Annotated in this window: 47 protein-coding genes and 1 tRNA gene (2 of these 48 running past the window's edge); 16 read left to right on the forward strand and 32 right to left on the reverse strand. The window is 69.4% G+C overall.

Annotated elements, in window-relative coordinates; translation table 11 throughout:
- On the reverse strand, positions 1–166 hold the start of the coding sequence (locus tag ACFO5K_RS26350) for a maleylpyruvate isomerase family mycothiol-dependent enzyme (protein WP_378568454.1). The gene continues 677 nt to the left of window position 1, outside the view; 166 of the gene's 843 nt are visible here — the first part of the coding sequence; the start codon lies at positions 164–166; the stop codon falls past the left edge of the window.
- The gene (locus ACFO5K_RS26355; RefSeq protein ID WP_378568456.1) at positions 163–654 is read right to left on the reverse strand and encodes an HIT family protein; all 492 of its coding nucleotides are present in this window, start codon (positions 652–654) and stop codon (positions 163–165) included. Before ACFO5K_RS26355 ends, ACFO5K_RS26350 begins: the two co-directional genes overlap by 4 nt.
- 394 nt (positions 655–1,048) lie before the next feature.
- On the opposite strand from ACFO5K_RS26355, the gene ACFO5K_RS26360 reads away from it, so the two are divergent.
- Genes ACFO5K_RS26360 through ACFO5K_RS26370 form a run of 3 tightly spaced genes read left to right on the forward strand, consistent with a single transcriptional unit; the run spans position 1,049 to position 3,938 of the window.
- Positions 1,049–2,200 carry a Re/Si-specific NAD(P)(+) transhydrogenase subunit alpha gene (locus ACFO5K_RS26360; RefSeq protein WP_378568458.1) on the forward strand — a complete coding sequence of 384 codons (1,152 nt, stop codon included), beginning with the start codon at positions 1,049–1,051 and terminating at the stop codon, positions 2,198–2,200.
- Positions 2,200–2,502: an NAD(P) transhydrogenase subunit alpha gene (locus ACFO5K_RS26365; RefSeq protein ID WP_378568460.1), complete on the forward strand. Its 303-nt coding sequence runs from the start codon at positions 2,200–2,202 to the stop codon at positions 2,500–2,502. The genes ACFO5K_RS26360 and ACFO5K_RS26365 overlap by 1 nt, the downstream gene beginning before the upstream one ends.
- Before the next feature lie 17 nt (positions 2,503–2,519).
- On the forward strand, positions 2,520–3,938 hold the full coding sequence (locus tag ACFO5K_RS26370; RefSeq protein WP_378568588.1) for an NAD(P)(+) transhydrogenase (Re/Si-specific) subunit beta: 1,419 nt from the start codon (positions 2,520–2,522) through the stop codon (positions 3,936–3,938).
- A 101-nt stretch (positions 3,939–4,039) separates the two neighbouring features.
- Here the strand turns inward: ACFO5K_RS26370 and ACFO5K_RS26375 are convergent, their stop codons facing one another.
- The 5 genes from ACFO5K_RS26375 to ACFO5K_RS26395 form a co-directional block, all read right to left on the reverse strand.
- A complete protein-coding gene (locus ACFO5K_RS26375) occupies positions 4,040–5,038 on the reverse strand; it encodes an ABC transporter substrate-binding protein (RefSeq protein WP_378568462.1) in 999 nt (332 codons plus the stop codon).
- Between the two features lie 32 nt (positions 5,039–5,070).
- The gene (locus tag ACFO5K_RS26380) at positions 5,071–14,307 is read right to left on the reverse strand and encodes an amino acid adenylation domain-containing protein (protein ID WP_378568464.1); all 9,237 of its coding nucleotides are present in this window, start codon (positions 14,305–14,307) and stop codon (positions 5,071–5,073) included.
- A 184-nt stretch (positions 14,308–14,491) separates the two neighbouring features.
- Positions 14,492–15,160, reverse strand: a complete 669-nt coding sequence (locus tag ACFO5K_RS26385; RefSeq protein ID WP_378568466.1) for an isochorismatase family protein — start codon at positions 15,158–15,160, stop codon at positions 14,492–14,494.
- A 31-nt stretch (positions 15,161–15,191) separates the two neighbouring features.
- Positions 15,192–16,376, reverse strand: coding sequence for an isochorismate synthase (locus ACFO5K_RS26390; protein ID WP_378568468.1), 1,185 nt, complete (start codon positions 16,374–16,376; stop codon positions 15,192–15,194).
- Positions 16,373–17,368, reverse strand: a complete 996-nt coding sequence (locus tag ACFO5K_RS26395; protein ID WP_378568470.1) for an SDR family oxidoreductase — start codon at positions 17,366–17,368, stop codon at positions 16,373–16,375. Before ACFO5K_RS26395 ends, ACFO5K_RS26390 begins: the two co-directional genes overlap by 4 nt.
- An 87-nt stretch (positions 17,369–17,455) precedes the next feature.
- On the opposite strand from ACFO5K_RS26395, the gene ACFO5K_RS26400 reads away from it, so the two are divergent.
- Entirely contained in the window at positions 17,456–19,135 is a 1,680-nt protein-coding gene (locus ACFO5K_RS26400) for a (2,3-dihydroxybenzoyl)adenylate synthase (RefSeq protein WP_378568472.1), read from the forward strand.
- 328 nt (positions 19,136–19,463) lie between these two features.
- On the opposite strand, the gene ACFO5K_RS26405 is transcribed toward ACFO5K_RS26400, so the two are convergent.
- The 7 genes from ACFO5K_RS26405 to ACFO5K_RS26435 are packed head-to-tail and all read right to left on the reverse strand — an operon-like array spanning position 19,464 to position 25,659.
- Positions 19,464–19,679, reverse strand: a complete 216-nt coding sequence (locus tag ACFO5K_RS26405; protein ID WP_378568474.1) for a phosphopantetheine-binding protein — start codon at positions 19,677–19,679, stop codon at positions 19,464–19,466.
- A gap of 3 nt (positions 19,680–19,682) precedes the next feature.
- Positions 19,683–20,522 (reverse strand): siderophore-interacting protein, encoded by an 840-nt coding sequence (locus ACFO5K_RS26410; protein WP_378568476.1) that lies wholly within the window; start codon positions 20,520–20,522, stop codon positions 19,683–19,685.
- Positions 20,522–21,739 carry an enterobactin transporter EntS gene (entS, locus tag ACFO5K_RS26415; protein WP_378568478.1) on the reverse strand — a complete coding sequence of 406 codons (1,218 nt, stop codon included), beginning with the start codon at positions 21,737–21,739 and terminating at the stop codon, positions 20,522–20,524. The genes ACFO5K_RS26410 and entS overlap by 1 nt, the downstream gene beginning before the upstream one ends.
- Positions 21,736–22,731 carry an ABC transporter substrate-binding protein gene (locus ACFO5K_RS26420; RefSeq protein WP_378568480.1) on the reverse strand — a complete coding sequence of 332 codons (996 nt, stop codon included), beginning with the start codon at positions 22,729–22,731 and terminating at the stop codon, positions 21,736–21,738. Before ACFO5K_RS26420 ends, entS begins: the two co-directional genes overlap by 4 nt.
- A 42-nt stretch (positions 22,732–22,773) precedes the next feature.
- The gene (locus tag ACFO5K_RS26425) at positions 22,774–23,586 is read right to left on the reverse strand and encodes an ABC transporter ATP-binding protein (protein WP_378568482.1); all 813 of its coding nucleotides are present in this window, start codon (positions 23,584–23,586) and stop codon (positions 22,774–22,776) included.
- Between the two features lie 10 nt (positions 23,587–23,596).
- The gene (locus ACFO5K_RS26430; RefSeq protein WP_378568484.1) at positions 23,597–24,664 is read right to left on the reverse strand and encodes a FecCD family ABC transporter permease; all 1,068 of its coding nucleotides are present in this window, start codon (positions 24,662–24,664) and stop codon (positions 23,597–23,599) included.
- Entirely contained in the window at positions 24,661–25,659 is a 999-nt protein-coding gene (locus tag ACFO5K_RS26435; RefSeq protein WP_378568486.1) for a FecCD family ABC transporter permease, read from the reverse strand. Before ACFO5K_RS26435 ends, ACFO5K_RS26430 begins: the two co-directional genes overlap by 4 nt.
- Positions 25,660–25,837: 178 nt before the next feature.
- Here ACFO5K_RS26435 and ACFO5K_RS26440 point away from each other — a divergent pair, with 178 nt between their 5' ends.
- A complete protein-coding gene (locus ACFO5K_RS26440; RefSeq protein WP_378568488.1) occupies positions 25,838–26,476 on the forward strand; it encodes an MspA family porin in 639 nt (212 codons plus the stop codon).
- 35 nt (positions 26,477–26,511) lie between these two features.
- Positions 26,512–27,177, forward strand: a complete 666-nt coding sequence (locus ACFO5K_RS26445) for an MspA family porin (RefSeq protein ID WP_378568490.1) — start codon at positions 26,512–26,514, stop codon at positions 27,175–27,177.
- 189 nt (positions 27,178–27,366) lie between these two features.
- On the opposite strand, the gene ACFO5K_RS26450 is transcribed toward ACFO5K_RS26445, so the two are convergent.
- Complete coding sequence (locus tag ACFO5K_RS26450) at positions 27,367–28,977, reverse strand: MFS transporter (protein ID WP_378568590.1); 1,611 nt, start codon at positions 28,975–28,977, stop codon at positions 27,367–27,369.
- Positions 28,978–29,084: 107 nt separating this feature from the next.
- Here ACFO5K_RS26450 and ACFO5K_RS26455 point away from each other — a divergent pair, with 107 nt between their 5' ends.
- Positions 29,085–30,236 (forward strand): DUF5925 domain-containing protein, encoded by a 1,152-nt coding sequence (locus ACFO5K_RS26455; RefSeq protein WP_378568592.1) that lies wholly within the window; start codon positions 29,085–29,087, stop codon positions 30,234–30,236.
- A gap of 163 nt (positions 30,237–30,399) precedes the next feature.
- On the opposite strand, the gene ACFO5K_RS26460 is transcribed toward ACFO5K_RS26455, so the two are convergent.
- Positions 30,400–31,815, reverse strand: a complete 1,416-nt coding sequence (locus ACFO5K_RS26460) for an MFS transporter (RefSeq protein WP_449289698.1) — start codon at positions 31,813–31,815, stop codon at positions 30,400–30,402.
- Positions 31,816–31,827: 12 nt separating this feature from the next.
- Positions 31,828–32,673: an NAD(P)H-binding protein gene (locus ACFO5K_RS26465; protein WP_378568492.1), complete on the reverse strand. Its 846-nt coding sequence runs from the start codon at positions 32,671–32,673 to the stop codon at positions 31,828–31,830.
- Between the two features lie 81 nt (positions 32,674–32,754).
- Here ACFO5K_RS26465 and ACFO5K_RS26470 point away from each other — a divergent pair, with 81 nt between their 5' ends.
- A complete protein-coding gene (locus ACFO5K_RS26470) occupies positions 32,755–33,705 on the forward strand; it encodes an AraC family transcriptional regulator (protein ID WP_378568494.1) in 951 nt (316 codons plus the stop codon).
- Between the two features lie 27 nt (positions 33,706–33,732).
- Positions 33,733–34,149 (forward strand): acyl-CoA thioesterase, encoded by a 417-nt coding sequence (locus tag ACFO5K_RS26475; RefSeq protein WP_378568496.1) that lies wholly within the window; start codon positions 33,733–33,735, stop codon positions 34,147–34,149.
- Between the two features lie 94 nt (positions 34,150–34,243).
- Here the strand turns inward: ACFO5K_RS26475 and ACFO5K_RS26480 are convergent, their stop codons facing one another.
- The 4 genes from ACFO5K_RS26480 to pdhA form a co-directional block, all read right to left on the reverse strand.
- A complete protein-coding gene (locus ACFO5K_RS26480) occupies positions 34,244–35,047 on the reverse strand; it encodes an SDR family oxidoreductase (protein WP_378568498.1) in 804 nt (267 codons plus the stop codon).
- Positions 35,048–35,150: 103 nt separating this feature from the next.
- Entirely contained in the window at positions 35,151–36,479 is a 1,329-nt protein-coding gene (locus ACFO5K_RS26485) for a dihydrolipoamide acetyltransferase family protein (protein ID WP_378568500.1), read from the reverse strand.
- A gap of 17 nt (positions 36,480–36,496) precedes the next feature.
- Entirely contained in the window at positions 36,497–37,471 is a 975-nt protein-coding gene (locus ACFO5K_RS26490) for an alpha-ketoacid dehydrogenase subunit beta (RefSeq protein ID WP_378568502.1), read from the reverse strand.
- Entirely contained in the window at positions 37,468–38,550 is a 1,083-nt protein-coding gene (gene pdhA, locus ACFO5K_RS26495; protein ID WP_378568504.1) for a pyruvate dehydrogenase (acetyl-transferring) E1 component subunit alpha, read from the reverse strand. Before pdhA ends, ACFO5K_RS26490 begins: the two co-directional genes overlap by 4 nt.
- Positions 38,551–38,720: 170 nt before the next feature.
- Here pdhA and ACFO5K_RS26500 point away from each other — a divergent pair, with 170 nt between their 5' ends.
- Positions 38,721–39,215 (forward strand): Lrp/AsnC family transcriptional regulator, encoded by a 495-nt coding sequence (locus ACFO5K_RS26500; protein WP_378568506.1) that lies wholly within the window; start codon positions 38,721–38,723, stop codon positions 39,213–39,215.
- Positions 39,216–39,357: 142 nt separating this feature from the next.
- Here ACFO5K_RS26500 and ACFO5K_RS26505 read toward each other — a convergent pair whose 3' ends face one another.
- Entirely contained in the window at positions 39,358–40,563 is a 1,206-nt protein-coding gene (locus ACFO5K_RS26505; protein WP_378568508.1) for a benzoate/H(+) symporter BenE family transporter, read from the reverse strand.
- Positions 40,564–40,897: 334 nt separating this feature from the next.
- Between ACFO5K_RS26505 and ACFO5K_RS26510 the strand changes: the two genes are divergently transcribed.
- Entirely contained in the window at positions 40,898–41,716 is an 819-nt protein-coding gene (locus ACFO5K_RS26510; RefSeq protein WP_378568510.1) for a sulfurtransferase, read from the forward strand.
- A gap of 38 nt (positions 41,717–41,754) precedes the next feature.
- On the opposite strand, the gene ACFO5K_RS26515 is transcribed toward ACFO5K_RS26510, so the two are convergent.
- Together ACFO5K_RS26515 and ACFO5K_RS26520 are read right to left on the reverse strand one after the other, a co-directional pair.
- Positions 41,755–42,441 (reverse strand): HNH endonuclease family protein, encoded by a 687-nt coding sequence (locus ACFO5K_RS26515; RefSeq protein WP_378568512.1) that lies wholly within the window; start codon positions 42,439–42,441, stop codon positions 41,755–41,757.
- 65 nt (positions 42,442–42,506) lie between these two features.
- Positions 42,507–42,869 carry a hypothetical protein gene (locus ACFO5K_RS26520; protein ID WP_378568514.1) on the reverse strand — a complete coding sequence of 121 codons (363 nt, stop codon included), beginning with the start codon at positions 42,867–42,869 and terminating at the stop codon, positions 42,507–42,509.
- Positions 42,870–43,068: 199 nt separating this feature from the next.
- Here ACFO5K_RS26520 and ACFO5K_RS26525 point away from each other — a divergent pair, with 199 nt between their 5' ends.
- The gene (locus ACFO5K_RS26525) at positions 43,069–45,864 is read left to right on the forward strand and encodes a DEAD/DEAH box helicase (protein WP_378568516.1); all 2,796 of its coding nucleotides are present in this window, start codon (positions 43,069–43,071) and stop codon (positions 45,862–45,864) included.
- Positions 45,864–46,613, forward strand: coding sequence for an SWIM zinc finger family protein (locus ACFO5K_RS26530; protein WP_378568518.1), 750 nt, complete (start codon positions 45,864–45,866; stop codon positions 46,611–46,613). Before ACFO5K_RS26525 ends, ACFO5K_RS26530 begins: the two co-directional genes overlap by 1 nt.
- A gap of 75 nt (positions 46,614–46,688) precedes the next feature.
- Here ACFO5K_RS26530 and ACFO5K_RS26535 read toward each other — a convergent pair whose 3' ends face one another.
- Positions 46,689–47,756: an amidohydrolase family protein gene (locus ACFO5K_RS26535; RefSeq protein WP_378568519.1), complete on the reverse strand. Its 1,068-nt coding sequence runs from the start codon at positions 47,754–47,756 to the stop codon at positions 46,689–46,691.
- 79 nt (positions 47,757–47,835) lie between these two features.
- Positions 47,836–51,051, reverse strand: coding sequence for a fused isobutyryl-CoA mutase/GTPase IcmF (gene icmF, locus ACFO5K_RS26540; RefSeq protein ID WP_378568521.1), 3,216 nt, complete (start codon positions 51,049–51,051; stop codon positions 47,836–47,838).
- Between the two features lie 140 nt (positions 51,052–51,191).
- On the opposite strand from icmF, the gene ACFO5K_RS26545 reads away from it, so the two are divergent.
- Positions 51,192–52,157 carry a DUF2157 domain-containing protein gene (locus tag ACFO5K_RS26545; protein ID WP_378568523.1) on the forward strand — a complete coding sequence of 322 codons (966 nt, stop codon included), beginning with the start codon at positions 51,192–51,194 and terminating at the stop codon, positions 52,155–52,157.
- Positions 52,158–52,194: 37 nt separating this feature from the next.
- Here the strand turns inward: ACFO5K_RS26545 and ACFO5K_RS26550 are convergent, their stop codons facing one another.
- Positions 52,195–52,749, reverse strand: coding sequence for a hypothetical protein (locus ACFO5K_RS26550; protein ID WP_378568525.1), 555 nt, complete (start codon positions 52,747–52,749; stop codon positions 52,195–52,197).
- A 96-nt stretch (positions 52,750–52,845) separates the two neighbouring features.
- Here ACFO5K_RS26550 and ACFO5K_RS26555 point away from each other — a divergent pair, with 96 nt between their 5' ends.
- Positions 52,846–53,916 (forward strand): enoyl-CoA hydratase/isomerase family protein, encoded by a 1,071-nt coding sequence (locus tag ACFO5K_RS26555; RefSeq protein WP_378568527.1) that lies wholly within the window; start codon positions 52,846–52,848, stop codon positions 53,914–53,916.
- A gap of 118 nt (positions 53,917–54,034) precedes the next feature.
- Positions 54,035–54,829 carry an enoyl-CoA hydratase gene (locus ACFO5K_RS26560; protein ID WP_378568529.1) on the forward strand — a complete coding sequence of 265 codons (795 nt, stop codon included), beginning with the start codon at positions 54,035–54,037 and terminating at the stop codon, positions 54,827–54,829.
- 6 nt (positions 54,830–54,835) lie between these two features.
- On the opposite strand, the gene ACFO5K_RS26565 is transcribed toward ACFO5K_RS26560, so the two are convergent.
- From ACFO5K_RS26565 to ACFO5K_RS26585, 5 genes are all read right to left on the reverse strand, one after another.
- The gene (locus ACFO5K_RS26565) at positions 54,836–55,879 is read right to left on the reverse strand and encodes a hypothetical protein (protein WP_378568531.1); all 1,044 of its coding nucleotides are present in this window, start codon (positions 55,877–55,879) and stop codon (positions 54,836–54,838) included.
- A 25-nt stretch (positions 55,880–55,904) separates the two neighbouring features.
- On the reverse strand, positions 55,905–56,492 hold the full coding sequence (locus tag ACFO5K_RS26570) for a MarR family winged helix-turn-helix transcriptional regulator (RefSeq protein WP_378568533.1): 588 nt from the start codon (positions 56,490–56,492) through the stop codon (positions 55,905–55,907).
- 37 nt (positions 56,493–56,529) lie between these two features.
- A complete protein-coding gene (locus tag ACFO5K_RS26575; RefSeq protein ID WP_378568535.1) occupies positions 56,530–57,099 on the reverse strand; it encodes an Rv0361 family membrane protein in 570 nt (189 codons plus the stop codon).
- A gap of 118 nt (positions 57,100–57,217) precedes the next feature.
- Positions 57,218–57,290 (reverse strand) — tRNA-Arg (locus tag ACFO5K_RS26580).
- 126 nt (positions 57,291–57,416) lie between these two features.
- A protein-coding gene (locus tag ACFO5K_RS26585) for a DUF305 domain-containing protein (protein WP_378568537.1) crosses the window boundary here: on the reverse strand, positions 57,417–57,671 show its 3' portion. It continues 465 nt past the right edge of the window; 255 of the gene's 720 nt are visible here — the last part of the coding sequence; its start codon lies off the right edge, out of view; the stop codon is at positions 57,417–57,419.

Below are 57,671 nucleotides of genomic sequence, written 5' to 3' on the forward strand. Positions count from 1 at the left end.
CGGTTCCGATCACATGTGCCACCACGTCGAACAGGGTCCAGCCCGGTAGCGGAGACGGCTGGCGCCAAGCCTTTTCGTCGAGTTCGCTCACCAGCAGGGCGATGGCCTCCCACTGCTGGGCGAGCAGATCGGTGAGCTGCTCGCGCTGCGGTGTCCGGTCGGTCATCCCTGTGCTCCTTCTGCGTCGCTCGCTGTGTTCGGCGGGCCTGATTGATCCTGTGCCGGATGTTGATCCAGTGCGGTGATGCCCGCGCGGATCGCGGCTGCGGTCGAGTTCGGTTCGTGTGGACGGCGCAGCAGCAATCCCTTGGCGAAGCTGAGTTTGTCACCGTGCTTGCGTGGCACCACATGCAGGTGGACGTGGCCCACCGTTTGAAAGGCCGCGGTGCCGTCGTTGAGGATGAGATTGGCGCCGTCGCTGGCCAGTCCGCTGCGGCGCAGGGCGCGCGCGAGGTGATGGCCGGTGCGGAAGACCCGGGCCCCGAGTTCGGGATCGAGGTCGTCGAGTTCGGTCGCGTGGGTTCTGGGCACGATCAGGGTGTGGCCGCGGGTGATGGGGCGGATGTCGAGGAACGCGCACACCGCGTCGTCCTCGTAGACCTTGGTCGCCGGTGCGGTACCTGCCACGATCCGACAGAAGACGCAGTCGTTCACCACCCAGACCCTACGGTGTGGGCCGCATCTCGCAACAGTGCGAAGTGAACCCGGCATGACCCGCGTCACGTCCCCGGTCGCGGCGCGCGGTGGGTGGGTGGATCGTGGCGCCTGTGGCGCGGGTTCGGTGGCGTCCGGTCCTACCTGCGGTGACGAATCTCTGTCCGGGCGCCGTCCGGTGCCCGGTGGGTGCGGATGCGGCGTTCTCGGCGGAACATGTCTGCTCTGTCCGATTTATGGTCAGCAGTCCAGTTCGCCGTTGTGACGGGCATCTCGGCTAGGCTCACCGCGAGCCGAGTACAGTTGCGAGGATTTGAGCCGAACTTACTCACTGGTAACTTTGGCTGACTGTTGTACCCAGGCTCGAAGCCAGCACGAAAAGGAAGTCTGACTAGTGGAGACAACGCAAAACGTGGGCGAGGGTTCGCCGCGCGGCGCGCGTGTCGGAGTCGTTCGCGAGTCCGGCGCGGGTGAGCGGCGAGTCGCCCTGGTACCCAAGATCATCCCGGCCCTGTCCAAGCAGGGTGTCGAGGTGGTCGTGGAACCAGGTGCCGGCCTCGGCGCACTCATTCCCGATGCTGCTTACCTCGAGGCGGGTGCGACCATCGGCGACCCGTGGTCGGCCGACGTCGTGGTCAAGGTGGCACCGCCCAGCGATGCCGAGGTGGCCAAGCTTTCGTCGGGGCAGACCCTGATCGGGTTCCTGGCCCCGCGCAATGCCGAGAACCAGATCGCGGCGCTCAAAGCCGCCGGTGTGCAGGCGTTCGCGGTGGAAGCCATTCCGCGCATCTCACGCGCCCAGGTGATGGACGCCCTGTCTTCGCAGGCCAACGTGGCCGGCTACAAGGCCGTGCTGCTCGCCGCCTCGGAATCCACCCGCTTCTTCCCGATGCTCACCACCGCCGCGGGCACCGTGAAACCGGCCACCGTGCTGGTGCTCGGTGTCGGTGTCGCCGGTCTGCAGGCACTGGCCACGGCCAAGCGCCTCGGCGGTCGCACCACCGGTTACGACGTGCGCCCCGAGGTCGCCGATCAGGTGCGTTCGGTCGGCGCGCAGTGGCTCGACCTGGGCATCGACGCCGCCGGTGAGGGCGGCTACGCCCGGGAACTCACCGAGGACGAGAAGGCCCAGCAGCAGCAGGCGCTCGAAAACGCCATCAAGGGCTTCGACGTGGTGATCACCACCGCGCTGGTCCCGGGCCGTCCCGCCCCGCGCCTGGTCACCGCCGCCGCGGTGGAGGGCATGAAGCCCGGCAGCGTGATCGTGGACCTCGCCGGTGAGACCGGTGGCAACTGCGAGCTGACCGAGCCCGGCCAGACCGTGGTCAAGCACGAGGTGACCATCGCCTCGCCGCTGAACCTGCCCGCCACCATGCCCGAGCACGCCAGCGAGCTGTACTCGAAGAACATCGCCGCCCTGCTGGAACTGATGCTGGTCGACGGTGGGCTCGCCCCTGATTTCAGCGATCAGGTGCTGGCCGATTCCTGCGTGACCCGTGAGCGAGGCTTGCCGAGCGAACCGACCAGCCCGAGCGTGGAGGCCTGATGTACACCGAGCTTTTCGCCAATCTCGCGATCCTCGTGCTATCCGGGTTCGTCGGATTCGCCGTGATCTCCAAAGTCCCCAACACCCTGCACACTCCGCTGATGTCGGGTACCAACGCCATCCACGGCATCGTCGTGCTCGGCGCGCTGGTCGTGCTCGGCAACGTGCAGGACCCGTCGCTGCTGGTGCAGATCATTCTGTTCGTCGCCGTGGTGTTCGGCACGCTGAACGTGATCGGTGGCTTCGTGGTCACCGACCGCATGCTCGGCATGTTCAAGGGCAAGAAGAAGGCGGCCGAGTGATGCACGCAGTCGACAACATGACCTACCTGGTCAACGGCCTCTACATCGTGGCCTTCTCCATGTTCATCTACGGCCTGATGGGCCTGACCGGCCCCAAGACGGCCGTGCGCGGCAACCAGATCGCCGCCGTCGGTATGGGCATCGCGGTGATCGCGACGCTGATCTCGGTGCGCCATGCCGAGATGATCAACTGGATCATCATCGCCGCCGGTCTCATCGTCGGTGTGGCACTGGGTGTTCCGCCCGCCGTGCGCACCAAGATGACCGAGATGCCGCAGCTGGTCGCGGCGTTCAACGGTGTCGGTGGTGGCACGGTCGCGCTCATCGCGTGGGCCGAGTTCCTCGACAGCTCCGGGTTCTCCCAGCTGGACGAAGAACCGACGATCCACATCATCATCGGTTCGCTGTTCGCCGCCGTGATCGGTTCCATCTCGTTCTGGGGCTCGATCATCGCCTTCGCCAAGCTGCAGGAGATCCTGTCCGGCAAGCCGATCGGCATCGGCAGGTTGCAGCAGCCGCTGAACCTGCTGCTGCTCGTGGGCGCGGTCGTGTGTGCCGTGGTGATCGGACTGGGCGCCGGCGACGGTGGCGTCTCGCAGCTGTGGATGATCGCGCTGCTGGTGCTGGCCGGTGTGCTCGGCCTGATGGTGGTGCTGCCCATCGGTGGCGCGGACATGCCGGTGGTGATCTCGCTGCTCAACGCCCTGACCGGGCTGTCGGCCGCGGCCGCGGGTCTGGCGCTGAACAACACCGCGATGATCGTGGCGGGCATGATCGTCGGCGCGTCCGGCACCATCCTGACCAACCTGATGGCCAAGGCCATGAACCGTTCCATCCCCGCGATCGTGGCCGGTGGCTTCGGCGGCGGTGGCGCCGCTGCGAGCGCGGGCGACGGTGAGGTCAAGACCGCGAAGTCGACTTCGGCCGCCGATGCGGCGATCCAGATGGCCTACGCCAACCAGGTGATCGTGGTCCCCGGCTACGGTATGGCCGTGGCCCAGGCCCAGCACGCGGTCAAGGAGATGGCGCTGCTGCTCGAAGACAAGGGTGTCGAGGTCAAGTACGCGATCCACCCGGTCGCCGGTCGCATGCCCGGGCACATGAACGTGCTGCTGGCCGAGGCCGAGGTGTCCTACGACGCGATGAAGGAAATGGACGACATCAACGGTGAGTTCAACCGCACCGATGTGGTCCTGGTGATCGGCGCCAACGACGTCACCAACCCGGCGGCCCGCGACGACAAGTCCAGCCCGATCTACGGCATGCCGGTGCTCAATGTCGACCAGGCCAAGAGCGTGATCGTGCTGAAGCGTTCGATGAACTCCGGTTTCGCCGGTATCGACAACCCGCTGTTCTACGCCGACCACACTTCGATGCTGTTCGGTGATGCGAAGAAGTCCGTCGGTGCGGTCACCGAGGAACTGAAAGCGCTGTAAGACACGCGTCTACGTATGCGAAAGGCCCCGCTGTTCTTCTCGAACAGCGGGGCCTTTTCGTTATTTCACCGACCCGAGCGCGGTTGCCCGGATGCGGATCGTCACTTGAAGTGGTCTGCCAGCAAGTCCAGGATCGACATGGCGCCCCGGTAGTCGGGCCGCTTGCTTTCCGCGGGCAGCTCGTAGAGCTGGTTCTGCTGGAAGGCCGGCAGCATGGCCATCGCCGGATCCTGTTTCAGCTGGGCGATGCTGCGGCCACCGTCGAGCGTGATCACGAACAGCACCGGCGCATCGACGACCGTGCTCAGCAGTTCGGGGCTGAAGGTGACCCAGTCCCCGGCCGCTGCCCGCTCCGGGTTGCCCGCCTTGGCTTCGATCTTGTCGTCCATGGTGATGCCGACATCGGAGAGCAGGGTGGCCAGCGGGGTGTTGGGGGCGAGCAGGATGGGCCGGGCGTCGGCCTGTGACTGCCACACCGCCGCCGCGCCCTCGGGCAGCTTCAGTCCCGACTTCACCTGCTCGACCTTGTCGTTGTAGGCGGTGATCATGCCGTCCACCTGCTCGGGGCGGTTCACGATATCGGCCACCGACTTCAACTGGTCCTGCCAGTTGGCGAGATCCGACGGCACCAGCGCGGTGGGCGCGACGGCGGCGAGCTTGTCGTAGTTCTTGATCGTCTGCTGTCCCGGCCAGCCCGGTCCGCCGCCGATGATCAGGTCGGGTCGCTGCGCGGCGATGAACTCCAAGTTCAGGTCGTCACCGGAGGGCACCGCCGCGGTGCCCTGCTCCTCGGCGTCGGCGGCCCAGGCGGCGGGGAACTCACCGGGCTCGAGTGTGACGCCCAGAATGCGCGGGTCCGCGGCCTGCACCTCGGCGTCGAGGTCGAACAGGTATCCGGCGAGTGCGCCGTTGAGGACCACGATGCGCTGCGGGTCGGCGGGCACGGTGACCAGGCCCTTGGCGGTTTCCACCTGGCGGGTGCCGGTGTCGGCCGCCGGATCGGAGGTGGAGCTGCCGCAGCCCGCTGCCGTCGCGGCCATCGCGACGGTGAGGAGTGCAACGGCGGCACGCATGCGTGCCGTCATTCGATGAACTGACATGAAAGGTGTTCCTCTTTCTTCTCTGGGGAGGTTCAGGTGCGGATCGCCGGATCCACATCGAGTAGCGCCGCGACTTCGACCCAACCGGTCGGCATCGCGATGTCGTTGTGCGAGTACGGAAGCCGGCGCACCACCAGCTGGGCGCCCGCCGCCTTCCACCCGGTGAGCTGGGCGTGCACGCGTTCGGGTTCCTCGCCGTTGTCGGCGCAGTACAGCGACATCGGGCCGCTGTAGCGCGGGGACTCCGACCGCGTGACCATGCGCAGCAGCTCGGTCGCGGCATTGCGCACGACCACCGCCAACTCCGGTGCGTACTCGGCGATCTCGGGCAGCAGCGCGTCCATTCCGGACGGATCGGCGAGGGTGGCGGCGGCCCGATCGGTCAGGTTCGACAGCGGGTGCGAGTCGAGCAGCCCCACATAGCCGACCTGCTCGCCGTCGGCAGCCAAGATGGCGGCCATCGCGTGGGCGAGATTGCCACCCAGCGAGTAGCCGAGCAGGTGATACGGGCCCTGTGGCTGGATGCGGCGGATGGCCGCCAGGTAGTACCGCGCCAGATCGTCGAGTGTGCGGGTGCGCGTCTCCGGTTCGGTGAGTTGAGGCATCTGCAGGCCGATGATCGGCCGTTCCGCGCGCAGCAACCGGGCCAGCGGAGCGTATTTCCATGCGGTGCCGCCGATTTGGTGAATGCAGAACAGCGGTGGGACCGAGCCCTCGGCGCGCAACTCCAGCACCGGATCCAGGCGGCTGCCCAAGCTGGCGAGACCGTCGGCGGGCCGGCGCGTGCCGGGATCGACGGCGCCGATCCGCGCCGCGAGCCCACGCGGGGTGGGCGCGCTGAAGACGTCGTCGAGGACCACCGGCAGGTCCGCGCGGGTCAGCCGGCCGATGAGCCGCACCGCGAGCAGTGAGTGACCGCCCTTGTCGAAGAAGTCGTCATCGGGGCCGATGTCGGCGACCGAGAGGACTGCTGCCATGGCCTGGCGAATGGTGTCGAGTGGACCACCGTCCCGTGCGGCGACGAGTTCGGTACCGCCCGTGCCACCCGGGCTGTCCGTCCCGCCCATTGCGAGCACGGGTTGCCCGGAATGGGTGCCGCGGCGGGCATCGGCGGCTGAGCCCGCCGTGGGCTCTGGTGCCGGTAGTTCCTGCCGGGCGATCTTCTCGGTCGCGGTGCGTGGCATGCGATCCAGCGCCACGAAGGCGGCCGGAATCATGTAGGTGGGCAACATGGTTCGCAGCTGCTCGCGTACCGTGCCGGTGTCGAGCACAGCTGCGGACTTGGCCGTGAGGTAGGCGACCAGTCGCTGATCACCCGGTGTGTCCTCGCGCAGCAGCACCACCGCGTGGGCCACGCCCGGGCACGTGCGCAGCGCTGATTCGATGTCACCGAGTTCGATGCGCTGGCCGCGCAACTTCACCTGACTGTCGGTGCGGCCGATGTAGTCGAGTTCTCCGCGCGGATTCAGCTTCACCAGATCACCGGTGCGGTACATCCGCTCACCGTTGCCGTACGGGTCGGCCACGAAGGCGGCGGCGCTCAGATCGGGGCGCGCGAGATAGCCGCGTGCCAGCCGGACACCGGTCATATAGAGCTCGCCGATGGTGCCCTCGGGTACCGGCCGCAGCTGGTCGTCGAGGATGCGGACAGCGTCGGCGGGGGCGCCCACCGGGACAGAGTTGGTGTCGGCGTCGACGGTCTCGTGGAAGGTGAAGCCGATGGCGGCCTCGGTGGGGCCGTAGAAGTTGTACACAGCGGTGCCGGTGAGCGCGCGCATCCGGTGCGCCGTCGCCGGCGGCAGCACTTCACCGCCGGTGAGTACACAGCGCAGATCCGCGCAGTCCGACAGGTCGGCTTCCTCGGCGAGCACGGTCAGCATGGAGGTTGTCATCCACATCGCGGTCACCCGCTCCGTGCTCATGAGGCGGGCCTGATAGTAAGGGTCACGGTGCCCGCCGGGGCGGGTCAGCACGATCCGGGCACCGACATGCAGGGGCAGCGACATCTCCATGAGCGAGGCGTCGAAGATCGGCGGGGTGCGGAACAGCATCGTGTCGCCCGGACCGAACCGGCATTCGCGTTGCAGCCATTCGAACGTGGAGATGATCGCGGCGTGCGACAGGCTCACGCCCTTGGGTGCGCCGGTGGAGCCGGAGGTGAAGAGCAGACAGGCGGTGTTGGCGGGGCGTAGCGGGGTGAGCCGGTCGGCATCGGTGAGTGCCCCGTCGGAAAGCCCACCGGTGTCGACTTCGCCCAGTGAGCGCAGCACCATGGTGGGGGCGGCTGTGTCGATGATCTTCGCGACACGCTGCGCCGGCTGCTCCGGGTCCACCGGGAGGTATACGCCACCGGCTCGGCAGATGGCGTGCGCCGTGACGACCGAATCGATGGTGCGTGGCATGGCGACGGCCACCACGGTTTCGGGGCCGACACCGCGTGAGACGAGCCACCGGGCCAGACGGTTCGCGCGGGAATCGAATTCCTGGAAGTCGATGGTGACGTGCTCGGCTGTAATCGCCGGTGTCGTGGGGTCGATGGGGACGCCCCACTCGGCCAGGGTCGTCCCGCGCGGGTCCTGTTGTGCCGTCGCTGATGCCGCCTCGGCGATCCGCGCTGTGCTGGCAGCCACCGCGGCAGCGTCAACGGGTGAAACCGCAGTAGCTGGTGTGGCGTCAGTGGTTGAGGCGGAGTCAGTGGTCGGCGCGGCGTCGGTGGTCGGTGCGAGCGGTGCGAGGAAAGCTCCGGGGCCGACCGCTTCCGTCGTGGTGATCGCGGTCAGTGTGTCGGCGATCCGATCGGTGATGCGGGTGAGGGTGGTGTCGTGGACGGCGGCGCGGTCGTACCGGATCACCAGTTCCAGGTGGTCGCCCGGTGGGGCGATAAGGGTCATCGGGTAGTGCGTGTTGCCGTGGTTGTGGAAGTCGCCGCGGCGCAGCTCGTGCGAGTCGGGTTGCCCGGCACCGGAGTTCGGGAAGTTCTCGAACGCGAGCAGGGTGTCGAACAGGGTGCCGAGTCCGGCGATGCGTTCGATCTCGGCCAGGCCGGCGTGGTCGAACTCCTGCATGGCGAACTGGTGGTCCTGTAGTTCGGCGAACTGTTCGAGCAGTGCGCGGTCCGGGTCGAAGGCGCAGCGCACCGGCACGGTGTTGGCGAACAGGCCGACCATGCCCGCCACACCGGGCAGCTCGGCGGGTCGACCGGAGACGGTGGCGCCGAACACGACGTCGGTGTGTCCGGTGAGCGCGGCGAGCACCAGCGCCCAGGTGCCCTGCACGAGGGTGTTCATCGTCAGCCCGCGCCGTCGGCCCAGTTCGGCCAGCGCGGTGGCCAGTGATTCGGGCAGCGGGACCTGGCACTGTCGGAACTCACGTTCGCAGCGCGTCTCGGTGCGTATCAGCGTCGGTTCGGTGAGCCCGGCCAGTCGCCGCGACCAGGCGGCGCGGACAGCCTCGCGATCGCGGGTGCCGATCCAGGCCAGATAGTCGCCGTACGGCGCGGGCGGGGGGAGTTCGTCGCCGTGGTAGGCGGCGAGCACCTCGCGCAGGACGATCGGGGTGGACCAGCCATCGATCACCAGGTGATGGGTGTTGAGTACCAGCCGGTGCGCATCGCCGGGCATCCGAATCAGCGTGGCGCGCAACATGGGTGAGCGGTCGACCGCGAACCGGTGCCGGGTCGCTTCGGCTTCCACCCGGTCGGCGGCGGCCTGCGCGGCGCGTGGCGGCAATCCGGACAGGTCGACCGCCCGCCACGGCATGGCGACCGACCGGGGGACCGCCTGCACGGGCTGATCCAGGCCCGCGTAGTGGAAGGCAGCGGCCATGGTGGGGTGCCTGCCGACGACGGTGTCGAAGGCCGCCGACAGCCTGGGGCCGTCCAGCGGCCCGTGCAGGTCGACGCGGGCGCTCAGGGTGTAGACGTCGTCGTAGCCGTCGCGGATCGCGTGGAACAGCAATCCTTCCTGCAACGGTGAGAGGGGCAGCAGTTCGGCCAGCGGGCCGTGCGCGGTCTCCAGCGCGTCGATGGTTTCCTGAGTGACCGGTAGGTCGGGGCAGTCCGACGGTGTGAGCCCGCCGGGGAACAGCATCGCGTGTGCGGCGAACGCCTCGAGCGCGAGTTCGAAGTGCCGCTGGATCTGCGCTACCCGGTCGGTGCCCAGGATCCGGCTCGCCGCGGTCCACTCCACGGCCAGCCGGGCAGCTCCCGGCTGCGCGGCAGCGGATTCATGGACGAAGACGTTGAGCGCGAGCACTTCCGTGAGCGCCTTCTCCGGCGGCTCCGTGACGGCGAACGCATCGTGTTCCGGCAGGCTCCAGCCGAGAGCGCCACCGCCGCCGAAGCGGCCGAGATAGTTGAGCAGCACCTCGGGTGCGCGCCGGCCGGCGAATCGCGGTGCCGACTCCGGATCGAGCCTGCGCAGCACGCCGTATCCCAGGCCATTGCCCGGCACGGCGCGCTTGGCCTCCTTGACCGCGCGCAACAGCCGTCCGGCCGCCGCACCACCGGCCAGGGCGTCGGCGAGCCCGTCCGGGTCGTCGATGCCGGTGGCGGGTGTCCACACCGGGAATTCGCTGGTGAACCAGCCGATGGTGCCGGCGAAATCGGTGTCGGTAGCCAGGGATTCACGGCCGTGGCCCTCGACCGTGACCGGTCGACCCGACTCGAGCGCCTTGCCACGTTCGTGCCGCCAGGCATTGAGAGCCAGCACGAGCGCCGCGAGCAACACATCATCGGTCTTTGCCCGATAGGCGGCGGGCAGCTTGGTGAGCAGCGCTTCGGAAACTGCGTCACCGGCGAAAGTTCTGGTGTGGGAGGCGCTGTCGACGAGGTCGACCGTGCTGTCGAGCGCCCGTCCGCCGAGCATCGCGATCGTGTCGTCTCCGAGTGCACGCTCCCAGTGCGCCAACTCGGCGCGGTGAGCGCCCGCAGCACCGGACTCGGCGAGTAGGGAGGCGTACCGCCGCCACGAGCTGCCCTTGGCGGGCAGCCGGGCCGGACGTCCGTCCCGCGCCGCCGCACACGCTTCATACAGTTCCGGTACCAAGATGCGCCACGAAACGCCGTCGACCACCAGGTGGTTCGCCACCAGGATCAGCCGGTCCGGCGCGCCCGTCGCGGTACGCAGCAGGGCTGCGTGAATCTCGATACCCGCACCGGGATCCAAGTTCGCCGCCAGCTCGGCCGCTACCGACTCGATCAGCTCGGCCTCGTCGTCTGCCCCACCTCGCGGAAGTGCAGGCGAGTCGGTTCTCATCGGTCCACTCCGCAAGTTCCCGACACCGCCCGCGCGTGGATCCGATCCGTCTTCCGGCGAGACCACGAGTTGTGGCCTCGATGTCGGCCCTGCGGCGTCGGCTCGCACCGTCACGCCCGTCATCGCGGCCGGATCGTGCTCGGTGTTCCTCGCGTCTGTCACGCCGCTGCTGATACCGGCCGGTGGTGTGCGAGGGTCGATACCCGTGCTCGAGGTGGTAGAGGCAGCCGTGTTCTTCGACGAGTCGAGGGTTGCCGTGCGGCTCGCACGTGGGCGGTCGAGCGTTACCTCGCGGACCAGCTGCGACGCGCGCATCGCACCCACCTCCGCGACCACAAGGCGGGCAGCGGTGCCTGATTCGCCGAGGATCAGTCGCAGGGCGTCGTGGCGGTCGAGCAGGGTTTGCAGACCGGTGGTGAGGTGGTCGAGGGTGAGGTCCTCGTGCAGAGTCAGGGCGGTCCACTGGGCGTAGCCGGCGACGGCTGTGCGGCTCGGGTTCGCTTCGAGCAGTGCGGCGACCATGGGTGGAATCGGGACCGGGCCGGTCGCCTCGTCCGGGGCCGGCGTGTCGGACCGGTGTTCCACCGGCTGCGCCGTGGCGGCGATAGTGGCCAGGTCGCGCTGAGCCAGCAGGGTTTTCGGCTGTACGGCCAAGCCGAGTGTGCGCAGGCGGCTGCTCACGCCGATGGCGGTGATGCTGTCTCCGCCGAGTCCGAAGAAGTCGTCGGTGGCGTTGACCTGGGGCACGCCGAGGACTTGCGCCACCACCTCGCAGAGGGTGCGCTCCTGTTCGGTGCGGGGCGGTCGGCCGGTCGAGGTCAGCTGGGGCGCGGGCAGGGCCGCGCGATCGAGTTTGCCGTTGACGGTGGTAGGCAGCGCATCGAGGATCACCAGCGCCGAGGGCACCAGGTGGTCGGGGACAAGGGTGGTCAGCCGGTGGCGCAGCTGGTCGGGGTCGAGGGTGCGGCCGGTCTCGGGCACCAGGTAGCCGACCAGGCGGGTGCTGTCACCGGAACTGCGGACGGTGGCGGCCGCGGCGGCCACGCCGGGCAGCGCGCCGAGCGAGGCTTCGACCTCGCCCAGTTCCACGCGATAGCCGCGCACCTTGATCTGCTGGTCGGCGCGGCCGAGATAGTCGTAGCCGTGGCCAGGGAGCCATCGCGCCCGGTCACCGGTGCGATACATGCGCTCGCCCGCCACGAACGGATCGGCGACGAATCGCTCCGCCGTCACCGCGACACGGCCCAGATACCCACGTGCCAGTTGGTCTCCGGCCAAATACAATTCGCCGATCTCGCCATCGGGTACGAGTCGCAGCGCACCGTCGAGCAGGTAGGCGCGGGTTCCGGCGAGGGGACCGCCCACATGCGGTTGTGCTCCGGTCACCGGTGCGCTGAGTGCGTCGACCGTGGCCTCGGTGGGGCCGTACATGTTGCGGGCGGCCACCTTCGAGGCGACGATCACCGACCACAGGGCCGGTGGGGTCGCCTCCCCACCGAGCAACAGCAGCTCGGGGCGGTGTGCGCTGCCCAGCAGCCCGTTGTCGATCAGGGCGGTCGCCATCGACGGGGTGGTGTCGACGACGTCGATGCGATCGGCGCTGAACACGGCGACCTGGGCGGTGGCGTCCTTTTGGACATCCTTGCCGTACAGATGAATTCGGTGCCCGCACCACAACCACAGCAGCTGGTCCAGCGCCGCGTCGAAGGCGAAGGAGTAGGTGTGCGCGATGTGCAATTGCCGCCCACCCACCCGTTCGGTGGTTTCGGCGTAGACGGTCGAGCGGTGATGGTGCAGCAACTGGTCCATCGCGCCGCAGGTGATCTGCACACCCTTTGGTTTTCCGGTCGAGCCCGAGGTGTACACCACATAGGCCAGATGCGCGGCCGAGCGCGGCGCGGCGAGTTCGGCGCCGGTCAGCGGGCCGCTGGCGAAGTCGGCGATGACGTCGTGGATTCCGCTGCGCGGCAGTCGGAGCAATGCACTCGGCCCGGGTCTGCCTACCGCATCACCGGTTCGCACCGGCCCGGGTGGCTGACTCGCGTCCATCGCATTCGCAGGTCCGCCGGTGATGGGGGCCGGCGTCTCGAGTCGATGAGTGGTAGCCGTGTTGGCCTCGTCCGTCACCGGGGACCGGTCCTCGGCCGGGGCGGCGGGCGCTTCGTTCACGACCCTGCTGGTGACCGGGGTACAGGCCTCGTGGCGGTCGGCGGGTTGTTCGTTGGCGACACTGTCGGCGGCCGGGGCCGGCGACTCGGGTCGATCGGTGAACACCGTGTCCGCGATGGCGTCGTCGGTGATGATCAGTGCCGGTGCGGCGTCGTCGACGATGTCGGCCAGACGCTGGGCAGGGTGTTCGATGTCGAGCATCAGGAACGCCGCACCCGCATGCCGCACCGCCAGCAGGGCCACCACCAGGTCCGCGGTGCGTGGGAGGGCGATGGCCACGATGTCGTCGGGACCGATGCCCCGGCCGCGCAGGCAGCGCGCCAACCGGTGCACCCGCGCGCCCAGCTCGGCGGCGGTGAGCCGGTGGGTGGCGTCGACGAGCACGAGGTCGTCCGGCTGGTCGGCGATCATGCGGTCGAAGATCTCGACCGTGTCCTCGGGGCGCCCGGGCAGTGCGGCGCCCGCCCGCTCGGCGGCGAGGTCCGCCCCGAGCTGGGCCGGGTACAGGTCGATCGCGCCCAGCGGCCGGTCCGCCGCGTCGATCAGTCCGGTGATCAGCGTGACCAGCGCGTCCATCCGCCGCCGCACCGTGGCGGCGTCCATCGACCGCGCGTCGACTTCGAATCCGAGCTGGATCCGGTCCTGCGACAGCGGGGTGACGGTGAGCCCGAGATCTTCCGGCGGGCCACCGGCGACGTTGCGCAACGTGCCGGTGGCGCCGTCGAAGTCGAGGGCGAAGTCGAAGGCTTTGAGGTTGATGCCGATGCCGTGCAGCAGTGCTCCGGTCTGGGCGCCACCGAATTCGCGGGCCAGGTCCTCACCGCGGAACCGCTGGTGGGCGCGCATCTCGCGCAGGGCATCGGCCACCCGCTTCCCGAGGACGCCGAGACGATCCGAGCCCGATACCGGAACCCGCAACGGCAGGACGTTGACCGCCATGGACGGCGTGGTGAGGGCGGTTTTACCGACGCGCGCCATCACCGGCAGCGCGATGACCACGTCGGTTTCGCCCAATAATCGGTGCACGAACCCCACGTACCCAGCGACGAGTACGTCGGCCCAGGTGATGCCCGCCGCAGTGGCCGCCGCCTTGACGCGGGCCACCAGCGCGGTGTCGAGGACGGCGCGGACTTCGTGGGTCCGCTCCACCACACCCTCGGGCGCACGACCCCTACTGTCGAGCGGCGGCAGCGGGGTGAGCCGGTCGCGCCAGTACTCGCGGTCGTGCTGATGTGCTGTGCTCCCACGGTATTCGAGGTCCTCGGCCACGAGGGTGCCCATCGAGCCCCATCGCAGTCGCGGCACGTCACCGCCGCGGCGCAGCGCGGTGTAGTGCGCGGCGACCCGGCGCGACACCATGGCCGCGCTGTAGCCGTCGATGATCAGGTGGTGGTAGAGCTGGATGCACCACACCTCGTTGTCGGTGAGACGCAGCAGGGTGTAGGTGTAGAGCTGCCGGTCGACCATGGCCCGGCAGTAGGTGGCCGCGCGTGCGCGTTCGGCCGCGACCAGCCGGTGCGCGGCCGCGGTCGGGTCGGTCTCGCCGCGTAGATCGATGAGCGGGCGCAGTTCGGGTGCCCGGTCGGTGATCCGCTGGCGTGGACCGTTCGCCGTGTCGGCGAATCGCAGTCGCATGGTGTCGGTTTCGGCGATCGTTCGGCGAATCGCGGTGTCCAGCAAGGCCACATCGAGTGGGTCGGGTCCGGAGATCTCGAGTACCTCACCGACCAGGTAGCTGAGCGAGTCGGGATCGAGGTGCTGGGCGTTCCAGATGCCCAGTTGTGCGCCGGTGAGCGGTAATTCGGGATACTCGGCGCTCACGTCGTCCCGTTCCACCGGTCTCACAGCAACTCCTTCATCAATGTTTCTCGACCCCTCGTGTCATCCGGCCCGATGCGAGATCAGGCAGACGGGCTCGGGGCGGTGTGGGTTCAAAGCAGGCCGGCGCGGTGTCCCGTCGCCGGAACAGCGCGCACCGGGCGTGCGTGTGGCGAGCGAAAGGGCCCGTGGCACAGCAGTTTCGGTCGGGTCAGGCGGATCGGCGTGCGGTGTGCTCCACCTTCGCGCTGCCGAGCTGACGGATCAGCTCGGCGGTGCTGCTGACGGCGCCGCAGCGGCGAGCCACATAGTTCAGCGCCATGATGTGGTCGTCGCGGCTGAAATCGGCGGTGGCATCGTGCACCAGGAACGGGCGCACATCGCCCATGAAGGCTTCCGCGGCACTGAGCATGCAGCCCATGTGGGCGTAGACGCCGGTGATGAGCAGCTGGTCGCGGCCGTAATAGGCGAGCAGTTCGCGCAGGTCGGTGCGCTGGAATGCGGAGTAGCGCCACTTGGTGACCTGGATGTCCTGCGGTTCGGGGGCGATGGCGTTGATCACCGCGGTGTCGGCGCCCGCGGTCATGCCGGTGCCCCAGAAGTCGGCGAGGATGCCCCGTCGCGACGGGTGCTGGTCGCCCGGCTGCATGGTGTAGATGACCGGGATGTCGTGCTGGTGGCAGTGGTCGCGCAGGATGGCGATATTGGCGATCATGGTGCGGGCGGGATCGCGGTAGAGGTCGTAGGCATCGAGGAAGTACTGCTGCATATCGTGGATGAGCAGTGCGCTGCGGCCGGGCTCGGCGGTCCAGCCGACCTGGTCGGCGGTGAACTCGTCGGCGCCCGGCATCGGATAGGGCGCGATCGGTGGAATGGGCATGACGGCCTCTCGTTCTGGTGCGAAGTCGGCGTCAGCCGACGGTGACGGGCAGGTCCGCGATACCGAGCGGACCGAGGATGCGCTGGAATTTGCCGGTGGTCTCGGCCAGTTCGGCGGCCGGATCCGACGCGGCGACGATCCCGCCGCCCGCGTGCGCGAGCAGCGTGGAGCCGTCCGCGGCCAGTTCGGCGCAGCGGATGCTCACCATCCACTCGCCGTTGCCGTCGGCATCGCACCAGCCGACCGCACCCGCGTAGAAGCCGCGCTCGCCTTCGAGGTCGGCGATCACGCGGGCGGCCGCGCCGGTGGGTGTGCCGCAGACCGCGGGTGTGGGGTGCAGCGCTACGGCCAGCTCGAGCGCCGACGGACCCGCGACCGGGACGGCGGCGGTGATCGGGGTGCCCAGGTGCCACATCGCCGGGGTTGCCATGAGTTCCGGTGCCGGAGTGCTCACTTCGGCACAACGATCGCGCAGTACGGCGGCGACCTGATCAGTGACGAAGCGGTGTTCGGCCAGGTCTTTGGCAGAGGCGAGCAGGGTGTCGGCGGCGGTCCGGTCGGCGTCGCCGTCGTCGAGCACGCGGCGAGCCGAGCCGGCCAACGGATGACTGAGGATCCGGTTTCCGCTGCGGCGCACCAGGATCTCGGGGCTGGAGCCGACGAGATGGCGGCCGGGATATCGGCCACCCGCAGCGGACAGATCGACGAGGAAACCGTTCGACATCGGATCCGAGGCGACCATCAGGTCGAAGATGTCCTGGGCGCGAACCGGATTCGCGCAGCGGGCTCGGATCGCACGGGCCAGTACCACCTTCTGTAGCGGATGGCCGGGGTCGGCGAGCAGTTCGACAGCAGTGGCGACGCGCTGGCGGTGTTCGTCCGGTGTGGGTAGCGCCGCGTCGAATTCGAACTGTGGGAACGTTCGCGAATCGGGCCGGGGCGTGACGGCCTGCGGCTCGAGGTGTGAACCGGGTTGCCAGGGCGTGTCGGTGATCGTCACCGATTCCGGCGCCCACAACGCGGTGGGCGCGCCGGGGGTGAACGGGAGCGCGCCGACGATGTGGCTGATCCGGCCGCTGCGCAGCGCGGTGATCGCCTCGTGTGCCGAGCGGAAGACCGTCCCGCCCGCGGTGGCGGACACGGTCCGCTGCGGACGGGACAGCACAAAAGCGGGGTCTGAACTGGCGGTACTGATCGGGATCATCCTCTCGGTCACATATCTAGCGTTGCGCCACCGTCGACCCGCAGGTCGTGCATGGTGATGTGGCGGGCGCCGTCGGACGCCAGGAAGTGGACGGCCGAGGCGATGTCGTCGGGAGCGGCGATGCGGCGCAACGGGATTCCGAGCCGGTAGGCCGCGGGATCACCGTCGAGCAGCGCGGATTCGGCGGCCTCGTCGAGTGGTGTGCCGCCGAACATGTCGAGCAGCATGGTGGTGTCGGTGGAGCCGGGGGAGACCAGGTTGACCCGCACACCCAGGGGCGCGACCTGCAACGCGAGTGATCTGGTGAACGCGGTGGCGGCGGCCTTGGCGGCGCCGTAGGCGGCCATGCCGACCCGAGGCGCCGCCGCCGCGTTGGAGGACACCACGACGATGGACCCGCGCCCGGCGGCGGCCATGTCGGTGGCGGCGCGCTGGGTCACCAGCACGGTCGCGGTGGCGTTGACGGTCAGGCAGCGGGTCCAGTCGTCCACGTCGAGATCGAGCGCGGTTCCGCCGACCAGGACCCCGGCGGCGTGCACCAGTACCTCGACGCGGCCGTGTTCGTCGGTGAGGCGGTCGAATGCCGCGCGCACCGCATCGGCGTCGGTGAGGTCGACGGTGACGCCGTGTACGGAGGCTCCGGTGGCGCCGGCGCTCTCGGATCGAGCGGCGCGGGGATCGGCTGCGCTGCGCGAGGAGTCGGGTGCCGCACCTGTGTCGCCGCCGTGGGTGGCGATGGCGTCGTCCGTGGCAGCGTTGACCCCGCCCACGGCGTGGGTGGTGCCAGTGCCGCCCAGATCGGCGGTGGCCCCGCCAGTGGCGGTGGTGGCGAGGGCAGCGGCGGTGGTGGCGAGGGCAGCGGCGGTGTCGTGGACCGCGGGGTCGAGGTCCCAGAGCGAGACGACCCGCTCCTCGGCCGCGAAGCGCGCGGCGATCGCGGCCCCGATACCCCCGGCCGCACCGGTGACGACGACGATCCGCCGACGGGAATCACCATTAGACATGAGGTTAGCCTAACCTGAATTTGCCGTCAGTTGGTTAGCTTCGCTCACAACTTCCGACGGCGACACCGGAATGCCCGTTGGAAAGAGGTGCTCGAATTGACCGATCCCGTACTCCCCGGATTCACCCCGTGGCCCGCTGACCTGGCGCAACGCTACCGAGATCAGAACCTTTGGGCCGGTGCCACATTCGGCGAAGTCCTCGCCACGCGCGCAGCCGCCGCGCCCGATCGGCTCGCGATTGTCGACACCGCGAACAGCTGGACCTACGCCGAACTCCACCACCGCGCTCGCTCGCTCGCCACCGGCCTCGCCCGCCTCGGCATCACCCGCGGTGAGCGGGTACTGGTGCAGTTGCCCAACCGCGCCGAATTCGTCGAAGTGGTCTTCGCGCTGTTCGAGCTGGGCGCGCTGCCGGTGTTCTGCCTGCCCGCGCACCGCGCCGCCGAACTGGTGCCGATCGCGGGGGCCGCCGCGGCGACCGCCATCATCACCTGCGGCACGCACCAGCGCTTCGACTACGCGGAGCTCGCGGCGACGGTGCGGGCCGAGGTGCCCACCCTGCGACACGTGCTGCTCGTCCTCGACGAGGGGCAGGAGCCGCACGAGGGTGCGCGTGACATCGACGAATTCCGGGACGAACCAGCAGATCTGCCACCGACCGACGCCGGTGACGTCGCGTTCCTGCAGTTGTCCGGCGGCAGCACCGGCATCCCGAAGCTCATCGCCCGCACCCACGACGACTACCTCTACAGCGTGCGCCGCAGCGCCGAGATCTGCGAACTCGACAGCGATACGGTCTATCTCGCGACGCTGCCGGTGGCGCACAACTTCCCGATGAGTTCGCCGGGCATTCTCGGCGCGCTCTGGGCCGGTGGCACGGTGGCGCTGACGCCCGATCCCACGCCGGCGACCGCTTTCCCGCTCATCGAACGGTTCGGCGTCACCATCACCGGCCTTGTTCCCCCCTTGGCGCGGCTGTGGACCGAGCGCGCCGAAGCCGGCCCGACACCCGATCTGTCGAGCCTGCGGGTGCTCCAGGTGGGCGGCGCCCGCTGCCAGGACGAACTGGCCCGCCGGATCGGGCCGGCGCTCGGCGTCACCCTGCAGCAGGTGTTCGGCATGGCCGAGGGCCTGGTCTGCTACACCCGGCTCGACGATCCGATCGAGGTGGTGGTGAGTACCCAGGGGCGGCCGATGTCGGAGTTCGACGAGATCGCGGTCGTCGACGACCACGGCGTCGAGGTGGCGCCGGGCGCGCAGGGCAACCTGATCACCCAGGGCCCGTACACGATTCGCGGCTACTACGACAATCCCGAGGCCGATGCCCGCAGCTTCACCGCCACGGGCTGGTACCGCACCGGCGACATCGTCTCGGTGCGGCCCGACGGCAATCTGGTCGTCGCGGGCCGCGCCGGTGACTGGGTGAACCGCGGTGGCGAGAAGGTGTCGGCCGAGGAGCTCGAGGCGCTGCTGCTCGAACACCCCGGTGTGCGTGACGCCGTCATCGTCGGCACCCCGGACCCGGTGCTGGGACAACGTATCTGCGCTTTCGTCCAGCCCGCTGATCCGGCGCAGCGGCCGACGCTGGCAGCGGTGCGCAAGTTCGTGCGCGAGCGCGGGGTCGCGGCGTGGAAGATGCCCGACAAGGTTGTCGTGGTCGACGAGTTCCCGGCCACCGGTGTCGGCAAGACCAGCCGCAAAGAGTTGCGGCGAGCGCTCGCCGACAGCGCGCAGGGTCAGAGCTCGGCGCAGCACGCGGTCCGATAAGCCGTCGACGCCGCACTGGACAGCCACGCGGGCGGCCGGGGGCGGCACAGATGTCCGACCGCCCCCGGCCTCCGTCTGCCCGGTCGCAGTCTGCCCGGCCTCCGTCTGCTCCGCCGTTATCCGCCCGGTCGCAGTCTGCTCCGCCGTTATCCGCCCGGTCACAGTCTGCCCGGCAGGCGCTCGCTCAGGTCGCTGATCGCGCTCAGGTCGCTGACTGCGCTCAGGTCGCTGACCGTGCTCAGGCCGCCGACGGCGCTCAGGTCGCTGACCGTGCTCAGGCCGCCGACGGCGCTCAGGTCGCTGACCGCGCTCAGGTCGCCGACGGAGCTCAGGCCAGCAGTTCGATCCAGGTGCCGAGTACGGGTTCGCCCGCGAGTGTGGGGAAGTCGATATCCGCATGTCCAGCCGTCCGCCATTTCTCCACCAGCGACATGATGCGCACCGAGTCGAGCCCGGCATCGAGTAGATCGGTCTGCGCGGTGAGTTCGGCCGGGTCGACACCCAGCACGGTGGCCACGTCACCGATCACCTGTTCGTCGGTCATGTCTCAGTCCTCTCGATCGAAGTCGGTGACGCCGCGCTTCCAGTACCCGGCGATGAGCGAGTCCTTGGGGCCGATCCCCAGGTCGTCGCGGATGAACCTGCGGATTCCGCGCAGGCAGCCCGCCTCGCCGGCCGCCCACGCGTAAACGCGATGACCGGCGGCGACTTTCACCTCACGCACGGCCTGTTCGAGCAGGTCGCTGGTGCCCGGCGCGAGTTCGCCGCGGTGCAGCCAGCGCACCCGCACCCCGGCGGGCGGGTCGAGCGGGATCTCCTCGCTCGGTCCGGCCACCTCGATGAACGCCCAGCCGGTGGTGTCGCGTGGCATCCGCTCGAGCCAGCGGGCGATGGCGGGCAGCGCGGTGATGTCACCGGCGAGCAGGTAGTCGTCGTAGGTCTCCGGGATGACGACGCCACCGGGCGGACCGGCGATGTGCACCTTGGTGCCCGGAGTCACCGAGGTGGCCCACTCGGAGGCGAGACCGCCGGGGTGGATGACGAACTCGATGTCGAGTTCGCCGTCTTCGACGCTGTGGCGGCGCACCGTGTACTCGCGCGAAACCGGTCGCGGGTTACCCCACTCGAGCATCGCGCCCTCGCGTTTGGGCAGCCGGAGTACGCCGTCTTCGCTCGGGAAGATCAGCCGTACATGCTCATCGGGCACGTAGCTGTGGAACTGCCCGATCTCGGGCCCGCCGAAGGTGATCCGCAGCAGTGCCGACCCCACGGGGACGACCCGCAGTACTTCCACTTCTTGGAGCCCGATCGGGTAGGGCACCTTGGCGCCGTGGTCCCCGGCGAGCACCTCGGCGATGGCCTCGGCGTAGGCGGTGCGATCGGTCATCATTGTTCCTTTCTGCGCAGTGGCCCGGCGGCGAGTGCCATCAGGGCGGTGAGTACGAGGACCGCGACGCCGTAGAGCACGAGCGCGCGGCCGGGAGCGAACAGCTGCCCGGCGAAACCGGCCACCATGGAGCCGACGGCGGTGCCGGTGACCGACTGCACCATCAGCAGACCCGACATGCGGCCGCGCAGGTGATCGGGCGCGGCCTGCTGGAGCATGGCGTAGCGCAGCACCATGTTCACCGCTCTGGCCAGGCCGAACCCGGCCAGTCCGAGGAACACCAGCGCCGCGTGCGACCACAACCCGGCCGCGATCACGCCGATCGGCATCAGCGCCAGCGAAACCAGCAGGGCCCGGCCGGTGTTGACCCGGCTCATCCAGCCGCTGGTCAGCGTGCCGAGCACCGCACCGGCACCGGGCGCGGCGTAGAGCAGGCCGAGGGTGCCCGGTCCCGCGTCGAGTTCGACGTCGGCGAAGGCGGGCAGCAGCACCAGCGGTCCACTGACCAGCATTCCGATCAGCCCGGTCGCCAGGATGAGCCGGATGGATTGGTGGCGCACGGCGAAGGCGATGCCTGCAGCCAGTTCACGCACCGGGTTCTGCAGCTCGCGTTGCGGTGGCGGCGACGGCCCGATCGCGGTGATCAGCCCGACGGTCGCGGTGGTGGCCAGGGCGCAGAGGAAATAGGCAGTGGCCACACCGGTTTTCGCGACGAGCAGACCGGCGACCGCCGGGGTGATCATCGTGCCGAGGTCGGTGGTGAGCGAGACCAGCGCACCGGCCGCGGCCACCTTCTCCCGGCCGACCAGCGCCGGCACCATGGCCATCAGTGCCGAACCGCTCACGCCGCCCGCCAGGCCGTCGATGACGGCGGCGAGATAGATCGCCGACAGCATCGGATCCGGCAGCACGGCGTTCACTCCGAGCAGCAGGAATCCGATTCCCGCGGCGCTGCGCGACCACTGGATCACCGTGCGTCGGTCGTATCGGTCGGCGACCACGCCGCCGGCGAGACTGCCGGCGAACAGCGCCGCCGCGGTGGTGGTGGCGACCCCGGCGACCTGCAGACTCGAACCGGTGAGCTGGTAGACCTGCAACGGCAGGGCCACCATGAGCAGCCCGATGCCGAGCACCGACACCAGCCGCGCCGCGAACGCGCACCGGAAAGGGCGCGAGGCCCGCAGCGGGCTGAGGTCGATGAGCAGTCCCGTGGTCACCGGAAGCGTTCCACGAGCAGGTCGAGGGTGGTCATGACGGTGCGGTAGTCGGGTCGCGAGCTGGTGGCGGGCAGTTCGAAGACCGTGTTCGCCCGGAACGCGGGCAACGAGGCGTACAGCGGGTCGCCGCGCAGCTGCTCGACCGGACGTCCGCCGCTGAGCGGGATGGCGAACAGCACCGGCGCGTCGACCACGGTGTTGAGCAGTTCCGGGCTGAAGCTGATGAAGTCGGCGCTCTGCTCCTTGGCCGGGTTGCCCGCCTTGGCTTCCACCTGCGTGTCCAGGGTGAAGCCGACCTCCGCGAGCAGTGCGGGCAGGGCGGCGGTGGGCACGAAGACCGTGGGCTTCTGGCTCTTGATCGACTGGAACACCACGGTCGCGCCGGCGGGCGGCTTGATCTTGCTCTTGGCCTCGGTGAGCTTGGCCTGGTAGTTCGAGATCAAGGTGTCGACATTGGCCGGCTTGTTCACGGTTTCGGCGATGAACCGCAGCTGGTCCTGCCAGTAGGTGGTCTCGGTCGGCAGCAGCACCGTGGGGGCGATGGCGCTGAGCTGGTCGTAGGCGTTCACCGACTGCTGGCCGGGGAAGCCCTGACCACCGCCGATGATCAGATCGGGGCGCTGGGCGGCGATGAACTCGAGATTGATGCTCTCACCGGACGGCACGGCCTGGGTGCCCTGTTGTTTCGCGTCCTCGGCCCAGCCGGTGGGGAATTCGCCCGGCTTGTTCGGAACCCCGAGCAGGCGCGGGTCGGCCGCGACGACGGTGGCCTCGAGGTCGTAGAGGTAGCCGGCCAGATTGCCGTTGAGCACGACGATGCGCTGCGGGTCGGCGGGTACCTGGACCGGGCCCTTCGCGGAGGCCACCGTACGTGGACCGGCGTCGGTGGTCCCGGAGGACGAGTTACCGCACGCGGTGAGCACCGCGACGAGCGCGAGGATCAGCAGGGCGGGCGCGGCGCGGCGACGGCCGGCGGATCGGTTGGTGAACATGGACGGGATTCCTCATTTCTTGCGATGGTGGCGCCGTGCCACTCAGTGCACCTGCGCGGCGTTCTCGGCCAGCGGGATCACCAGTGGCGTACCGGTTTCCGGGTCGGCGACGATCCGGCAACGCAGTGCGAACACTTCGCGAACCAGCTCGGCGGTGACGATCTCGGCGGGCTCCCCGCAGGCGACGACCCGCCCGTCGCGCATGGCGATCAGGTGGTCGGCGTAGCGGAAGGCGTGGTTGAGGTCGTGCAGTACCGCGACCACGGTTCGACCGGAGTCGCGATTGAGTGAGCGGCACAGATCCAGCAGCTGGATCTGGTAGGCGATATCGAGGTAGGTGGTCGGCTCGTCGAGCAGGATGATCGGCGTCTGCTGGGCGAGCACCATCGAGATCCACACCCGTTGCCGCTGCCCGCCCGAGAGCTGCTCGACCGGCCGCGCCGACAGCTCGGTGACGCCGGTGGCCGCCATCGCCGCCGCCACGGCCTCCTCATCGGCGCGCGACCACTGCCGCAGCATCGTCTGATGCGGATAGCGGCCGCGGGCGACGAGATCGGCCACCCGGATACCGTCGGGCGCGGTCGAGCTCTGCGGCAGCAGGCCCACCCGGCGGGCCAGTTCTTTGGCCGGATAGTCGGTGACCGGCTTGTCGTCGAGCAGTACGGTCCCGGCTTCGGGGGTGAGCAGCCGGGCCAGCGCGCGCAGCAGCGTGGACTTGCCGCAGGCGTTCGGGCCGATGATCACGGTGAACTTCTCGTCCGGAATGTCCACGGAGAGCTGGTCACTGATCGTGTTGCCCTTGTACCCGAGCCGGACTCGGTCGGCGCGCAACCGCGCGGGGTGAGAGTCGTTCATTGTCGCTTTCCTAGTTCCGCCGTGCCTCGACGACGAGCAGATACGCCAGGTACAGCCCGCCGATCGAGCCGGTGACGATGCCGACCGGGATCGTGGTGGGGGCGAAGGCGTGCTGGGCGATCCAGTCGCAGGTGATCAGCAGGGTCGCGCCCATCACCGCGGCGGGGGCCAGGGCGATCGACGGGGTGCGGGTGAGCCGGCGCGCCAGATGCGGGGCGGCCAGCGCGACGAAGGCGATCGGCCCGGCGACGGCCGTGGCGAGCGAGGTGAATCCGACGCTGAGCGCGATCAGCCAACCGGTGGCTCTGCTCGCGTCGAGCCCGAGAGCGCGTGCGGTGTCGTCACCGAGTTCGAGGATCTGCAGGCGGGGCGCGGCCGGGATCACCGCCAGCGCCAGCACCGCCAGGATGAGCATCGTCGGCGCGACCTGCGGCCACGACAGCCCGTTGAGCGAGCCCGCGCCCCAGGCCGCCGCCGACATCGCCGCGTCCAGATCCGCCCGCATGATCAGCCAGGTGTTGACCGAGGCGAGCATGGCGCTCACACCGATACCGACGATGATCAGCCGGAAGCCGGATACGTTGTGGCGCAGCGCCAGCAGGTGGATCACCAGGGCGGCGCCGAGGCCGCCGATCATCGCGCCCGCCGCGGTCTGGAAGTTCCCGCCGCCGAGGATCAGGATCACCAGCAGGGCCCCGGTGTAGGCGCCGGTGCTGAATCCGATGATGTCGGGACTGCCCAGTGGGTTCCGGGTCACCGACTGCAGGATCGCACCGCTCACGCCCAGCGCCGCGCCCAGAGCCAGCGCGAGCAGGATGCGTGGCAGCCGCCAATCCCACACCACCAGCCGGTCGAAGCGCTCGTCGCCGATGAACACCGCGCGCAGCACGCGCGCAGCGGGAATGGGGAATTCGCCGCTGCCCAGGGCGATGACGGCGGTGACGACGGCGATCGCCAGCAGGATCGCGCAGACCACCACGGTGCGCACGCCGATCCTGGCGGTGAGGCCGAGGCGCCGCGGACGGAACAGGACTGTGGTGCGTCCGAAGTCGATTTTCGTGGGGCGCTGATCGTTCATGCCGCGGCTCCCACGCGTGCACGGCGGGCCAGCCAGATCAGCATCGGCGCGCCGAGGAACGCCGTGACCAGCCCGGCGGGGACCTCGTCGGGGCGGATGATGACGCGGCCGAGGACATCGGCGGTGAGGACCAGCAGCGGCGCGAGCACCAGCGAGTACGCCAAGATCCAGCGCTGATCGGGACCGACCAGCCAGCGGGCGATGTGGGGCACCGCGAGGCCGACGAACGCGATCGGGCCCACGGCCGCGGTCGCGGTGCCGCACAGCAGCACCAGCGCCAGTGCGGTGAGCAGCCGGGTGCGGGTGACGTGCACGCCGAGCGCGCGGGCCAGGTCATCGCCCAGCGCGACGGTATTGAGTGAGCGCGCGCAGGCCGCGGCGATCAGCAAGCCGACCAGGATGAACGGCGTGGCGCCCGCGATGATGTCGAATCCGCGGCCGGTGAGCGAACCGGCGTCCCAGCGCCGCATCTCGTCGAACGCCTTGGGGTCGAGCAGCATCAGGCCACGGGTGAGTCCACCCAGCACGGCGGTGGCGGCCACGCCGGCCAGGGTCAGGCGGATCGGGTCGGTGCCGCTGTGGCCGGCGGTGCCGAGCCGGTACACGACCACCGAAACCACTGCGGCGCCGAGGAACCCGAACCAGACGTAGGAGGTGAGATCACTCACGCCGAGCAGTCCCACCGCGATCGTGATCGCGAAGGCCGCGCCCGCGTTCACCCCGAGCAATCCGGGGTCGGCGAGCGGGTTGCGGGTGAGCCCCTGCATCAGGCAGCCCGCGACACCGAGAGCCAGTCCGGCGAGTAGCCCGAGCACGGTTCTGGGCAGCCGGTATTCGGTGATGGTGATGTGGTCGGGCGTGGTCACCGATCCGGTGACGGCGTGCCAGACCTCGCCGACCGGAATCGCTTTCGTGCCGACCAGCAGGCTCAGCGAACAGGCCGCGAGCAGCAACGTCACCGTCACCAACCAGCCGGACCAGCGCGGACTTCTCATCAGGGATCTCTCTCACATCGAACTACGTCACCCGGCAGCGTAGCTCAGATTTAGGTGAGCCTTGCCTGATTCAAAGTTAGCCGAGGCAAGGTCTTGATAGGTGAGCCTAACCTGTCTAAGGTCCCATCTGTTCAAGATCGGTGCGAATCGGTCACAACAGTTGATGAGGACATCCACGATGCGAAAAATGCTTGCGGCCACCGCGATGGCCACGGCCGCGCTGGCCGTTGCCGGCGGATCAGCGAACGCGGACACCTTCGTTCCGCTCCCCGACGGTGAGAGGGCCGGACCCGGCGTGCTGATCAAGCGCGTGGGCGAAAGCGCCCTGATCTCGCCGTCGATGGCGGCCAACGGCGCCGGGCGCGTGGCGTGGGTGAGCGGAACGGTGCTGGCCGAAGTCGCCGAGACCCCGAAGGGCGACCCCCGGCCGTGGGTCGGCGGCGCCGGCAACCCGGGCACCAACAACTCCTCGACCCACGGCTCCTCACGGATCAATACCGGCTACATCGTCGGCTGCCAGGTGAGCATCGCCGAAAACGCCATCTCGGCGGGCGTCTCCGGTGGCATCTCCACCAGCGGCGTGAACGCGGGTGGCTCCATCGGCGTCAAGCTCGGCCCGGGTGAGGTGAAGTTCGTCGGCGTCGAAGGCTTCGACATCGTCGAGAAGGGCAACTACCACGTCAGTTACAAAGACGTCGAGTTGCAGATCCAGGGTTGTGCCGGTTACGCGCAGGCCAGGTCCTACACCGTCGTGGAGATCATCGGCGACCACTACTCCAAGACCACCCTCTACGGTGCTCCGTTCAGCATCGGCTGACCCGGTGGCCCCTTTCGACGAATAGGAATCTCCGCATGACCATCTTCACGAAGGCGACCGCCCGCCTGGCCGTCGTGGCCGCGGCCGCGAGTGTCGCGCTCGGTCTGTTCTCCACCGGCGCCGCGCACGCCGACACCTTCATCCCGCTGCCCGGCGGCGAGATCACCGAAACACTGCCCGACGGCACCTCGGTGACCATCCGGCTGCGTGACGAGTCGGTCAACATCAGCCCCTCCATGGGTGCGACTCCGTTGCACCGCAACGTGTGGGCCTCGGGCCGGGCCGAAGTGCAGGTCCACGGTGCCCACAAGGGCGTCAAGCTCTACCCCGGCTATGTCGTCGGCTGCCAGGTCGACATCTCCGGCGGCAACGCCAACGGTGGCGCCAACGGCGCGGTGAACAGCCAGGGCAAGGGCAGCGGCGGGGTGACCTCGGGCGGCAACCTGACCCTGGGCCCCGGCCAGGCGTCGACCTTCTGGCTGCTCGATGTCGAGGGCCCGGACGCCTACGGCGAGCGGGGCAGCGTCCCCGCCATCAAGTTCCGTGGCCAGGAGGGCTCGGTCACCTGGGCCGACTCCACGCTCGGGCTCGCGGGCTGCGCGGGTTACGCGCAGGCGCGTGCCTTCGTCGCCGTCGAGGTGAGCACCGAGTTCGGCCGTTCCGAGCTGCGCCTGTGGGGCCAGCCGTTCAGCCTGGGCTGACAGCGAAGCGGACTCTCGCCGACCGGAAGGTCGGCGAGAGTCCGCTTTTCGCTCGGTCAGGCAGGAGACCGCTCGGACCGGGACCGTCCGCTTCGTTCAGGTCGGGCGGTCCGCTTCGCTCCGGTCAGGACCGTCCGCTTCATTCAGGTCAAGGGTGGTCTGATTCGATCGGGGTCAGGATCGGCCCGCTCAGTTCGGGTCGGTCGAACCCGCCTTACTCAGGTCGGTGGAGTCCGCTTCGCTCAGCTCGGAGCCGGTCGCCACGTCGTTCGGTGCCGGGATGTGTCGGAGCAGCACCATCACGAGCGCGGCGGCGATCGCGGTCAAACCGATACCCACCAGCGAATTGATCTGCAGCGCATGGGTATACGCCTGCCTCGCGACCGTGGTGAGTTCGGCGCCGAGCGTCTCGGGCAGCGCCGTCGCGACGTGCAGTGCCCCGGCGAGCGTGTCCTCGGCGACGGTCGCGACCTCCGACGGGAGCCCGGCGGGCAGTTGATCCGCCATCTGCCCGCGATACACCGCGGTACCGATGCTGCCGATCACCGCGACACCCAGTGCGGCCGAAAGCTCTTGCCCTGTCTCGGAAATGGCCGACGCGGCACCGGCGCGATCCGGGTCGACCGCGCCGACGATCAGGTCGAGTCCCAGCACGAACATCGGGCTCAGACCGAGCGAGAACACGACCATGCCGGTGACGATCAACGCGAGGTCGTCGGTCCCCGACAGCTGGGTGAACACGGCGTAGCCGGCCATCGCGATCACCAGACCGCCCGTCATCAGATAGGCAGGCCGGATCCTGGGCGCGAGCGCGCTCACCACCCCGGCCGCCACGACCATCGCCGCTGCCTGCGGCACCGTCCACAGCCCGGCCTCGAAGGCCGAAAGACCCAGCACCAGCTGCAGATACTGGGCGAGCAGCAGGAACAGCCCGCCCATCGCGAGCATGGCCACCATCAAGGCGACCAGCGAACCGCTGAACCGGACATTGCCGAACAGGCCCAGATCGATCAGCGGATCGGTCAGGCGCCGCTGGCGCAGCACGAACACCGTGCCCAGCGCCAGACCCAGGGCCAGGACGCCGATGGCTTCGATCGATACCCCGTCTTTGGCCAGCTCCTTGATGCCGTAGATGACGCCCATCACCGACAGCAGTGACAACAGGGCGCTGAACAGGTCCAGCTTGCCAGGGTTCGGATCCTTGTACTCGGGCAGCAACACCGGACCGGTCGCGAGCAACAGCACCATCGCCGGTACCGCGACCAGGAACACCGAACCCCACCAGAAGTTCTCCAGCATCGCGCCACCGACCAGCGGGCCGATCACCATGCCGACCATGAAGCTGGTCATCCACACGCTGATCGCGGTGGTGCGCTGCCGGTCGTCGTGGAACATGTTGCGGATGAGCGCCAGCGTGGACGGCATCAGGGTGGCACCGGCGATGCCGAGCAGCGCGCGGGTGCCGACCAGCATGCTCGCGCTGGTCGAATAGGCCGCCACCACCGACGCGACGCCGAAGGCGACCGCGCCGATCATCAGCAGGCGGCGCCGGCCGATGCGGTCGCCGAGGGTGCCCATGGTGATGAGGAAGCCGGCCACCAGGAAGCCGTAGATGTCGAGGATCCACAGCAGCTGGGAGCTGCTCGGCTGGAGGGCTTCGCTGATGTGGGGTATCGCCAGATACAGCACACTCAGGTCCATCGAGATGAGCAGCGTCGGCAGGGCGAGCACCGCCAGTCCGATCCACTCCTTGAGGCCTGCGGTCGGGGTGGATTCGTCGTTCGACGGGGTGCTCTTGATCGAGGTCACCCTTTGACGTTACCGACGGATCGGCGCCGCATGCCAGCAGTTTATGCCGCAGCACACAACAGCAAGTCACTGGACATTCCGGGCGCGCGCCCACGATGATGGGCGCGGTGTCCACACGTAATGAACAGCTCCGGCTCGTCGACCCGGCGCGGCAGGCCGAGCAGGGCGAGCCGTTCCCGTGGTCGGCCGCCATCGATTCCACCTATTCCACCCGCGACGCCATCGACGCGCTGGCACTGGCGCCGTTCCTGCGCGGCGAGCATCCCTTCGCGCGCCAGGCACATCTGGATCGCGTACGCCCCGAAGCGCCGCTGCGCCCCGCGCAGTCCCTGATCGTGCGCTCGGTCGTCGACGACGACAGCAGCGCGCTGCTCGCCGCGGGCGAAGGCTGGTCGTTGCGGGCGGCACGCTGGGCGGGGGGGTCGGCCACCGTCGAGGTGAGCGCGGTGAGCGACGAGCTGGCGGTCGAGGTGCTGGCCCAGGCCATCGAGGGCGCGGCGCAGTCGCGTGCGGCCGAGGACACGGTGGAGATGGGCTTCTGGCACATGGATGTCCGCCGGCCCGTGCGCAGGCGCCGCCGGATCGCGGCGCCCACGTGGCCGCAGATCCGCGGCAACTACGCGGGCTCGGTGGCCGCGGGCATGGAACAGCTGATGGCGCTCGGTGCCGCCGACATCAACGGCCGACTGGTGCTGTTGCACGGCGAACCCGGCACCGGCAAGACCACCGCGCTGCGCGCGCTCGCCCGTTCGTGGGCGCCGTGGTGCCAGGTGGACTGCGTGGTCGACCCGGAGGAACTGTTCAGCAATCCCGGCTACCTGATGGAGGTCGCCGCGGGCGCCGACGGCGACGACGAGGACGGCCGCTGGCGCCTGCTGGTGCTCGAGGACTGCGACGAACTCATTCGCGGTGAAGCCAAAGAAGCCGCGGGACAGAAGCTCTCGCGCCTGCTCAACCTCACCGACGGCATGCTCGGCCAGGGCCGCAAGGTGCTGATCGCCATCACCACCAACGAGGATCTCTCCCGCCTGCACCCCGCCGTCGTGCGCCCCGGCCGCTGCCTGGCCCAGCTCGAGGTCGGCCGCTTGTCGCCCGCGGAAGCCCGCGACTGGCTCGCCGGCCACACCGATGCTCACCCTGGCATCTCCTTCAGCGACGGCGCCACTCTCGCCGAACTGGTGGCGCTGCGCGACGGCGGCATCCAGATCCAATCCACCACCCCGACCACCGAAGTGGGCATGTACCTCTAGCGTTCCCGCGCCTCCACGGCCACCTTCGTCTCCAGCGGGGACGCGTCGGGCCGCAGTGCGCGATACGCCCGGATGGCCTGGATTCTCTTGCCTCGGGCCAGGAGTTCGTCGACCTCACTCAGGTCGAGCTCCGATGCCGGGAGCGGCCGCCTGAACGAAGTCGCTAGCCGTCGCCGTGGCGCACTGCTGGGTGTGGTGGTGCGACGATGCTCGCGGCGCACGCGCAGGCCAGGGTGAGGACCAGCGGGATGGTCAGTGCCGCGGTGAGGGGGATCAGCGCGGTGAGCCAGCCGATCAGCGCCGGACCGGCCAGCAGGCCCAGGTACCCGATGGTGAACACCCGTGACATGTCCGTGGCCGCGGTGCTGCCACCGAGGTTGCCGGCGGTGGTGAAGATCTGGGGTACGCCACCGGCGAGGCCCAGACCGCACAGCGCCCAGCCGATGAGGGTGAGCGGCAACCACGGCGACGCGATGACCACCGCGAATCCCGCCGCGCAGAGCAGGCTCCCGTAGCGCACGATGGCAACGGGCCCGATGGCGGCACTCACCCGGTCGGCGAGGAACCGGCCCAGCGTCATGGTCGCGGAGAAGGCGCCGAAAGCCAGTGCCGCCGCGCCGTCGGCGACGCCGAGATGTTCGCGCGCCTGCAAGGCGCTCCAGTCACCCGCGACTCCTTCGGCGAGCAGCAGCACGAAGGCGATCACACCGAGGGACAGAACTTTTCGGGTTCGATCCGGCTTCATCAGTGCCGACGGGTGGTTCGTCACTTCGCGACTCCCGCTGCGCTGTCGAACAGCACCGGCAGTTTCGCCCGTGACGACGCCCTCGACCGAGCCCTCCGTCTCCCCTTCGTAGCGTTCTACATGCGAGCCGGTTTCCGGCCGGCCGGGTTCGGCCACGGCACCCGGCCGGCGATGCGCGACCAGGTGCGGCACCAGCACCGCGGTGACCACCAGCCCCGCCACGCCCGCGCAGGTCAGCGTCACCTGCGGCGACAGACCGGCCCGCTGCGTAGCCGCGCCGACCAGCGAACCAGCGAACCCACCACCGGAGAACATCGCGTGGAACGCCGACATGATCGGCCGTCCGTAGGCCCGCTCCACCTGCACCGCCTGGGTGTTCATCGAGACATCGAGCGCCCCGTTGCCGAAGCCGAAGCAGGCCAGCGCCACCGCCAGCGACACCGGCCCGGTCGCCAGACCCGGACCCAGCACCGTCACCGAGATCGCGGCCGCCGCCACCGCCACCAGCGTCCGGCTACCGATCCGATCCGCCGCCGGCCCCGCGAGCCGCATACCGACGATCGCGGTCCCCGCCAGCAACAACACGAACATCCCGAGCAACGACGCCGACACTCCCGTCCGATCGGTGATCGCCGGAATGTGCACCACCCACATGGCCAGCAAGAACCCGTTCAACGTGAACGCCCCGAACACCGCGCCCCTCGCCGACCGGAGCCGCCGATCCACCGCCGCTGAACTCACCGCCGCAACGGTACCGGGCGGGCACTTCGAGATCACCAGGCTCTGGTGCTGATTTCCGTTCGGCCGATGTTTGCGTGAGTGCCTGGTGGTCAACAGCCCAATGGGCTAGTTGCGGGGTGTCCACACTCCGGTGGCGGCGGTTTCCTTGGTGTAGGTGGTGAAGTCGCGGGGTGGGCGGTTGAGGGCGCGGTGGACGCCGTCGGCGGTGGGGGTGTTGCGGCCGTCGAGGATGGTGCCGAACAGGTAGTCGAGCAGGCTGATCACCTCGCCGGGGACCTGGTATTCGGTCAAGGTGGCGACGAATTCGGGGCGGGTGACGGGGTGGAAAGTGATCCGGCGGCCGGTGGCGTCGGCTATCTCGGCGACCGCTTCGGCGAAAGTCAGGGCTCGGGGGCCGGTGAGCTCGTAGACCTGGCCCGCGTGCCGCGCGTCGGTGAGGGCCGCGAACGCCACCTCGGCGATGTCGTCGACGTGTACGAACGGTTCGGGCACATCGCCGTTGGGTAGCGCCACCGCGCCGGCGAGAACATCGTCGAGGAAGGCGCCCTCGTTGAAGTTGTGGGCGAAGAACGCGCAGCGAACGACGGTCCAGCGCAAACCCGAATCCCGCACGACCTGTTCGCATTCCAGCGCTTCGGGTTCGCCGCGACCCGACAGCAGCACCACCGATCCCACCCCGGCGGACCGGGCGGCGGCGGTGAACGCGCGGATCACGTCCGGGGCGCCGGGGACGGCGAGATCGGGCTGGAAGGCCAGGTACACCGAGTCGACGCCGGCCAGCGCGGGCGCCCAGGTGTCGCGGTCGGTCCAGTCGAAGGGGATCGCGGCGGTCCGCGAACCGTGACGGACGCGACGGCCGGCGGCCTCGAGCAATGCGGCGACGCGGCGACCGGTCTTGCCGGTGGCGCCGGTGACGAGGTGAACAGGCTGGTGAGCAGCGGTATTTGTCATGAGATGAGTACACCCCTCACGGCGGGCGGGCGACATCGTCGTGGCGCTCACGAACATGCGCGGTCGTCTACTGTGAAAGATGTGGATGCGTTAGCCGGTCTGCTCGAAGGCCCACGCGCCCGCGGCGCGTTCCTGATGTGCTCGTTGCTGAACCCGCCGTGGTCACTGCGCGTGCAGGACGAAGCACCGCTGACCGTGCTCGCGATGATTCGCGGAAAAGCCTGGGTCAGTACCGAGTCGGGTCCGCCGCGTCAGCTCGTGGCCGGTGATGTCGCCGTTTTCCGTGGGCCGCAGGCGTATACGGTCGCCGATGATCCCGCGACCGAACCGCAGGTCGTCATCCTGCCCGGACAGGTCACGACCACACCGAACGGCGAAATCCTCTGTGAGACTCTGAGTCTCGGCGTCCGGCAATGGGGGACAGATCCCCACGGTGAGACGATGATGGTCACCGGCACCTACGAATCCGCCGGCGCGGTGAGCCGACGTCTGCTGCGGGCCCTACCGCAGATGGCGGTACTGCCGCGCGGCGAGCTCGACACCCGGCTGCTCGACCTGCTCGTCGACGAGGCCACCAAAGACCTGCCCGCCCAGACCGCCGTCCTCGACCGCCTGCTCGACCTGCTGCTCATCGCGGCCTTGCGCGCCTGGTTCGCCCGGGACGACGCCCCCGCCTGGTACCACGCCTACAGCGACCCACTGGTCGGCAAGGCGCTGCGGTTGCTGCAACACAATCCGGCGCACCCGTGGACGGTGGTGGCGTTGGCCGAAGCGGTCGGCATGTCCAGGGCGGCGCTGGCCCGCCGGTTCACCGAGCTGGTCGGCGAACCACCGATGACCTTCCTCACCGAATGGCGGTTGTCGCTGGCCGCGGACCTGCTGTCGGAATCCGACGCCACCGTGGAGACCATCGCCCGTCAGGTCGGGTACGGCAGTGCGTTCGCGCTGAGCACCGCGTTCAAACGGCACTTCGGGGTGAGCCCCCGCGATCACCGCCACGGCGGCGGGCCTGCCCTGTCGTCGTCCGCCTGAACGGACGTGGGCTGGCATCATGACCGCATGACCTACCCCGTCCTGTGGCCGATGCCGACTCGCTGGGCCGACAACGACCAGTACGGTCACGTGAACAACGTGACCTACTACTCCTACTTCGACACCGCGGTCAACGCCTGGCTGATGCGGGCCACCGGCACCGACATCACCGCGCTGCCCGCGCTCGGCGTCGTCGCCCAGACCTCGTGCCGGTTCCACGGGTCGATCAGCTTCCCCGACCAGCTACAGGTGGGGCTGCGCATCTCCCGGCTCGGCAACTCGAGCATCACCTACGACCTGGCGATCTTCCGCGACACCGAGAACGGTCCGGAGCTGGCCGCCACCGGCGATTTCGTCCACGTCTACGTCGACACCGAGACCCGCAAGCCCGTCGCGATTCCCGACATCGTGCGCGAGGCCGCCGCCGAGCTCGTGACGGACTGATCGGCAGCCACCGTCGAAGTGCCCGGTGGCTGGGCATCCGGCAACGTCGAGCGGCTGGGCCGTGGAGTGGTTGGGCTGTGGAGGCGGGGCCGGGCTACGCGCGCAGCATGGTCTGGAAGCGGCGCATGCCCGCGATCCACCGGTCGTAGTCGGAGCCCTTGTTGCGGTACATCTGCAACACCTCCGGGTGCGGCAGGATCAGGAAATGTTCGGCGGCCATCGCCTCGACCACCGTGTCGGCGACTTCCTCGACACTGAGCACCGCGCCCGCCGTCTTCACCGCTTTGATCGCGAAGGCCGCCGCGTCCGGGTCCTCGGGGATGAGATCGCCGCTGAGCAACCGGGTGTCCACACCCATCGGGCACAGGCAGCTCACCCGAACACCCTGGTCGCCGTAGGTGACCGACAGCCATTCGGCGAAGCCGACCGCCGCGTGCTTGGTCACCGAGTACGGTGCCGATCCGAGCTGGGTCAGCAACCCCGCCGCCGAGGCGGTCGTCACGAAATACCCACTGCCCCGCTCGACCCAACCCGGCACGAGCAGTTTCGCGGCCCGCACATGCGCCATCACATTCACATCGATCGCGGCCGCCCACTGCGCTTCGGTGCTGTCGAGCCCGGGCCCACCACCGATCCCCGCATTCGCGAAATACAGGTCCACCGGCCCGAATTCGCGTTCGGCCGTGGCGATCAAAACGGCGATGACCTGCTCGTCGGCCACATCACCACCGACCGCGACCGCCTTGTCACCCAGCGCACCCGCCACCTTCGCCGCACTGTCGGCGTCGATATCGGCGACGACAACCCGCGCACCCCCGGCAACCAACCGCTCCGCCAACGCGGCCCCGATCCCGCCCCCGCCCCCGGTGACAACCGCAACCTTGCCTGCAATCTCCATGCCCCGAACCCTAACGGCGCCAACCCGGCCACACACCGGTTCGGCTCGGCAGCTGGACCCGTCCTCCAGCCCGCATCGATCGAACAGCGCCCCGAATACGGCTTCAGATGCGGCTGAGCAGGGTGAGGGGGTCCTCGAGGAAGCCTGCGGTGGTGGCGAGGAAGCGGGCGCCCAGTTCGCCGTCGACCATGCGGTGGTCGAAGCTCAGGCCCAGGGTGGTGACCCAGCGCACGGCCAGTTCGTCGCGGAAGACCCAGGGGCGTTTGCGGATGGAACCCACGCACAGGATCGCGGCTTCGCCCGGGTTCACCAGTGGTACCCCGGTATCGACGCCGAAGACGCCCACATTGGTGATGGTGAAGGTGCCGCCGCGCAGGTCGGGCGGGGTGGCGTTGCCCGAGCGCGCGGTCTCGGCCGCCCAGCTGATCTCGCGGCACAGCTCACGCAGGCTCAGGGCCTGGGCGTCTTTGAGGTTGGGCACCAGCAGCCCGCGGTCGGAGGCGACGGCGATACCCAGGTTCACATAGTGCTTGGTGACGATCTCCTGGTTCTGCTCGTCCCAGGCGGTGTTGATCCCGGGGTACTCCGCGATCGCCGCCAGCGTGGCTTTGGCCACCAGCGCCAGCGGGGTGAGCGTGAGGTCTTCGAAGGACTTGGTGGTGCGCAGGTGGTCGAGCAGTTCCATCGATGCGGTGCAGTCGACGGTGAGGAAGGTGCTGGCCTGCGGGATGGTGCGGGAACTGGCCTGCATCGCGGCGGCGGTGCGTTTGCGGATGCCGGAGATGGGTGTGCGTTGTTCGCGCGCCGTCGGTTCGATCAGGCCCGCATCGGTGTCGGTGGACTGGCCGTCGGCCGGTGCCGGCGCGGCACTGCCGGACCGGGCCGGGGTGCGTGGCGCGGTCACCGGCACCGCCGAGCGCACGTCTTCGACGGTGACGGCCCCTTCGGGGCCCGAACCCGCGACATACCACAGGTCGATGCCGAGTTCTTTGGCCAGTTTGCGCGCCGCGGGAGTCGCCGCGGCGCGATGGGAACTCGGAGTGTTCGCCGCCATCGCCGCCGACGGCGTGGCTTTACGTCTGCGCGAGGCGCTTTCGGCCTCGGGGCCGTAGCCGACCAGCACGTTGTTGCGGGGTTCGGCGGTCGGTGGCTGCGACACCTCGAGATCATTGCGCACCCGGATCAGCGGTGCCCCGACCGGGATGGTGTCGCCGGGGGTGGCCAGCAACTCGACGACGGTGCCGGAGAACGGCGACGGCAGCGCCACCACCGCCTTGGCGGTCTCCACCTCGGCGATGGTCTGGTTCAGCTCCACCGTGTCGCCGACCGCGACGGCCCAGGACACCAGGTCGCCGTCGGCGAGGCCCTCACCCAGATCGGGCAGGCGGAATTCGAGGACATGGCCGTCGTCGCCAGCGGCTGGTTCGGGCACAGGGCCACCTTTCGTCGTCACGCGGCCAGACAGCGGTCGACCGCCGCCAGAATGCGGTCGGGGTCGGGCAGGTGGTGCTTTTCGAGCTTAGCCGGGGGGTAGGGGATGTCGTAGCCGCCGACGCGCAGTACCGGCGCCTCGAGGTGATAGAAGCAGCGTTCGGTGATGCGCGCCGCGATCTCGGCGCCGAGTCCGGCGAACACCGGTGCTTCGTGCACGATGATCAACCGGCCGGTCTTGTCCACCGATTCGGCGACGGTGTCGACGTCGAGCGGCGAAAGGCTGCGCAGGTCGATCACCTCGAGCGAGTGTCCTTCCGCTGCCGCGATCTTCGCCGCCGCGAGCGCGGTGGCGACGGTGCCGCCGTAGGCGACGACGGTGGCGTCGGCGCCGCGGGTGCACACCCGTGCCTTGTGTAGCGCCAGATCTGGTTCCGCCTGGAAATCTACGTCGGCTTTGTCCCAATAGCGGCGTTTCGGTTCGAAGAAGATCACCGGATCGTCGAGTGCGATCGCCTGGCGGATCATCGAATACGCGTCGACGGGTGTACTCGGTGACACCACCCGCAGGCCCGCGGTGTGCGCGAAATACACCTCCGGCGACTCCGAATGATGCTCCACCGCACCGATTCCACCACCGAACGGAATACGAATCGTCAACGGCGCCTTCACCTTCCCGCCGGTGCGGTAGTGGATCTTGGCCACCTGGGAGACGATCTGGTCGAAGGCGGGATAGACGAAACCGTCGAACTGGATCTCCACCACCGGCCGGTAGCCGCGCAGCGCCATGCCGAAAGCCGTTCCGACGATGCCGGATTCGGCCAGCGGCGTGTCGATCACCCGGTTGTCGCCGAAATCCTTCTGCAGGGTGTCGGTCACCCGGAACACCCCGCCGAGCCGGCCGATGTCCTCGCCGAGCAGCACGACCTTGGTGTCGTCTTCCATCGCCCGGCGCAGACCGGTGTTGAGGGCGGCGGCGAAGGTGGAGATCATGACTGCGCTCCTTCGGCGAGGTAGGCCGAGAACTGTCGCGACTCTTCGGCCATCAAGGGGTGCTCGGTCGCGTAGACGTTGTCGAACATCCGCTCCGGATCGGGGTCGGGCATCTCCACCGTCGCGGCGCGCAACCGCCGGGCGACCTCGTCGGCCTCGGCGGCCACCTTCCTGGTGAACTCGGCGTCGAGTTCGCCCTCGCGTTCGAGCAGCAGGCGTACGCGTTCGATCGGGTCGCGGTGCTCCCAGTACTCGGTGTCGGCGGCGGTGCGGTACCGGCCCGGGTCGTCGGCGGTGGTGTGCGGGCCCATCCGGTAGGTCATCGCCTCGATGAAGGTGGGCCCGCCGCCGGTGCGGGCGCGTTCGACGGCCGCGCGGGTCACAGCGAGCACGGCCAGCACATCGTTACCGTCGACCTGCACGCCCGGCATCCCGTACCCGTCGGCCCGGCGCACCAGCGGCACGTGGCTCTGCACCGCGACCGGTTCGCTGATCGCCCACTGGTTGTTCTGGCAGAAGAACACCACCGGCGCGCTCCAGGTGGCGGCGAAACCGAGGGCCTCGGCGATGTCGCCCTGGCTGGTGGCGCCGTCGCCGAAGTAGGCGATGGTGGCGATGTCGGCGCCGTCGAGATGGGCCGCGTAGGCGTAACCGGTGGCGTGCAGGCCCTGGGAACCGACCACGATGTTGGCGTTGGTCATGTTCACCGCGTCCGGGTCCCAGCAGTGGTGGGCGACCCCGCGCCACAGCGCGGTGAGCTGCTCGGGTGCCACGCCACGGCAGTAGGCGACCGCGGTTTCGCGGTAGGAACAGAAGACGTAGTCGTCCGGTTGCAGGGCGTGCGCCGAGCCGACCTGCGCGGCCTCCTGGCCCAGCATCGGTGGCCACAGGCCCAGTTGGCCCTGGCGTTGCAACGCGGTCGCCTCGACATCGATGCGGCGGGTGACGACCAGGTCGGTATAGAGCCGCCGCAACCGTTCCGCGTCGATATCGGCCACCAGTGCGCCGTGTTCACGGTCGAACACCCGACGGCCATCGGGTTGGATCAACTGGACCGGATAGGTCTGCTTCTCCGACATCGAGATCGCCTCCTCACCACCGCGCCTTGTGGGCCGATGCAGGTACGACAATCGCTGAGTGCGATGTGTATCACTCAGCATCCACGATACAGCCGTGTGCGCAAGTGATCGACGCGCCGATGAGCAGAATGCATGATTCACAGGGGACTTGCGCTGTCATACTGCGTTGTATGACCAGTCGCGAACCCGGCGCCGTGACACTCGACGCCACCGATGCGCGGCTGCTGCGCGAACTGATCGCCAACCCCCGCGCCACCGGTGTGGAACTGGCCGCCCGCCTCGGCCTCTCGCGTAACACGGTGCAGGCCCGGTTGGCGCGCTGGGACAGTGGCGGCGTGCTCGGCAGCTTCGAGCGGCGGGTCGACCCGCGAGCCCTCGGCTATCCGCTGGCGGCGTTCGTCGCGGTGGTCGTCGACCAGCATCAGCTCGACGCCGTGGTCGCCGAACTGGCCCGCGTTCCCGAGGTCACCGAGGTGTGCGGCATGACCGGCGCCACCGACCTCACCGTCCGCATCGTCGCCCGCGACGCCGACGACCTCTACCGCATCGCCGGCCAGATCCTGAAGATCCCCGGCGTGGAACGCACCAACATGGCCCTGGTCATGCGCGAACTCGTCGGCCCCCGCACCGCACCCCTGCTCGACCGGCTCGCGGGCCCGGCCTGACCCGCGCATCCGGTCCCAGCCGGTTGTGCAGCGCAGTCTCGACCCCGAAGCTGGTCCGGTCGGGTGTCGGCGAGCGAAGGCGGCGGACAGCGAGGCCGGCGATGCGGGCCGGTACGAATCGCGTCGGGCCGAGACACTCCGCTCAGTGGCCGGCCGGTAGGAAGCGGCGGACGGTGAGGCCGGCGACCAGGGCCCAGAAGGCGCCGCCGATACCGAAGAAGGTGGTGCCGGAGGCGGCTACGAGGAAGGTGACCAGGGCCGATATCCGGTGTTCGGAGTCGCTGAGGGCGCCGGTGAGCGCGGCGGCGAGGGTGGCCAGCAGGGCCAGGCCCGCGACGGTTTCCAGGGTGCCCGCGGGGGCGGCGGCGATGAAGGTGACCAGGGCGGCAGAGGCGAGGCCGAGCACGAGGTAGGTGGCGCCCGCGGTGGCCGCGGCGATCCAGCGGCGTTTCGGGTCGGCGCAGGCGCTGGGTGCGGCGGAGAGCGCGGCGCTGATCGCGGCCAGGTTGATCGCGTGGCCACCGGCCCCGGCGCCGAGGATGGTGCCGACGCCGGTGACGAGCATCGAGGCGCGCCACGGGACCCGGAAGTCGAACGAACGCATCACCGCGACGCCCGGAATGTTCTGCGAGGCCATGGTGACGATGTAGAGCGGAACCGCGATGCCGACGACCGCCTGCCAATGCCACTGCGGTGCGGTCCATTCCACTGTCGGCACCATGGCGGACAGGTCGAGGTGCCGGTTGTCGACCGCGATGTCGATGCCGGTGCCGACGGCCGCGGTAACGAAGGCGACCAGCACCGCCCACTTCGGCGCGAACCGTTGCAACACCAGCCACACCACGATCACCGGCACCACCACGGCCGGCGAGGTCCGCAGGGCCTGCACCGGCGCCAGGCACAACGGGACCAGCACACCCGCCAGCATCGCCTGCGCGATCGGCACCGGAATCGCCGCGACCAGCGAACCGAGCCGGTGCCACAGCCCGGTGATCACGATCAGCACCCCGGTCACCACGAAAGCCGCGACCGCGCCGGCCCAGCCGCCCGCGACCGATCCGGTACTCACCAGCAGCGCCGCACCGGGCGTCGACCAGGCCAGTGTGATCGGGATGCGGTACCGGAAGCTCAGCAGCAGAATGCCCAGGCCCTGCGTGAGACACAGCACCAGCAGCCCCGAAGCCGCCTGCGCCGGACTCGCCCCCACCGCCCGCAACCCACTCAGCACCACCGCGAACGAACTCGTGAACCCGACCAGTGCGGTGATCGTCCCCGCCCCGAGCGGCTGGGCGAGCCCCGCCGGTTCGTCGTCGATATCGGGCGGAGAAGTGGTGGAGACCTGCGGCATTGTGCAGATATTGCCCGAGCCGGTCCTGGGTGTCGCCTGCCAGTCTCGCAAAACTGGCCTGATTCCGGGTTCGCTGAGATGGGACCAGTAGTACCGACCGGACCTGCCCGGCCGTGCAGCTCGATGCGCACCGTGCCAGCCCGCGAATCGGCGGGCAACCGAGCTCGGGCGGGCGGTCACTGCGCAGCGCTGGCTGGGCCTGCTCTGCGGCGCTCGCGGTGTGAAGTCGGGGACGCGGTGCGGCGTTTCGGTGTTCGGGTCCAGTTGGTGCGAGGTGGTGCGTAGGGTGGCGGGATCGTGGGTTCGCAGGTGGCGCGGTCGGGAGGAGCTGAAGGTGAGCGCGGTGTTGATCTCCGCTGTGGAACTTCGGGAGAAGCTGGCGGCCGGCGGGATTCGGCTGCTGGATGTGCGGTGGGCGCTGGGTGACCCGGATGGGCCACAGCACTATCTCGACGGGCATGTTCCCGGGGCGGTGTTCGTCGACCTGGAGACCGAGCTGGCCGCCGCACCCGCACCCGCGCGGGGCAGGCACCCGCTGCCCGAGCCCCGCGCGTTCGAGAAATGCGCTCGCAGTTGGGGTCTCAACGACGGTGAGCCGGTGGTGGTCTATGACGCCACCGGCGGGATGGCGGCGGCGCGGGCGTGGTGGTTGCTGCGCTGGGCGGGCGTGGCCGAGGTCCGCATCCTCGACGGCGGCCTGCCCGCCTGGATCGCCGCCGGCGGCGAGCTCGCGACCGGCGCGGAATCCGATCCGGCGCCGGGTGATCTGGTGGTGCGCCCGGGCGCGCTGCCGGTGATCGACGCCGACACCGCGGCGAAATGGCCCGGAATGCTGCTCGACGCCAGGGCAGGGGAGCGTTACCGCGGGGAGGTCGAACCGGTAGACCCGCGCGCCGGACACATTCCCGGTGCGGTGAGCGCCCCCACCGCCGAGAACCTGGACGAAACCGGTCGCTTCCGCACCCCCGAAGAACTGCGCAGCCGCTTCACCGCATTCGGTCCGGGTCCGGTCGCGGTGTACTGCGGTTCCGGCGTCACCGCTGCCCACCAGATCGCCGCCCTCGCCCACGCGGGCATCGACGCAGCCCTCTACCCGGGCTCCTGGTCGCAGTGGTCGAACGACCCGAAGCGCCCCGTCGCGACGGGCGCCTGACCGCGGCGTATCCGCTGCTGGTGGCCGAGCACGGCGTCTCAGGGGCACCCGCGCGCGATCTCGTGCAATGCGGCATTGTCGGCGGCGGTGATCGGCAGGTCGTAGTCCACCGCGACCGTGAGGTACTTGCCCGCGTAGAAGCAGTGGTTGGCGCGCGCGGGTGGTAGCCATTCGCCGGGTGTGTCGTCACCCTTCGACTGGTTCGTCGAGGCGCCGGTGGCCAGCAGGTTCACCGTGAGATCGTTGGCGAAACGCAGGCGGCGTTCGGCGGTCCAGCCGGCGGCGCCCATGTCCCAGGCCGCGGCCAGCGGGTAGACGTGATCGATCTGGATGCGGCCGCCTTCGGCTTTGCGGAACGGGATGTCGGTGCCGGTGTAGGGGTCGGTGAGGATCCCTTCGACGACCACGCACTGCCCTCGGCGTACCACCTCGCGCAACTGGAGGGCCAGCACATTGTTACGGGTGTCGCAGCCGTCGTGCCCACCGGGCGCATCGGTGTCGTCGGTCCAGGCGGGGCCGAACACGCAGCCCTGACCGGCCTTGCAGCCGCGCTCGTACCCGCCGGGCCGTGGCCGCGCCGCGACGACGCGCACCTGGTCGAGCAGCGCCGCCACCTCGGCCCGCGTCGGACTACCCGGCGCGGGCGGGACCGGCTGATCGGGCCCGAGCACCCCGCATCCGGTACACACGAGCACGAGTACGACCAGCCACCCCAGTTTCCCCATGTACAGGTTGTAGTCCGGGGTACCGACAACTTCGCGCAGCCCGAGGTGGCCGGTGGTGACGACACCTACAGCCAGGCGCGGGCCAGGATTTCGTCGGCGGCGAGCTCGCTGGCCTGCGGTGGGAAGCGGGTGGCCGCGATCGAGGACACCTGCGTGCCGTCGTGGCCGACCAACCAGGATCCACCGCGTTCTTCGCACCCGGCGATCTCGGCGAACACGGTGAGCAGAAAGGTGATGGAATCCCGGGGATCGGCGGTGCGCGCGAGTCGCTGGGATCGGCCCGGCAGGGACAGGTCCAGCCACACGCCGCATTGGCCGTCCAGGCGCATGCCGACGATCTTCGTGGTGTCGATGAACGTGAATTTGCGTCGCTCCCACGGGGTGGTGGGGGTGTAGCTCTGCTCGAGAACCTGGAGCAGAATCGTCATCGCCGTCCTCCGCACACAGACAGGGGGTTCATCGGCCGAGCCGGCGCTTGACCGGTTCGCCTGGGTCGGTAATCGAGTTGTCGCCGGCGGGCACTGTGGCCCGTGACCAGGGAATATCCCAGTATGTTCCGGTTGCGTCCAGAAATCCAGAGGTACGGCGGGCGCGGAGCGTGTCGGTGCCGCCTGCTTGGATGGGTCCATGTTGCACGGTCTGTGGTCCCCGGGTTCGGGTCTGCTGCTGTGGCACGACGGCGAACCGGTCGCGGTGGGTTCGCTGCTGGGCGACGTCCTCGATCGCGCGCGGTTCCGCCACCGCGCGCAGGTGCTCGTCGTCGATGCCGCGGGCGGTACCGACACCGCCGAGGTCCGTGCGCACGCGCTCGCCCCGCCCACGGCGGCCGCGGTGTTGCGCAGCCGGCTGCCTCGCGAGCACATCTCCGGTGACCTGCGTTTCCTCGGTCACGTCGCCCGGGGCATCGAGCGGTGGGTGCGGGCCGGGCGGGTGGTGCCGCAGGTGGAGCGCGGTGACGGGCAGTGGTGGGTGCGCTGGCGGCTGGTCGGTGGGCAGCGGCAGCGGGCCTGGCTGGCCGAACTGGCCACGGCGATGCCCGCCGCGTTGCGTGTCGCGGGCCCGGCGCCCGCCGTCCTCGACGACCTGGTCACCGAACTCACCGATCCGATCGCTCGCGAATATCTCGCCCATGCCCCGATGACGCACCCGCTGCTGGCCGCTCTCGTCGCCGATACTCCCCTCGACCAGGGTTCCTACCGCCTGGCCGAAACCCTCACCCAGTGGCGCGAAGGCTATGCCGCCGATGAACCGGAACTGGTGCTGCGCCTGTGCGAGCCCGACGGCGAGTTCGGCACCGTCGACGAATCGGTGGCGCTGTGGCGGTTGCAGGTCTGCCTGCGTCCGGTCGACGACGCACCGAAACCTGTTGTGCTGGAAGATGATCCGGTGCTGGTGCGGACCGCGGCGGAGAAGCTGGGCCAAGCCCGCAAGGCTTACCCGCGACTGCGCGACCTGCCCACCGACCCACGCGGCCTCGACCTGCTGCTGCCCACCGAAGTGGTCGCCGACCTGGTCGCGCACGGCGCACATGCCCTGCAGGGAGCCGGAATCCGCCTGCTGCTGCCACGCGCCTGGAACATCGCCGAGCCGAGCATGCGGTTGCGGGTGAGCAGCCCGGCCGCCGCTGAATCGACGGTCGGACTCGACGGCTTGCTTTCCTACCGTTGGGAATTGGCGCTGGGCGACCTGGTGCTCACGCCCGCGGAGATGGCACGGCTGGTCAGCAACAAGTCGGATCTGGTGCAGCTGCGCGGTGAATGGGTGCAGGCCGACCATCGCGCGCTGGCCGCCGCGGCCCGCTATGTCGCCCAGCACGCCGACGACAGTCCGGTCACCCTGGCCGACATGATCGGTGAACTCGCCGCCGAACGCGTCGACAATGTGCCGGTCACCGAGGTCACCGCCGAGGGTTGGGCGGCCGAGCTGTTCGCTGGTGCGGCCGAACCCGAACCGGTCGCGGTGCCGATCGGTTTGAAGGCCCAACTGCGCCCGTATCAGGTGCGTGGGCTGAGTTGGCTGGCCACCATGAGCCGGCTGAACTGCGGCGCGATCCTGGCCGACGACATGGGCCTGGGCAAAACGGTGCAGGTCCTCGCGCTGTTGGTGCACGAACGCGAGACCGGGCGCGACATCGGCCCCACCTTGCTGGTGTGCCCGATGTCGGTGGTCGGCAACTGGCAGCGCGAAACCGCGCGCTTCGCCCCTGACCTGCGGGTACTGGTGCACCACGGAGCCGGGCGGCGCACGGGCGCGGAGTTCGCCGCGGCGGTGGCCGACGCGGATGTCGTCGTCACCACCTACGCGTTGCTCGCCCGCGACGCCGCCCTGCTGGGCGAGCAGCAGTGGGAGCGGATCGTGCTCGACGAAGCCCAGCACATCAAGAACGCCGCGACCAGGCAGGCGCGTGCGGCGCGCACGCTGCGAGCCCGGCATCGGCTGGCGCTCACCGGCACCCCGGTGGAGAACCGGCTCGAGGAACTGCGCGCCCTGTTCGACTTCGCCATACCCAAATTGCTCGGCAGCCCACAGGCGTTCCGCGCCAAGTTCGCGGTGCCGATCGAACGTGAACGCGATCAGCAGGCCATCGACCGACTGCGGTTGATCACCGACCCGTTCGTGCTGCGCCGGCTCAAGACCGACCCGACGGTGATCAGTGATCTGCCGGAGAAGCTGGAGATGACGGTGCGGGCCAACCTCACCGTCGAACAGGCTGCCCTGTACCAGGCGGTGGTCGACGACATGCTGGAGAAGCTGAAAGACGCGAAGGGTATGGCGCGCAAGGGCGCGGTGCTCAGCGCGTTGACCCGCCTCAAGCAGGTGTGCAACCATCCCGCGCACTACCTGGGTGACGGTTCGGCGATGCTGCGCCGCGGTGGCCACCGCTCCGGCAAGCTGGCCCTGGTCGAGGATGTGCTCGAGTCGGTGCTGGCCGACGGCGAGAAGGCCCTGCTGTTCACCCAGTTCCGCGAGTTCGGCGACCTGGTCCTGCCGTATCTGACCGAACGTTTCGGCAGCCCCGTTCCGTTCCTGCACGGCGGCGTGCCCAAGCAGCGCCGCGACGACATGGTGACCGGTTTCCAGCGCGCGGACGGTCCACCGCTGATGCTGCTCTCGCTCAAGGCCGGCGGCACCGGCCTGAACCTCACCGCCGCCAACCATGTGATCCACCTGGACCGCTGGTGGAATCCGGCGGTGGAGGATCAGGCCACCGACCGGGCGTTCCGGATCGGCCAGCAGCGCGCGGTGCAGGTCCGCAAGCTCGTCTGTGTCGATACCATCGAGGAACGGATCGACGAAATGATCAGTGGCAAAAAGCAACTGGCCGATCTGGCGGTCGGTGCGGGGGAGAACTGGATCACCGAACTGAGCACCGACGAGCTGCGCGACCTGTTCGCCCTCGGCGCCGAGGCGGTGGGTGACTGATGGCCGACTTCAGCCAGTTCGGCCCGCGTAAACCGGTGCGCGGCGGTGCGCAGGCCCGCGGGGGCTTCGGTCGCACCTGGTGGGGCAAGTCGCTGCTGGACGCGGTGGAGAAGGTGGCCGACGCGGGCAGGCTCTCGCGCGGGCGCACCTACGCCAGGGCGGGCCAGATCGTGAACTACCGCATCGAACGTGGCGCCGTCACCGCCGAGGTGCAGGGCAGCCAGCCCAGCCCGTTCACCTCGGTGCTGACGCTGCGGCCGCTGCGTGACGAGGAAATCGAGCTGCTGCTCGAAGAGATCCGGGCGGCGCCGGGCATGCTCGCCGAGATCGCCTCCGGTGCGTTGCCGCCCGCGCTCGGTCCGCACCTGTTGCCGACCACCGCCTCCGAGCTGGATTTCTCCTGTAGCTGCCCGGACATGGGGTGGCCGTGCAAGCACGTCGCCGCGGTCTGCTTCCTGCTCGCCGAGCGGCTCGACGAACAGCCCGGCGATATCCTCACCCTGCGCGGTCTCGACCTCGACACCCTCATCGGCGGGGTCGGGAAGTCGGCCCGCGCCGAGGATTCCGATGATCCCTACGGTGACGAGCTGGTGCTGCCCGACCTGCCGCGCGTCGAATTCCACCCGGTCATCGAGGATCTCGACGCGATGGCCTTGCGGCGTGCCCTGCGTATGTCGTCCGAGGACGAGCAGACCGCGGCGACCGGGTTACGCGAATTACGTGCGCTCTACACCGAATTCGACAGTTGATTTTGCGTCGACAGATGTGGCGCCACCGTGCCGGAACAGTGGGCAACTCATCGAGGAGAGGTTCAGCGGTTGAACTCAGGCGCTGGAGTCGACGCGGTACACCCGATTCGCATTGCCGCCGAACACTTTCCGCAGCTCCTCGGGTGACGCGCCCGCCTCGGTGAGGACAGTGGCCACCGCCTCGGCCGCCCCGGTGAGGCTGGTGATCGGGCGGTCGATCGGGAAGTTCGAGCCCCAGATCAGGCGGTCGGCGCCGAAAACGGACCAGGCGTGGGTGAGCATCGGGCCGATCCGGTCCACCAGTGTGGCCACGGGCGTCGGCGTGCCGCGTGGCGGGACCGGGTGGCCGAGGATCGGCATCATCAGCCCGCTCACCTTCGCCACCACGGTCGGTTGGGCGGCCAGATCGGTGAGGTCGTCGCGCCAGCGGTCGAACAGGTGCTGCCGTTCGGCGGCGGTGCGGCCGGTGTGTTTGCCCACGGCACCGAAGATGCCCGCCGGGGTGGCGAGATGGTCGAGCACGATCGCGACCTCGGGGAAGCGTTCGGCCAAGGCCGTGACCTCGGGGAGCTGGCCCGAATACACCCAGGCGTCGAAGGAGAGCCCACGTCGCGCCAGCTGCTCGAAACCGTGCAGGAAGGCCGGGGCGGTGAGCGCGCCGTCGTGTGGGGCGAAGGACTTCACGCCCGGGTCCGGGTGGTGGGCGACCATGCTGCGGACACCGTGGAACCGTGGCGACGCGGACTGGTGCGCGTCGAGCACCGCGGCGAAGTCGGTGGCCGCGGGGTCGGCCGAGCCGATGATGGTGGCCAGGGCGGGAGTGTCCACGCCGAAGGGCAGGCTCGCCACCCAGCGGGTTTCGTCGGGACGCCAGCCGTGCCACTCCACCTCGATGTGCACCACCGAGTCCACCGAGGTGTCACCCAGGTCGGCGCGGTAGTCGGCGGGCAGGTAGGCCCGGGTGTAGGCGGTGGGATCACCGACGAACTGGCGGTCGCGTGGCGGTGCCAGCTTCGCGAGCAGGTCGATCGGCAGCGGGAGCAAACGCGACAGGGTGGCCAGCTTGCTGAACGCGCGTGGCGTGGCCCGCGGATCCCACTGGTGAATATGGGCATCGATGATGTCGAGGTCGGTCAGATCCATGCTGTGCGTCCCATCGCCGCCGGCATTCCTTTCGCGAATTGTCACACGACAACGGGTGCGCTGCCCGGTTTCGCCCGCGTCAAACGGTTCGCCGATATTGTCCGCCCACCGCGAAGAAGGCGTCGGTGACCTGCTGCAAAGTACACACCCGCGCCGCTTCCATCAGCACGTCGAAAATATTGCCGTCGGTATGTGCCACCTCGGCCAGCCGGGCCAGCGCGCGCGGCGCGTGTTCGGCGTTCTCGGCCTGAAACCGGCTCAATCGGTCCAGTTGTGCGCGGCGTTCGGCGTCGGTGCCGCGCGCGAGCTCCAGCGGACCGTGCGCGGCGTCGTCCTCGCGTCCGCGGAAGGTGTTCACTCCGATGATGGGCAGCGTTCCGTCGTGTTTGCGCTGCTCATAGCGCATCGATTCGTCTTGGATGCGCCCGCGCTGGTAGCCGGTCTCCATCGCGCCGAGTACCCCGCCGCGTTCGCTGATGCGCTCGAATTCCAGCAGCACCGCTTCCTCGACGAGATCGGTCAGTTCATCGATGATGAAACTGCCCTGCAAGGGGTTCTCGTTCACCGCCAGCCCCCATTCCTTGGCGATGATGAGCTGAATGGCCAGCGCCCGGCGCACCGAATCCTCGGTGGGCGTGGTCACCGCTTCGTCGAAGGCATTGGTGTGCAGGCTGTTGCAGTTGTCATAGACCGCGATCAACGCCTGCAGTGTGGTGCGGATGTCGTTGAACTGCATTTCCTGTGCGTGCAGTGAACGACCGGAGGTCTGCACGTGATACTTCAGTTTCTGCGCGCGTTCGCCCGCGCCGTACCGGTCGCGCATCGCGATCGCCCAGATGCGGCGCGCGACCCGGCCGAGCACCGTGTATTCGGGATCCATGCCGTTGGAGAAGAAGAACGAAAGATTCGGCGCGAACTCGTCGATGGCCAGTCCGCGCGCCAGATACGTTTCCACATAGGTGAATCCGTTGGCCAGGGTGAAGGCGAGCTGGCTGATCGGATTCGCGCCCGCCTCGGCGATGTGATAACCCGAGATCGACACCGAATAGAAATTGCGCACCTCGTTGCGCACGAACCATTCCTGCACGTCGGCCATCATGCGCAGACTGAATTCGGTGGAGAACAGGCAGGTGTTCTGACCCTGGTCCTCTTTGAGGATGTCGGCCTGCACGGTGCCGCGCACGGTGGACAGGGTGCGTGCGCGCACCTCGGCGGCCTCCTGCGCGCTCGGCTCGCGGCCCTCGGCGTCGGTGAAGCGTTGCAGTGCCTGGTCGATGGCGGTGTTGAGGAAGAAGGCCAGGATGGTCGGTGCGGGGCCGTTGATGGTCATCGAGACCGAGGTGGTCGGTGCGCACAGGTCGAAACCGTCGAACAGGGTGCGCATGTCCTCGATGGTGGCCACCGAGACCCCCGAGGTGCCCACCTTGCCGTAGATGTCGGGTCGCTCGGCCGGGTCGTGGCCGTAGAGGGTGACCGAGTCGAAGGCGGTGGACAGCCGGGTGGCTTCGGCATGAGCGCTGAGGACCTTGAAGCGGCGGTTGGTGCGCGCCGGGTCACCCTCGCCGGCGAACATCCGGGCGGGGTCCTCGTTGTCGCGCTTGAACAGGAAAACGCCTGCGGTGAACGGGAATCGGCCGGGGAGGTGCTCGGCGCGCAGAAAACGCAGCAGTTCGCCGTCGTCGGTGTAGCGGGGCAGCGCGACGCGGGGAACGCTGGTGCCCGAGAGGGATTCGCGACGCAGCGGGGTGTGGATCTCGCGGTCGCGGATCTTCACGACCTGTTCGGTGCCGCGGTAGCTCTCGGCCAGAGCGGGCCATTCGGCCAGCAGGGCCGTGGATTCGGGGGAGAGGGCGTCGCGGGCTTCGGTGAGCAGTTCGGCGACCGCCGCATCGCCGGGCAGTTCCTCGTGCACCAGGCGCAGGCGTTGAACGCGTTGTGCCGCAGCGAGTTCGCGGGTGGTGTCGGCGTGGTAGGTGCGTACGGTCTCGGCGATCTCGGCCAGGTACCGGACCCGTGCGGGTGGCACGAGCTGGGCGAAGCGGGTCGAGACCTTGGTGTCCACACGGGGCAGGGCGCCCGGCTCGACGGTCAGTCCGTGTTCGGTCAGCAGGGCGGCGAGGTGCTGATAGAGCGCGGTCACGCCGTCGTCGTCGAAGGTGGCGGCACTGGTGCCGAAGACGGGCATATCGGCTGGGCTGGAACCGAATTCGGCGCGGTTGCGGATCAACTGGCGCGACACATCGCGTACCGCGTCGGCGGCTCCGCGCCGTTCGTACTTGTTCACCGCGACCACATCGGCGTAGTCGAGCATGTCGATCTTCTCGAGCTGGGAGGCGGCGCCGAACTCCGGTGTCATCACGTACAGGGCCACATCGACGTGATCGACGATGCCCGCGTCGCCCTGGCCGATGCCCGGCGTTTCCAGGATCACCAGGTCGTGGCCGGCGGCGCGGCAGGCCGCGATCATGGTGTCGACGTCGTCGGGGAGTTCGTGATTACCGCGGGTGGCCAGCGAACGGAAGTACACGTGCTCGCCGTCGAGGGCATTCATGCGGATGCGGTCGCCGAGCAGGGCGCCGCCGGCCCGTCGGCGGGTGGGGTCCACCGCGAGCACCGCGACGCGCAGCTTGTCCTGCTGGTCGGTGCGCAGTCGGCGTACCAGTTCGTCGGTGAGCGAGGACTTTCCGGAGCCACCGGTGCCGGTGATGCCGAGTACCGGCACCTGCCGTGCGGCGGCCGCCGCCAGGATCGCGGTCCGGTCGGCCTCGGGCAGCGCGCCCTGCTGCAGGCAGGTGATGGTGCGCGCCAGCGCGTTACGGTCGCCGGTGTAGAGCGCGTCGAGGTCGGCGAGCTCATCGGCGCGGTCGGTGTCGCAGACCCGGATGAGCTCGTTGATCATTCCCGGCAGGCCGAGGCGCTGGCCGTCCTCGGGGGAGAAGATCCGCACGCCGCAGCGGCGGAGCCGGTCGATCTCCTCGTCGACGATCACCCCGCCGCCGCCGCCGAAGATCCGCACGTCGCCGGCGCCCGCCTCGCGCAACGACTGGGCCAGGTACTCGAAGAACTCGACGTGGCCGCCCTGATACGAGCTCACCGCCACGCCCTGCACGTCCTCCTCGATCACCGCGTCGACGATCTCGCGCACCGATCGGTTGTGTCCGAGGTGGATCACTTCGGCGCCCTGGGCCTGCAGGATCCGCCGCATGATGTTGATCGCCGCGTCGTGGCCGTCGAACAGGGCCGCCGAGGTGACGAACCGCACCGGATGAACGGGAACGTGCATCGAGTCGCCCATGACCCACCTCTCCACAATTCGGTCGCACGTCCAATACTAGGACGTCAAACTAATTCTAGTCCGCCCACCGCCCCGGCGTCGCGAAAACTCGGCACACCGGTTTCAACCGAAACATCACCGCAGGTCGACATACTCGACCCATGGTTCGCGAACAGCGAGTGACAGTGGCGTTGGAGCGGCTGGTGACCGCCGGGGTGATCAGCGGGGAGCAGCGCGGCGCGGTCCTGCGGGCCGTGCACGAGCAGGAACGGGCCGGACGGGCGAGCGGTGGACGTGTCGCCGCCGAGATCGTGGCCTATGTCGGCGCCGGACTGGTGGCCGCCGGGCTCGGGCTGTTCCTGGGCACGGCCTGGACGCAGGTGGCGCAAACGGGGCGAGTGGTGCTGCTGGCGGTCGTCGCCGGCTGTGCGATCGGCGGTGCGGTGCTGCTGGCCGGCGGGTGCGCCGGGGTCTTCCGGCGGGTGCCGATCGCCTCGGCGGGACGGGTGCGGTTGGCCGCCGTACTGCTCGCGCTGGCCGCCGGCGCGGTGTGCGCGGCCGTCGCCACGGCCGTCGGGCAGGGCCGCGGTGACGACGCGCAATTACCCGCCTCGATCGCCGGGCTACTGGTCGCGGTGCTGGGCTATCTGCTGGTGCCCAGCGTGCTCGGGATGGTCACGGTGGCCGCATTCGGCGTGGCGAGCCTGGTCGAGGCGACCTCGCAGGTGCGTTCGCTCTGGCAAGGGGTGATCCTGCTGTTGTTCGGTGCGCTGTGGTTCGGGCTGGCCTGGCGACGCGTGCTCGTCGCGGACTGGGCGGGCTACGTCATCGGATGGCTGGTGCTGGTACTGGGTGCCCAGTCGCTGACCCTCGGCGAGTCGCCTTGGCGGCCCGCGATCACCGGGCTGGTGGGCGTGGTGTGCTTGGCGCTGTACGTGGGCCGGCGAGAAGCCGCGCTGGTCCTCGGCGGTGGTGCGGCGGTCGCGATCGCGGTGGGTCAGGCGGTGGCCGACTACACCGCGAGCGGACCCGCAGTGGCCAGTGTGGTGCTGGGCGTCGGCGCGGTGGTGCTGACGGTAGGGCTGGTGGTCCTGCTCGCCCGGCCGGGTGCGCGCCCACACAGCTGATTGGCCACGCCCACACGGGCAACGGGTCGGCGCGCACTCAGCGGATGAGGGTCTTCTCCTGTGCGCGGATCGTGCGGAAGAATCGCGGGCCCACATCGGTGCCGTTGTGGTTGTAGCTGTCGATGATCTCGGCCAGTTCGTCGGCCAGGGCGCGCAGGTCGCGACTGGCGGTGACGCGGTCGAACTCGTCGGTTTCCCAGCCCCACTCCGGTGGGATGTCGCCGATGGTGACCACGATCTGATCGGCGAAGGGAGTGCTCACCAGCACGGTGAGCTCGGTGGGGGCGGCCGCGAGCGGGCTGTGCACCGTCACCGTGCCGGGTGTGCTGCTCACCGGGGCGAAGTTGCGGGCGAAGGCGATGTCGTCACGCACCGATTCCACGATCGAGACGGTGCTGGCGTGCCGGCCCGGACGGTGGTGGCGCGAACCGTAGACCCGGTCGGCAGCGAGGCGGGAAGTATTGTCGGCGCCCGCCTTTCGTAGCAACCGGTCGAGCATGCGCTGCGCCGTCGCGCGCTCGCCCGCACCGGTGTTCTCGTGCTCGATCAGTGCGCGCAGGCGGGTGATCCGCAGGAAGTGGTCGCTGCCCATGAGGTGATTGTGCCGTATGCCGGGCTCGGTGGAATGCGTCACAACGGGCGTGCCGTGGCTTCAGATACTCGGACATCCAACTTTACTGTGACGGGCATGAGTGAAGCGGAAGTGCTGTTCGAGGTTCGCGACGGGCTCGGGCTGATCACCCTGAACCGGCCACGCGCGATCAACGCGCTCAACCACTCGATGAGCCTGGCCATCACCGCGGCCTTGCGGTCCTGGGCGACGGATCCGGCCATCCGCACCGTCGCGATCGTCGGTGCGGGGGAGCGGGGCCTGTGCGCGGGCGGTGACATCGTCGCCATCCACCGCGACGCCAAGGCCATCAACGACGGCGGCCCGGGCGCCCCCGCGCCCCTCGGCACCGCGGCGGCCGCGTTCTGGCGGGACGAATACCTGCTCAACGAGCTGATCGACAGCTACCCGAAGCCGTATGTGGCCGTGATGGACGGCATCGTGATGGGCGGCGGGGTCGGTGTCTCGGCGCACGGCAGCCACCGCATCGTCACCGAGCGCTCCCAGATCGGCATGCCGGAAGTGGGCATCGGCTTCGTTCCCGATGTGGGCGGCACCTACCTGCTCTCGCACGCTCCCGGTGAGCTGGGCACCCACGTCGCGCTCACCACCGCGCGCATGGGCGCCGGCGACGCCATCGCGGCCGGTTTCGCCGACACCTTCGTGCCCGCGGCCGACCTGCCCGCCCTGCTGGACGCGCTGCGTACCACCCCGGCCGACGAGGCGATCGCCCGATTCGCCACTGCCGCACCCGAATCCGAGCTCGCCGCCCAGCGGGACTGGATCGACCCCTGCTACGCCGCCGACACCGTCGAAGGCATCGTCGATGCCCTGCGCGCCGCCGACTCCCCGGAAGCGACCAAGGCCGCCGAGGACCTGCTGGCCAAGTCGCCGCGCGCGCTCAAAGCCACCCTGCGTGCCCTGCGCGAAGCCCGCGACCGCACCCTCGCCGAGGCGCTGCAGGTCGAATTCCGGATCACCGTGGCCGCGCTGAGCACCCACGATCTGGCCGAGGGCATCCGCGCCCAGGTGATCGACAAGGACCGCTCGCCGCGCTGGTCACCCGCCACCCTCGACGAGGTCACCGCCGCCCAGGTCGACGCCTACTTCGCCCCGCTCGGCGCGCACGAACTCGGGCTGCCAGCCTGATCGGTGCGTCCCCGTCATCGGCACAGCTCCGGGCCGGACACAGGTACGGCGCACCGGTGGCGGGACGGCTCGGTAGGGTCGGCACCATCCGTGACCGTTGATTGACAAGAGGGTGGCCGTGACCGAATTCGAGACGATTCTGCTGGAACGCAAGGGTGGCAGCGACGGTAAGGGCGTGGTCGGCCAGATCACGCTGAACCGGCCCAAGGCGCTCAACGCCCTCAACGCCCAGGTCCTCGACGATGTGATCGCCGCGCTCGACGAACTCGACCGCGACACGTCGGTCGGCGCCGTGGTGATCACCGGCTCGGAGAAGGCGTTCGCGGCCGGCGCCGACATCAAGGAGATGGCGCCCAAGTCCTACATGGACATGTTCCTGGCCGACTTCTTCGCCCGCTGGGACCGCCTCGCCAACTTCCGCAAGCCCACCATCGCCGCCGTCTCCGGCTACGCCCTCGGCGGCGGGTGCGAGCTGGCGATGCTGTGCGACATCCTGATCGCCGCCGACACCGCCAAGTTCGGTCAGCCCGAGATCAAGCTCGGCGTGATTCCCGGCATCGGCGGCTCGCAGCGGCTCACCCGCGCGATCGGCAAGGCCAAGGCGATGGACCTGATCCTCACCGGCCGCAACATGGGCGCCGAGGAGGCCGAACGGGCCGGTCTGGTCTCGCGCATCGTGCCCGCCGACGAACTGCTCGACACCGCGCTCGAAGTGGCCCAGACCATCGCCTCGATGTCGCTGCCGGTCGCCATGATCGCCAAGGAAGCGGTGAACCGCTCGTTCGAGACCACCCTCACCGAGGGCCTGCTCTTCGAGCGCCGGGTGTTCCACTCGCTGTTCGCCACCGACGATCAGAAGGAAGGTATGGCCGCCTTCGTCGAGAAGCGCCCGCCGAACTTCACCAACAGCTGATCCGGGCTATCTCGCGGGCAGTGACCCGTCGATGAACTGGACAGTAGTCGGCGCGGTGCCCTGCCCAGGGGACCGCGCCGCGGAATCGTGAGTGCTGAGCAGCCCGGCGACGGTGCCCCCGAGGGTGGCCGTCACCGCGACCGCCACGAGAAGTTTTCGGCGACCCGGGCGCGGTGGCGTGATCGCGGTGGCGCCGGCACGCAGCCGTGGCATCCGCAACCGGGTCGGACGGCGCGCGGCGAGCAGCACGGCGCCACGGGCCGAAACATATTCCGGCTCCGGGTCGTAGACGATCGGTAAGCCGAGTTGCGCGGCGAGCGCGGCGCGCAATGTCGGGTTGCGGGTGCACCCGCCCAGCAGTACCAGCGCACCCGGGCGCACCCCGGTCTCCGCGATCATCTGGCGCACGAACATGGCCGAATTGTGCAGCCCCGTCTCACACAGCTCGGCCAGATCGCTGCGCGTCACCACCGCGCGTTCGCCGGTGTCGGCATCGGTGGCGGTCACCACCCGGGCCTGGCTCAGCGATTCACGGTGGGTGCGGCTGGTGCGCGCGTCGGCCAGGACTCCGCCGCGGGCCAGTTGGCGGCGCAGCAGCGTGTCGTAGGCGTCACCGCTGAGCACGGTGCTGTGGGTGCTCGCCAGGATGGTGTCGGTGCGGCAGTCGGCCTGGGTCAGGGTCAGACCGGAGCTGCCGAGGTCGTAGAGCAGCACCGAATCGGTAGCCGGCAGCAGACCGGCGAAGCGCAGGTATCGCAACTGGGCCAGTGGTTCGTCGACGATGCCGACCGACGGGCCGGCCGCCGCGCGGATCGCGTCGGCGTGTGTTTCGGTGCGGCAGGTGACCAGCGTGGCGGAGACGCATTCGTCGCGCGCGAGCGCGGCCACGCGCATCCGGCGGATGGCCGTCAGTACCGATTCCTGCACCGACGCCCCGGCGCGGCGGGCCACGCGCACTCGGTCCAGCGGCGGGAGGTCGGGCCGGTCGCTGTGGTTGAGCACAGCACGAGCACCGCCCGCACCCGCCGATACCCCCAGGACCAGCACCATGAGCTACATGGTGGACCTTTTCGCGCTACCTGCCAAGCGAGTCGGCGGGCGATTCGCCGCCGGAGCCCGAAACCGCCTGGAATGCGAGGTTTTCCGGATCATCGGCGGCGAAGTCGCCCGCCGCGTGGCGGAACTGGGTCAGCAGCCGCAGCAGTTGCCTGCCGTCGCCCGGTGGCAGTCCCGGCTCGGCGAACACCTCGGCATTGAGTGCCTTCGTCGCCGCGTGCACCGACTTGCGGCCGGCTGCGGTGATCTCGATCAGGGTGGCGCGCCGGTCGCTGGGGTGCGGCACCCGCACCACCAGGCCCGCCGCCTCGAGCCGGTCGACGGCATTGGTGACGCTGGTCGGATGCACCTGCAGCCGCGCGCTGGCCTTGGCCATCGGCAGCGCGCCGGTGCGGCTGAAGCTGAGCAGTTGCAGCAGCTCATAGCGGGAAAAGGTGAGCCCAGACGGTTTGAGCGCCTCGTCCACCCGGGCCATCACGATCTGCTGCGCCCGCACCAGGGAGGTGACCAGGGCCATCCCGTCGGCCACCGAACCCCACCCGTGCTCCACCCACTGCCGGTGCGCCTCGGCGATGGGGTCCTGGGGAAGCGGTCTTGGCCGTGACATGGTTCCGATCATTCCACGACCGGCGAGTGCGGCTCGGTCAGCGCCGGTGAGCCGGGGCCGAGCAGATCTTCCAGGTGCCGTCTTCCTTGGTCAGGTGCTCCTGTGTGCTGTCCTCGGTGGTGGGTTCCTCACCCGCCACCGAGAGGGTGAGCTGACCGGTCACCGTGGCCTCGGCGTCGTCACCGCTGATGACGATGTCGCGCACGTCGTCGATGCGCGCCGTCACCGAGGCGATGTCGAACTGCTGGCGCTGTTCGGGGGTGAGATGGTCGATCTCGTCGCGATCGGCCCGACAGGCCAACTGCGCGGCGGCGATGAACCCTTCATCGTTGAGGGTGTCGTAGAAGTCGCGCACGGCGACCTCGATCTTCTTGTCGTCGGCGGACCAGGGAGCGTGCCCCTGCACGGTCAGCACCACCCCGGCGACCAACGCACCGATCACCATCAGCCCGAGCACACCGAGTGCCACGAACAGCCCGGTACGGCTCTTCTTCGGCGGTTGTGGCGGAAAAGCCTCGGCTCCTGGCGGCGGCCCCGCCGGGGGAGTACCGGGCGGCGTGCCCGGCGGCTGCGCTCCGAAGGATTGCCCCTCGGGTGGATTCGTCATAGCCCGCTCCTGCTGTCACCGGGGCGGCTGGCCCCGAAACCGTGTGGAACCGTGCGTATCGAGCCTGTTCGAGAAACAAACGAGGCCCCGACCGAACGGACGGGACCTCGAACTGCTGTGCCCTCGGCAGGATTCGAACCTGCGGCCTTCTGCTCCGGAGGCAGACGCTCTATCCCCTGAGCTACGAGGGCGGGATAGGTGCCGGTCGCTGTGCGGCGATCGGGCAAGCAAGAGCGTATCGCATGGAGTGCGGTGCGCCAAAAACGGTGCCGGACCGGGCGGTTGACCCGGTCCGGCAGCGTGTTCGTACGCCGACCTCAGCCGAAGGGCAGGGGGTCCGCGCCGCGGTCCGCGAGCATGGTGGTGATCAGCTCGGATTCACCCGCCTGGGTGGTGGACATGGTGGCGGCGAGGGTGCGTACCTCGGTGGTCGTGGCGTGCTCGGCGGCGTAGTCGAGCATCGGCACACCGCCCTGGTGGTGGCGCAGCATCAGCTGCAGGAACATCGTGTCCAGGGCCGGGCCGGTGGACTCGCGCAGCGCGGTCATCTCCTCCTGGCTCGCCATCCCCGG

This window comes from Nocardia halotolerans, from assembly GCF_042650145.1.
GTDB lineage: Bacteria > Actinomycetota > Actinomycetes > Mycobacteriales > Mycobacteriaceae > Nocardia > Nocardia halotolerans.

Bases quoted from the DNA above. Each gene is read 5' to 3' on its own strand.
- ACFO5K_RS26375 (WP_378568462.1), bottom strand. From the start codon at position 5,038: ATGTCAGTTCATCGAATGACGGCACGCATGCGTGCCGCCGTTGCACTC.
- ACFO5K_RS26525 (WP_378568516.1), top strand. From the start codon at position 43,069: ATGTTGCACGGTCTGTGGTCCCCGGGTTCGGGTCTGCTGCTGTGGCAC.
- pdhA (WP_378568504.1), bottom strand. From the start codon at position 38,550: ATGTCGGAGAAGCAGACCTATCCGGTCCAGTTGATCCAACCCGATGGC.
- ACFO5K_RS26520 (WP_378568514.1), bottom strand. From the start codon at position 42,869: ATGACGATTCTGCTCCAGGTTCTCGAGCAGAGCTACACCCCCACCACC.
- ACFO5K_RS26395 (WP_378568470.1), bottom strand. From the start codon at position 17,368: ATGTCTAATGGTGATTCCCGTCGGCGGATCGTCGTCGTCACCGGTGCG.
- ACFO5K_RS26475 (WP_378568496.1), top strand. From the start codon at position 33,733: ATGACCTACCCCGTCCTGTGGCCGATGCCGACTCGCTGGGCCGACAAC.
- ACFO5K_RS26575 (WP_378568535.1), bottom strand. From the start codon at position 57,099: ATGACGAATCCACCCGAGGGGCAATCCTTCGGAGCGCAGCCGCCGGGC.
- ACFO5K_RS26410 (WP_378568476.1), bottom strand. From the start codon at position 20,522: ATGACCGATCGCACCGCCTACGCCGAGGCCATCGCCGAGGTGCTCGCC.
- ACFO5K_RS26490 (WP_378568502.1), bottom strand. From the start codon at position 37,471: ATGATCTCCACCTTCGCCGCCGCCCTCAACACCGGTCTGCGCCGGGCG.
- ACFO5K_RS26545 (WP_378568523.1), top strand. From the start codon at position 51,192: ATGGTTCGCGAACAGCGAGTGACAGTGGCGTTGGAGCGGCTGGTGACC.
- ACFO5K_RS26570 (WP_378568533.1), bottom strand. From the start codon at position 56,492: ATGTCACGGCCAAGACCGCTTCCCCAGGACCCCATCGCCGAGGCGCAC.
- ACFO5K_RS26445 (WP_378568490.1), top strand. From the start codon at position 26,512: ATGACCATCTTCACGAAGGCGACCGCCCGCCTGGCCGTCGTGGCCGCG.
- ACFO5K_RS26465 (WP_378568492.1), bottom strand. From the start codon at position 32,673: ATGACAAATACCGCTGCTCACCAGCCTGTTCACCTCGTCACCGGCGCC.
- icmF (WP_378568521.1), bottom strand. From the start codon at position 51,051: ATGGGCGACTCGATGCACGTTCCCGTTCATCCGGTGCGGTTCGTCACC.
- ACFO5K_RS26405 (WP_378568474.1), bottom strand. From the start codon at position 19,679: ATGACCGACGAACAGGTGATCGGTGACGTGGCCACCGTGCTGGGTGTC.
- ACFO5K_RS26435 (WP_378568486.1), bottom strand. From the start codon at position 25,659: ATGAGAAGTCCGCGCTGGTCCGGCTGGTTGGTGACGGTGACGTTGCTG.
- ACFO5K_RS26420 (WP_378568480.1), bottom strand. From the start codon at position 22,731: ATGTTCACCAACCGATCCGCCGGCCGTCGCCGCGCCGCGCCCGCCCTG.
- ACFO5K_RS26535 (WP_378568519.1), bottom strand. From the start codon at position 47,756: ATGGATCTGACCGACCTCGACATCATCGATGCCCATATTCACCAGTGG.
- ACFO5K_RS26480 (WP_378568498.1), bottom strand. From the start codon at position 35,047: ATGGAGATTGCAGGCAAGGTTGCGGTTGTCACCGGGGGCGGGGGCGGG.
- ACFO5K_RS26515 (WP_378568512.1), bottom strand. From the start codon at position 42,441: ATGGGGAAACTGGGGTGGCTGGTCGTACTCGTGCTCGTGTGTACCGGA.
- ACFO5K_RS26430 (WP_378568484.1), bottom strand. From the start codon at position 24,664: ATGAACGATCAGCGCCCCACGAAAATCGACTTCGGACGCACCACAGTC.
- ACFO5K_RS26530 (WP_378568518.1), top strand. From the start codon at position 45,864: ATGGCCGACTTCAGCCAGTTCGGCCCGCGTAAACCGGTGCGCGGCGGT.
- ACFO5K_RS26555 (WP_378568527.1), top strand. From the start codon at position 52,846: ATGAGTGAAGCGGAAGTGCTGTTCGAGGTTCGCGACGGGCTCGGGCTG.
- ACFO5K_RS26500 (WP_378568506.1), top strand. From the start codon at position 38,721: ATGACCAGTCGCGAACCCGGCGCCGTGACACTCGACGCCACCGATGCG.
- ACFO5K_RS26365 (WP_378568460.1), top strand. From the start codon at position 2,200: ATGTACACCGAGCTTTTCGCCAATCTCGCGATCCTCGTGCTATCCGGG.
- ACFO5K_RS26505 (WP_378568508.1), bottom strand. From the start codon at position 40,563: ATGCCGCAGGTCTCCACCACTTCTCCGCCCGATATCGACGACGAACCG.
- ACFO5K_RS26455 (WP_378568592.1), top strand. From the start codon at position 29,085: ATGGGCGCGGTGTCCACACGTAATGAACAGCTCCGGCTCGTCGACCCG.
- ACFO5K_RS26550 (WP_378568525.1), bottom strand. From the start codon at position 52,749: ATGGGCAGCGACCACTTCCTGCGGATCACCCGCCTGCGCGCACTGATC.
- ACFO5K_RS26565 (WP_378568531.1), bottom strand. From the start codon at position 55,879: ATGGTGCTGGTCCTGGGGGTATCGGCGGGTGCGGGCGGTGCTCGTGCT.
- ACFO5K_RS26385 (WP_378568466.1), bottom strand. From the start codon at position 15,160: ATGCCCATTCCACCGATCGCGCCCTATCCGATGCCGGGCGCCGACGAG.
- ACFO5K_RS26440 (WP_378568488.1), top strand. From the start codon at position 25,838: ATGCGAAAAATGCTTGCGGCCACCGCGATGGCCACGGCCGCGCTGGCC.
- ACFO5K_RS26370 (WP_378568588.1), top strand. From the start codon at position 2,520: ATGACCTACCTGGTCAACGGCCTCTACATCGTGGCCTTCTCCATGTTC.
- ACFO5K_RS26425 (WP_378568482.1), bottom strand. From the start codon at position 23,586: ATGAACGACTCTCACCCCGCGCGGTTGCGCGCCGACCGAGTCCGGCTC.